Annotated in this window: 47 protein-coding genes and 1 rRNA gene (1 of these 48 running past the window's edge); 36 read left to right on the plus strand and 12 right to left on the minus strand. The window is 74.3% G+C overall.

Annotation, left to right across the window (positions count from 1 at the left end; all coding sequences use genetic code 11):
- Positions 1–2 precede the first annotated feature (2 nt).
- Positions 3–119, plus strand: a 5S ribosomal RNA gene (rrf, locus tag KJP73_RS01675).
- Between the two features lie 419 nt (positions 120–538).
- Here the strand turns inward: rrf and KJP73_RS01680 are convergent.
- The 5 genes from KJP73_RS01680 to KJP73_RS01700 all read right to left on the minus strand — a co-directional run bounded on the left by KJP73_RS01680 (position 539) and on the right by KJP73_RS01700 (position 8,972).
- Entirely contained in the window at positions 539–1,120 is a 582-nt protein-coding gene (locus tag KJP73_RS01680; protein WP_213281026.1) for a dihydrofolate reductase family protein, read from the minus strand.
- A gap of 80 nt (positions 1,121–1,200) precedes the next feature.
- Positions 1,201–3,384, minus strand: coding sequence for a 1,4-alpha-glucan branching protein GlgB (glgB, locus tag KJP73_RS01685; RefSeq protein ID WP_213281027.1), 2,184 nt, complete (start codon positions 3,382–3,384; stop codon positions 1,201–1,203).
- 76 nt (positions 3,385–3,460) lie between these two features.
- Positions 3,461–4,879: a maltokinase N-terminal cap-like domain-containing protein gene (locus KJP73_RS01690; RefSeq protein WP_213281028.1), complete on the minus strand. Its 1,419-nt coding sequence runs from the start codon at positions 4,877–4,879 to the stop codon at positions 3,461–3,463.
- The gene (gene treS / locus KJP73_RS01695; protein WP_213281084.1) at positions 4,876–6,597 is read right to left on the minus strand and encodes a maltose alpha-D-glucosyltransferase; all 1,722 of its coding nucleotides are present in this window, start codon (positions 6,595–6,597) and stop codon (positions 4,876–4,878) included. The genes KJP73_RS01690 and treS overlap by 4 nt, the downstream gene beginning before the upstream one ends.
- Positions 6,598–6,785: 188 nt before the next feature.
- Entirely contained in the window at positions 6,786–8,972 is a 2,187-nt protein-coding gene (locus tag KJP73_RS01700) for an alpha-1,4-glucan--maltose-1-phosphate maltosyltransferase (RefSeq protein ID WP_213281085.1), read from the minus strand.
- 195 nt (positions 8,973–9,167) lie between these two features.
- On the opposite strand from KJP73_RS01700, the gene glgP reads away from it, so the two are divergent.
- Positions 9,168–11,750, plus strand: coding sequence for an alpha-glucan family phosphorylase (gene glgP / locus KJP73_RS01705; protein WP_213281029.1), 2,583 nt, complete (start codon positions 9,168–9,170; stop codon positions 11,748–11,750).
- Positions 11,751–11,808: 58 nt separating this feature from the next.
- On the opposite strand, the gene glgX is transcribed toward glgP, so the two are convergent.
- On the minus strand, positions 11,809–14,016 hold the full coding sequence (glgX, locus tag KJP73_RS01710; RefSeq protein WP_249669014.1) for a glycogen debranching protein GlgX: 2,208 nt from the start codon (positions 14,014–14,016) through the stop codon (positions 11,809–11,811).
- Between the two features lie 127 nt (positions 14,017–14,143).
- Here glgX and KJP73_RS01715 point away from each other — a divergent pair, with 127 nt between their 5' ends.
- Complete coding sequence (locus KJP73_RS01715) at positions 14,144–14,968, plus strand: electron transfer flavoprotein subunit beta/FixA family protein (RefSeq protein WP_213281031.1); 825 nt, start codon at positions 14,144–14,146, stop codon at positions 14,966–14,968.
- Positions 14,965–15,951 (plus strand): electron transfer flavoprotein subunit alpha/FixB family protein, encoded by a 987-nt coding sequence (locus KJP73_RS01720; RefSeq protein WP_213281032.1) that lies wholly within the window; start codon positions 14,965–14,967, stop codon positions 15,949–15,951. The genes KJP73_RS01715 and KJP73_RS01720 overlap by 4 nt, the downstream gene beginning before the upstream one ends.
- A gap of 18 nt (positions 15,952–15,969) precedes the next feature.
- Here KJP73_RS01720 and KJP73_RS01725 read toward each other — a convergent pair whose 3' ends face one another.
- The gene (locus KJP73_RS01725) at positions 15,970–16,965 is read right to left on the minus strand and encodes a phosphotransferase family protein (RefSeq protein ID WP_213281033.1); all 996 of its coding nucleotides are present in this window, start codon (positions 16,963–16,965) and stop codon (positions 15,970–15,972) included.
- 39 nt (positions 16,966–17,004) lie between these two features.
- Between KJP73_RS01725 and KJP73_RS01730 the strand changes: the two genes are divergently transcribed.
- The 14 genes from KJP73_RS01730 (at position 17,005) to KJP73_RS01795 (ending at position 30,676) form a co-directional block, all read left to right on the plus strand.
- Positions 17,005–18,201 carry a cysteine desulfurase family protein gene (locus tag KJP73_RS01730; protein ID WP_213281034.1) on the plus strand — a complete coding sequence of 399 codons (1,197 nt, stop codon included), beginning with the start codon at positions 17,005–17,007 and terminating at the stop codon, positions 18,199–18,201.
- A complete protein-coding gene (gene mnmA, locus KJP73_RS01735) occupies positions 18,201–19,316 on the plus strand; it encodes a tRNA 2-thiouridine(34) synthase MnmA (RefSeq protein WP_213281035.1) in 1,116 nt (371 codons plus the stop codon). The genes KJP73_RS01730 and mnmA overlap by 1 nt, the downstream gene beginning before the upstream one ends.
- Positions 19,313–20,347, plus strand: a complete 1,035-nt coding sequence (locus KJP73_RS01740) for a hypothetical protein (RefSeq protein ID WP_213281036.1) — start codon at positions 19,313–19,315, stop codon at positions 20,345–20,347. The genes mnmA and KJP73_RS01740 overlap by 4 nt, the downstream gene beginning before the upstream one ends.
- Before the next feature lie 17 nt (positions 20,348–20,364).
- Complete coding sequence (locus tag KJP73_RS01745; protein ID WP_213281037.1) at positions 20,365–20,775, plus strand: hypothetical protein; 411 nt, start codon at positions 20,365–20,367, stop codon at positions 20,773–20,775.
- Positions 20,776–21,047: 272 nt separating this feature from the next.
- Positions 21,048–21,479, plus strand: a complete 432-nt coding sequence (locus tag KJP73_RS01750; RefSeq protein WP_213281038.1) for a helix-turn-helix domain-containing protein — start codon at positions 21,048–21,050, stop codon at positions 21,477–21,479.
- Positions 21,480–21,583: 104 nt separating this feature from the next.
- The gene (locus KJP73_RS01755) at positions 21,584–21,817 is read left to right on the plus strand and encodes a helix-turn-helix domain-containing protein (RefSeq protein ID WP_213281039.1); all 234 of its coding nucleotides are present in this window, start codon (positions 21,584–21,586) and stop codon (positions 21,815–21,817) included.
- A 110-nt stretch (positions 21,818–21,927) separates the two neighbouring features.
- The gene (locus KJP73_RS01760; protein WP_213281040.1) at positions 21,928–22,305 is read left to right on the plus strand and encodes a DUF6907 domain-containing protein; all 378 of its coding nucleotides are present in this window, start codon (positions 21,928–21,930) and stop codon (positions 22,303–22,305) included.
- A 44-nt stretch (positions 22,306–22,349) separates the two neighbouring features.
- On the plus strand, positions 22,350–24,830 hold the full coding sequence (gene ligA, locus KJP73_RS01765) for an NAD-dependent DNA ligase LigA (protein WP_249669015.1): 2,481 nt from the start codon (positions 22,350–22,352) through the stop codon (positions 24,828–24,830).
- A complete protein-coding gene (locus tag KJP73_RS01770) occupies positions 24,827–26,098 on the plus strand; it encodes a GNAT family N-acetyltransferase (protein WP_213281041.1) in 1,272 nt (423 codons plus the stop codon). The genes ligA and KJP73_RS01770 overlap by 4 nt, the downstream gene beginning before the upstream one ends.
- Positions 26,099–26,150: 52 nt before the next feature.
- On the plus strand, positions 26,151–26,564 hold the full coding sequence (locus KJP73_RS01775) for a pilus assembly protein CpaE (protein ID WP_213281042.1): 414 nt from the start codon (positions 26,151–26,153) through the stop codon (positions 26,562–26,564).
- 62 nt (positions 26,565–26,626) lie between these two features.
- Positions 26,627–26,923 (plus strand): Asp-tRNA(Asn)/Glu-tRNA(Gln) amidotransferase subunit GatC, encoded by a 297-nt coding sequence (gene gatC / locus KJP73_RS01780; RefSeq protein WP_213281043.1) that lies wholly within the window; start codon positions 26,627–26,629, stop codon positions 26,921–26,923.
- A 1-nt stretch (position 26,924) separates the two neighbouring features.
- Positions 26,925–28,439: an Asp-tRNA(Asn)/Glu-tRNA(Gln) amidotransferase subunit GatA gene (gene gatA / locus KJP73_RS01785; RefSeq protein ID WP_213281044.1), complete on the plus strand. Its 1,515-nt coding sequence runs from the start codon at positions 26,925–26,927 to the stop codon at positions 28,437–28,439.
- Positions 28,436–29,947 carry an Asp-tRNA(Asn)/Glu-tRNA(Gln) amidotransferase subunit GatB gene (gene gatB / locus KJP73_RS01790; protein WP_213281045.1) on the plus strand — a complete coding sequence of 504 codons (1,512 nt, stop codon included), beginning with the start codon at positions 28,436–28,438 and terminating at the stop codon, positions 29,945–29,947. The genes gatA and gatB overlap by 4 nt, the downstream gene beginning before the upstream one ends.
- A 183-nt stretch (positions 29,948–30,130) precedes the next feature.
- Positions 30,131–30,676: a GNAT family N-acetyltransferase gene (locus tag KJP73_RS01795; protein WP_213281046.1), complete on the plus strand. Its 546-nt coding sequence runs from the start codon at positions 30,131–30,133 to the stop codon at positions 30,674–30,676.
- Between the two features lie 102 nt (positions 30,677–30,778).
- On the opposite strand, the gene KJP73_RS01800 is transcribed toward KJP73_RS01795, so the two are convergent.
- From KJP73_RS01800 to KJP73_RS01810, 3 genes are all read right to left on the minus strand, one after another.
- Positions 30,779–31,345, minus strand: coding sequence for a DoxX family protein (locus KJP73_RS01800; RefSeq protein WP_213281047.1), 567 nt, complete (start codon positions 31,343–31,345; stop codon positions 30,779–30,781).
- 180 nt (positions 31,346–31,525) lie between these two features.
- Positions 31,526–32,887 (minus strand): cryptochrome/photolyase family protein, encoded by a 1,362-nt coding sequence (locus tag KJP73_RS01805; protein ID WP_213281048.1) that lies wholly within the window; start codon positions 32,885–32,887, stop codon positions 31,526–31,528.
- A 294-nt stretch (positions 32,888–33,181) separates the two neighbouring features.
- A complete protein-coding gene (locus KJP73_RS01810; RefSeq protein ID WP_213281049.1) occupies positions 33,182–33,958 on the minus strand; it encodes a MerR family transcriptional regulator in 777 nt (258 codons plus the stop codon).
- A gap of 124 nt (positions 33,959–34,082) precedes the next feature.
- Between KJP73_RS01810 and KJP73_RS01815 the strand changes: the two genes are divergently transcribed.
- The 6 genes from KJP73_RS01815 (at position 34,083) to KJP73_RS01840 (ending at position 42,370) form a co-directional block, all read left to right on the plus strand.
- Positions 34,083–34,760 carry a VOC family protein gene (locus tag KJP73_RS01815; RefSeq protein WP_213281050.1) on the plus strand — a complete coding sequence of 226 codons (678 nt, stop codon included), beginning with the start codon at positions 34,083–34,085 and terminating at the stop codon, positions 34,758–34,760.
- 130 nt (positions 34,761–34,890) lie between these two features.
- Positions 34,891–36,753: a dihydroxy-acid dehydratase gene (gene ilvD / locus KJP73_RS01820; protein WP_213281051.1), complete on the plus strand. Its 1,863-nt coding sequence runs from the start codon at positions 34,891–34,893 to the stop codon at positions 36,751–36,753.
- Positions 36,754–36,831: 78 nt separating this feature from the next.
- A complete protein-coding gene (gene ilvD, locus KJP73_RS01825) occupies positions 36,832–38,541 on the plus strand; it encodes a dihydroxy-acid dehydratase (RefSeq protein ID WP_213281052.1) in 1,710 nt (569 codons plus the stop codon).
- Between the two features lie 81 nt (positions 38,542–38,622).
- Positions 38,623–39,615, plus strand: coding sequence for an ABC transporter ATP-binding protein (locus KJP73_RS01830; protein ID WP_213281053.1), 993 nt, complete (start codon positions 38,623–38,625; stop codon positions 39,613–39,615).
- The gene (locus tag KJP73_RS01835) at positions 39,612–40,604 is read left to right on the plus strand and encodes an ABC transporter permease subunit (protein ID WP_213281054.1); all 993 of its coding nucleotides are present in this window, start codon (positions 39,612–39,614) and stop codon (positions 40,602–40,604) included. The genes KJP73_RS01830 and KJP73_RS01835 overlap by 4 nt, the downstream gene beginning before the upstream one ends.
- Before the next feature lie 41 nt (positions 40,605–40,645).
- Entirely contained in the window at positions 40,646–42,370 is a 1,725-nt protein-coding gene (locus KJP73_RS01840) for a glycoside hydrolase family 13 protein (protein WP_213281055.1), read from the plus strand.
- Positions 42,371–42,417: 47 nt separating this feature from the next.
- On the opposite strand, the gene KJP73_RS01845 is transcribed toward KJP73_RS01840, so the two are convergent.
- Positions 42,418–43,080 carry an AMIN-like domain-containing (lipo)protein gene (locus KJP73_RS01845; protein WP_213281056.1) on the minus strand — a complete coding sequence of 221 codons (663 nt, stop codon included), beginning with the start codon at positions 43,078–43,080 and terminating at the stop codon, positions 42,418–42,420.
- Positions 43,081–43,497: 417 nt separating this feature from the next.
- On the opposite strand from KJP73_RS01845, the gene KJP73_RS01850 reads away from it, so the two are divergent.
- The 11 genes from KJP73_RS01850 (at position 43,498) to KJP73_RS01900 (ending at position 56,048) form a co-directional block, all read left to right on the plus strand.
- Complete coding sequence (locus KJP73_RS01850; protein ID WP_213281057.1) at positions 43,498–45,372, plus strand: acetolactate synthase large subunit; 1,875 nt, start codon at positions 43,498–43,500, stop codon at positions 45,370–45,372.
- Between the two features lie 22 nt (positions 45,373–45,394).
- Positions 45,395–45,919 carry an acetolactate synthase small subunit gene (gene ilvN / locus KJP73_RS01855; RefSeq protein WP_213281058.1) on the plus strand — a complete coding sequence of 175 codons (525 nt, stop codon included), beginning with the start codon at positions 45,395–45,397 and terminating at the stop codon, positions 45,917–45,919.
- Positions 45,920–45,964: 45 nt separating this feature from the next.
- Positions 45,965–46,993 (plus strand): ketol-acid reductoisomerase, encoded by a 1,029-nt coding sequence (ilvC, locus tag KJP73_RS01860; protein ID WP_213281059.1) that lies wholly within the window; start codon positions 45,965–45,967, stop codon positions 46,991–46,993.
- 106 nt (positions 46,994–47,099) lie between these two features.
- The gene (locus tag KJP73_RS01865) at positions 47,100–47,633 is read left to right on the plus strand and encodes an ASCH domain-containing protein (protein ID WP_213281060.1); all 534 of its coding nucleotides are present in this window, start codon (positions 47,100–47,102) and stop codon (positions 47,631–47,633) included.
- Positions 47,634–47,677: 44 nt separating this feature from the next.
- Complete coding sequence (locus tag KJP73_RS01870; RefSeq protein ID WP_213281061.1) at positions 47,678–48,721, plus strand: 3-isopropylmalate dehydrogenase; 1,044 nt, start codon at positions 47,678–47,680, stop codon at positions 48,719–48,721.
- A gap of 113 nt (positions 48,722–48,834) precedes the next feature.
- Positions 48,835–49,944, plus strand: a complete 1,110-nt coding sequence (locus tag KJP73_RS01875) for a branched-chain amino acid aminotransferase (RefSeq protein ID WP_213281062.1) — start codon at positions 48,835–48,837, stop codon at positions 49,942–49,944.
- A gap of 347 nt (positions 49,945–50,291) precedes the next feature.
- Positions 50,292–51,947, plus strand: coding sequence for a citramalate synthase (gene cimA / locus KJP73_RS01880; RefSeq protein WP_283770205.1), 1,656 nt, complete (start codon positions 50,292–50,294; stop codon positions 51,945–51,947).
- Positions 51,948–52,043: 96 nt separating this feature from the next.
- Positions 52,044–52,751: a DUF1361 domain-containing protein gene (locus KJP73_RS01885; RefSeq protein WP_213281063.1), complete on the plus strand. Its 708-nt coding sequence runs from the start codon at positions 52,044–52,046 to the stop codon at positions 52,749–52,751.
- A 92-nt stretch (positions 52,752–52,843) separates the two neighbouring features.
- Complete coding sequence (locus KJP73_RS01890) at positions 52,844–54,241, plus strand: ABC transporter substrate-binding protein (protein ID WP_213281064.1); 1,398 nt, start codon at positions 52,844–52,846, stop codon at positions 54,239–54,241.
- Positions 54,238–55,185 (plus strand): carbohydrate ABC transporter permease, encoded by a 948-nt coding sequence (locus tag KJP73_RS01895; protein WP_249669016.1) that lies wholly within the window; start codon positions 54,238–54,240, stop codon positions 55,183–55,185. Before KJP73_RS01890 ends, KJP73_RS01895 begins: the two co-directional genes overlap by 4 nt.
- Positions 55,182–56,048, plus strand: a complete 867-nt coding sequence (locus KJP73_RS01900; protein ID WP_213281065.1) for a carbohydrate ABC transporter permease — start codon at positions 55,182–55,184, stop codon at positions 56,046–56,048. Before KJP73_RS01895 ends, KJP73_RS01900 begins: the two co-directional genes overlap by 4 nt.
- A 46-nt stretch (positions 56,049–56,094) precedes the next feature.
- Here KJP73_RS01900 and KJP73_RS01905 read toward each other — a convergent pair whose 3' ends face one another.
- Positions 56,095–57,237, minus strand: coding sequence for an ROK family transcriptional regulator (locus KJP73_RS01905; protein WP_213281066.1), 1,143 nt, complete (start codon positions 57,235–57,237; stop codon positions 56,095–56,097).
- A gap of 145 nt (positions 57,238–57,382) precedes the next feature.
- Between KJP73_RS01905 and KJP73_RS01910 the strand changes: the two genes are divergently transcribed.
- Positions 57,383–57,671, plus strand: the 5' portion of a protein-coding gene (locus KJP73_RS01910) for a zinc-dependent alcohol dehydrogenase (RefSeq protein WP_213281067.1). 770 nt of this gene lie beyond the right edge of the window; only the first 289 of its 1,059 coding nucleotides appear in the window; it begins with the start codon at positions 57,383–57,385; its stop codon lies off the right edge, out of view.

Genomic DNA, 57,671 nt, shown 5'->3' on the forward strand with positions numbered 1-57,671 from the left:
GTTACGGCGGTCATAGCGAAGGGGAAACGCCCGGTCCCATTCCGAACCCGGAAGCTAAGCCCTTCAGCGCCGATGGTACTGCACTCGCCAGGGTGTGGGAGAGTAGGACGCCGCCGGACACCATTCACGAAGAGCCACCCCATTTGGGGTGGCTCTTCGTGTTTCCCGGACCATTCCCACCTGCGCCGGCACCCGCACGCGACGACGCGCCCGCCCGCCCCTGCGGGCGTTGGTCCCCGGTGCGCCGAGATGACATCGCCCGCCTGCGCCCGACGCCACACGCACAGGCCACCGCTGCCATCTCGACGGGCGCACGCGTCGCCCCGGCCGCCCTCCGCCGTTCAGGCGGGCGGCCACCCCGCCGTCGTTCTGGTGGCCGCCCGACGCCTTTTCGGTGGCCGTTCACGTGGGGCCGGCACCTAGTTGCGTGGCGGTTTCAGCTCGGGGTGCTCCGTGCCCGCGATGATGCATCCAGAAGCCAGCGACCTCGTCGGGGCGCTGCGGGGGAGCGGATTCGTCGCCGATCTGTGCCGGTCGGTCAGCGGCGCACCCGGTAGCGCAGGTGCAGCACCCGGTTCCCCCGGAGAGCCACGTCAGGGCCGTCCAGCAGGTGCTGTGCGTCGACCGCACCGAAGAAGCGCTTGCCGGACCCGAGCACGACGGGCGCCACGTCCATCCGGACCTCGTCGACGAGGCCCGCGGCGAGCACCTGGCCACCGACGTCACCGGCGGCGACCTCGACGGTGCGGTCACCCGCCAGCTTCTGCGCCGTGGCCACGGCCGCCTCGACGCCCTGCACGAAGTGGAACGGCGCCGCGGGGTCCCAGCCCTCCGGCGGCGGCCGGTGCGTCACGACGACCACGTGGTCGATCCCGCTCGGCGGCGTGCCCTCCCAGCCGTCCGTGAGGTCGAAGACGTGGCGGCCGACGACGGTCACACCGATCTCGTCCCAGTACGGCCGGGTGTAGTCGTACGAGGTCTGGGACACGGTGAGGGCGCCGCTCTCGTCCAGCGGGACGTCCCCGTCGGTCAGCCAGTCGAACAGCGGCCCGGGCTGGTCGTCCTGGTCCGCGATGAAGCCGTCCACCGACACCGAGCCGTACATGACGACCTTGCCCACGGGCTGGCCTCCGCTCTGAGGACGTCGAGACGTCCTCAGTCTGACGGCACGGGCGCTGCCGTGCCAGCATCTGCGGTGGGTCAGGCGGGGACGAGGTAGAGCACACCCAGCGGGGGCACACGCACCGTCGCCGAGAACGCGCGCCCGTGGTACGGCTCGGGACGGGCCTGCACCTGACCCAGGTTGCCCACGCCGGACCCGCCGTACTCGGTGGCGTCCGTGTTGACGGCCTCGATCCAGGTCCCGCCCTGGGGCAGCGCGAGCCGGTAGTTCTCGTGCGGGACGCCCGAGAAGTTCACGACGACGGCGACGACGTTCCCGCGGTCGTCCCGGCGCAGGTACGCCAGGACGTTCCGGTCGGCGTCGTTCGCGTCGATCCACTCGAACCCCTGCGGGCTGTGGTCGAGCGTCCACATCGCGGGGTGCTCCCGGTAGAAGCGGTTGAGGTCGCGGACGGCCGCCTGCACGCCTCGGTGCGCCTCGTGGTCGAGCAGGTACCAGTCGAGCGAGCGGGACTCCGCCCACTCGGTGCCCTGCGCGAACTCGGAGCCCATGAACAGCAGCTGCTTGCCCGGGTGGGACCACTGGTACCCGAGCAGCGCCCGGACGCCGGCGCGCTGCTGCCAGTCGTCGCCGGGCATCTTCCGCAGCAGGGAGCCCTTGCCGTGCACGACCTCGTCGTGGCTGATCGGCAGGACGAACTGCTCGGAGAACGCGTAGACGAGCGAGAACGTGGCCTCGTGGTGGTGGTAGCGGCGGTTGATCGGCAGCTCCGCGAGGTAGCGGAGCGTGTCGTTCATCCAGCCCATGTTCCACTTCAGGCCGAAGCCGAGGCCGCCGCCGCTGGTGGGAGTGGTGACGCCGGGCCAAGCGGTCGACTCCTCGGCGATCATCATGACGCCGGGGGTCCGCCGGTACGCGGTGGCGTTGGCCTCCTGCAGGAACGCGATCGCCTCGAGGTTCTCGCGGCCGCCGTGCTGGTTGGGCTGCCACTGGCCGGGCTCGCGTGAGTAGTCGAGGTAGAGCATGGAGGCGACGGCGTCGACCCGCAGGCCGTCGACGTGGAACTCCTCGAGCCAGTAGGTGGCGTTGGCCACCAGGAAGTTCCGGACCTCGTTGCGGCCGAAGTTGAAGACGTACGTGCCCCAGTCGGGCTGCTCGCCGCGCATCGGGTCCGGGTGCTCGTACAGCGGGGTGCCGTCGAACCGCGCGAGCGCCCACTCGTCCTTCGGGAAGTGCGCGGGGACCCAGTCGAGCAGGACGCCGATGCCCGCGCGGTGCAGGGTGTCGACGAGGTACCGGAAGTCGTCGGGGTGCCCGAACCGGGAGGTGGGCGCGTAGTAGGACGACACCTGGTAGCCCCAGGACCCGCCGAACGGGTGCTCGGAGACCGGCAGGAACTCGACGTGCGTGAAGCCGAGGTCGAGCACGTACTCGGTGAGCTGCGCCGCGAGCTCGCGGTAGGACAGGCCCTGGCGCCAGGAGCCGAGGTGCACCTCGTAGATGCTCATCGGGCCGGCGTGCGGGTCGTGGGAGCGCCGGCGCTCCAGCCACTCCTCGTCGCCCCAGCCGAAGACGGACTCGACGACGACCGAGGCGGTCGCCGGGGGGATCTCGGTGCCCTTGGCCAGCGGGTCGGCCTTCTGCCGCCAGCCGCCGTCGGCGCCCAGGATCTCGAACTTGTACCGGGCGCCGGCGGTGACACCGGGGACGAAGATCTCCCAGACGCCCGAGTCGCCGAGCGACCGCATCGCGTGGGTGCTGCCCTGCCAGTGGTTGAAGTCGCCGACGACCCGGACCGCGCGCGCGTTCGGCGCCCACACGGCGAAGGCGGTGCCCTCGACCTGGCCGAGCGCGCCGGGGTAGCGGTGGATGTTCGCGCCGAGGACGGTCCAGAGCTCCTCGTGCCGTCCCTCGCGGATGAGGTGCCGGTCGAGCTCCTGGACGGTCGGCAGGTACCGGTAGGGGTCGTCGACGCGGGTCGTCTCGCTGCCGTACGTCACGTCGATGCGGTAGTCCACCACCTCGTCGTGGGGGAGCAACGCCGCCCAGACGCCGTCCTGCTCGTGCGCGGCGGGCGTGCTGGCGTCCGCGGTCACCACGACGACCTGGTCGGCCAACGGGCGCAGGGTCCGGACGACGACGCCGCTCGGCGTGACGTGGGGGCCGAGCACGGAGTGCGGGTCGTGGTGCGTCCCGGACGCCACGGCGCGCAGCGTCTCGGGGTCGACGGTCACGGGCGACGTCTCTGCCGGGCGGTTCATGTCCCTACCCAACCACCACCGCGACGTTCCCGCAGCCAGAGGGCGTGCGGGCCCCGTCGTGGCACCGGGACGCGCGTCAGCCGATCAGCCGCTGCACCGCGCGCAGCGGGATGGCGAGCCACGTCGGACGGTTCCGCGCCTCGTAGACCGCCTCGTACAGCGCCTTGTCGAGCTCGAGCACGCGGAGCAGGTGCGCGCGGGTCGCGGGGTCGAGGTCCCCGGTCTCGGCGGAGTACCCCGCGAGGAACGCCGTGCGGGCGACCTCCGTCCAGGCACCCGGTGCGCCACCGACGGCGGCGGCGTAGTCGAACGAGCGCAGCATGCCGGCCGCGTCCCGCAGGGCGAGGTCGGGGCGGGTGCGCTGCGCGACGGGGACGAGCGGCTCGCCCTCGAAGTCCAGCACGTACCAGGTGCCGTCGCCGCGGAGCACCTGACCGAGGTGCAGGTCGCCGTGCACGCGCTGCCGGGGCGGGACCTCGGCGAGCAGGCGGGTGCGCTCGGCGAGGGCCGCGACGGCCTCGGCGTGCTGCTCCAGCTCCGGGACGGCCTCGACGGCCCACGCGAACCGTGCGGCCAGCCCGTCCGCGACGACGCCGGCCGCGGGGGACAGCCCGGGGTCCGGCTCGGCGGCGTGCCGGCCGGGCGAGTCGGACGGGCCCGGCGACCCGGACGAGCCGTCGGACGCGGGCGGCTCGCCCGCCGCGGTGGCGTCGTCGGTGGGCAGCGCCTCGGACAGCGCCCGGTGCATCTGCCCCACGACGGCCCCGAGATCCTGCGCCAGGTCGGCGAACGACTCGCCGCGCCGTGCCAGCTCGCACGCCAGCTCGAACCCGTCGGTGGCACCGGGCACGAAGGCGCTGAGCACGCCGAGGTGCCCGTGCGCCGTCCCGTCGCCGTCGGGCCACTGCGCGCCGAGCCACGCCAGCGGCCGCGGGACGTGCGTCCAGCCGACCTCGGCGAGGGCGCGCGGCACGTCGACGTCCGGGTTGTCCCCGTCGGACAGGCCGCGGAACACCTTGAGCATCGCGGTGCTGCCGTCGGGGCCGGCGCCGGGGAGGATCACGGACGTGTTGGACTGCTCGCCCGGCAGCACCTTCGGGGTGCCGAGCCCCGACGCGGGCGCGGCCTGGGCGCCCTCGGGGCGGTCGGCCTCGGCGAGCCAGGCCCGCTCGAACTCGGGCCGGCCGGCGCCGTCCAGCACCGCGGTGCCGTCAGGCAGGCGGCCGACCAGCGCGGGGTCGTCGGCGTCGACGCCGGCGCCGCTCAGCACGAGCGGCACCTGCAGCACCGCGCCGGTGCCGGCCCCCTCGGCGCGCAGCAGCAGCAGGCGGACCTCCGCCGCGCCGTCGGGGTCCGTCAGCGTCAGCCCCCCGATGGCGCTGATCCGCGCCTCGGTGCCCTTCACGGGGAACCAGCGCCGCCCGGGCAGCCACGGCCCGAGCAGCGCGGCGAGGGCGTCGTCGCGCTCCTCGTGGGCCACCTGTCGATCGGTCACGCCTCGGTCACCGCCAGCCAGTAGAAGTCGCGGGAGCCGAGCGTCATCGACACGGTCCCGTCCGCCCCGACGGTGGGGAAGGCACCCCCGCCGAACACGTCCCGCAGCCCCGCGCCGGCCAGCGACGCGGGCAGCCGCAGCGTGCTGGCCCGCGCGGTCGACGCGAGGTTCGCCACGACCACCAGGGTCTCCGTCGGCGTGCGCCGCAGGAACGACAGCACCGCCTCGTTGTCGCCCGGCACGACCTCGAACGAGCCGAGCCCGAGCGCCGGGTGGTGCCGCCGCACGGCGAGCATGCCCCGCACCCAGTGCAGCAGCGACGTCGTCTGAGCGAGCTGCGCCTCGACGTTGACGTTGTTGTAGTGGTGCACGAGCGACTGGATGACCGGCAGGTACAGCTTGCCGGGGTCGGCGGTGGAGAAGCCGGCGTTCCGGTCCGGCGTCCACTGCATGGGGGTGCGCACCGCGTCCCGGTCGGGGAGCCAGATGTTGTCGCCCATGCCGATCTCGTCGCCGTAGTACAGGCACGGGCTGCCCGGCAGGGACAGGAGCAGGGCGTGCGCGAGCTCAACCTCCTTGCGGGAGTCGTCGAGCAGCGGCGCGAGCCGGCGCCGGATGCCGATGTTCGCGCGCATCCGGGAGTCCGGCGCGTACCACCCGTACATGGACGCGCGCTCCTCGGTGGACACCATCTCGAGCGTCAGCTCGTCGTGGTTGCGCAGGAACGTGCTCCACTGCCCGCCGCCGGGGATGTTCGGGGTGTCGGCGAGGATGTCGACGATCGGTGTGGCCCGCTGGTCGCGCAGGGAGTAGAAGATCCGCGGCATCACCGGGAAGTGGAAGCACATGTGGCACTCGGGCTCGTCCTCGGTGCCGAAGTAGTCGACGACGTCCTCGGGCCACTGGTTCGCCTCGGCGAGCATGATCCGGCCCGGGAACTCCCGGTCGATCATGGCGCGCAGGTCGCGCAGGAACCGGTGCGTCTCGGGGAGGTTCTCGCAGTTGGTGCCGTCGCGCTCGTAGAGGTACGGGACGGCGTCGAGCCGGAAGCCGTCGACCCCCAGCCGCAGCCAGAACCGCGCGACGTCGTGCATCGCCTCGACCACGCGCGGGTTGTCGAAGTTGAGGTCCGGCTGGTGGCTGAAGAACCGGTGCCAGAAGTACTGCCGCCGCACCGGGTCGAACGTCCAGTTGGACGTCTCGGTGTCGACGAAGATGATGCGGGCGTCCTGGTACTTGGTCGGCTCGTCCGCCCAGACGTAGAAGTCGCCGTAGGGGCCGTCCGGGTCGGACCGCGAGGCCTGGAACCACGGGTGCTGGTCCGACGAGTGGTTCATGACCAGGTCGACGATGACGCGCATGCCCCGCTCGTGCGCCGCGGCCACGAGCGTGGTGAAGTCCTCCAGCGAGCCGTACTGCGGGGCGACCGCGGTGTAGTCCGACACGTCGTACCCGCCGTCGCGCAGGGGCGAGGGGTAGAACGGCGGCAGCCACAGGCAGTCGATGCCGAGCCACTGCAGGTAGTCCAGGCGGGCGGTCAGCCCGCGCAGGTCGCCGCTGCCGGTGCCGTCCGAGTCGGAGAACGACCGGATCATCACCTCGTAGAACACGGCGGTGCGGTACCACTCGGGGTCGGCGCGCAGGCCGCCCGCGTCGGCCTGCGGCACGGGCGGCTGGCGACGCTCCGGCAGTGCGGTCACCGCGATCTGCCCCGTCATGGGGCCCGTGCCGTGCGGGCCGGTGGCGTGCACCGCGGGTGCGGCGCCGACCGTGGCGTGCGCGGCGGGCGCGTGGGTCCCGGGCGCGTGGGCCGCCCCGGGCACGTGCGCACCCGTGGACGTCCCCGTGGTGGGCAGGGAACCGCCGGCGGACGCCGACGGCAGGGCGCCCGTCGTCCCGTCGTGGCTCATCCGCGCTCCACCTGCACCACGTGCGCGACCCGGCTGTACGGGTCGAGGCGCACCCAGGGCCGGCCGTCCCAGGCGTAGACCTCCTGGGACAGCACGTCGTGGGCCACGAACCGGGCGCCCGGCTCCAGCCCCAGGGCCTCCAGGTCCAGCTCGACGACGCCCTCGTGCGCGCCCCGCGGGTCGATGTTGACGACCACGACGACCGTGTCCGCGACCCCCGTCGGCGACAGGTGCGCCGGCAGGTGCCGCGAGAACGCGACGAGCGCCGGGTCGGTGGTCGGGTGCACGGTGAGGTTGCGGAGCTGGCGCAGCGCGGGGTGCGCGCGGCGGATCGCGTTCAGCGACCGCAGCAGCCGCGCGATGCCCAGCGGCTCGGCGGCCGCCCAGTCCCGCGGCTTGAACTCGTACTTCTCGTTGTCGATCTGCTCCTCGACGCCCGGGCGCGGGACGTCCTCGACCAGCTCGTAGCCGGAGTAGATGCCCCACGTCGGTGCGCCGAGCGCCGCGAGGACGGCGCGGATCGCGAAGCCCGCGGTGCCGCCCGTCTGCATGTAGGGCGTGAGGATGTCGTGGGTCGTCGGCCAGAAGCTCGGCCGCATCCAGGACCCGCGCTCGTCGGAGACCTCCGCGAGGTACTCCTCGAGCTCCTCCTTGGTGTTCCGCCAGGTGAAGTACGTGTACGACTGGTGGAACCCGACCCGCGCGAGGTTGAGCATCATGGCCGGGCGGGTGAACGCCTCGGACAGGAACACGACCTCGGGGTGGCTGCTGCGGACGTCCGCGAGGATCCGCTCCCAGAACGACAGCGGCTTGGTGTGCGGGTTGTCGACGCGGAACGCGGTGACGCCGTGGTCGATCCACACCTGGAGCACCCGGCGGATCTCGGCGTAGATGCCCTCGGGGTCGTTGTCGAAGTTCAGGGGGTAGATGTCCTGGTACTTCTTCGGCGGGTTCTCGGCGTAGGCGATCGTGCCGTCCAGCCGCGTGGTGAACCACTCCGGGTGCTCGGCGACCCACGGGTGGTCGGGGGAGCACTGCAGCGCCAGGTCGAGCGCCACCTCCAGCCCGTTCTCCCGGGCGCGCGCCACGAAGGCGTCGAAGTCCTCGAACGTGCCGAGCGCCGGGTCGATGGCGTCGTGCCCGCCGTCCGGCGAGCCGATCGCGTACGGGGAGCCCGGGTCGCCGGGGCGGGCGTCGAGGGTGTTGTTACGGCCCTTGCGGTGCGTGGTGCCGATCGGGTGGATGGGCGTCAGGTACACGACGTCGAACCCGAGGCCCGCGATGCGCGGCAGGTCCTCGGCGGCCGTGCGCAAGGTGCCGGTGCTCCACGTGCCGGTGGCGTCGTCGTACGTCGCGCCGATGGACCGCGGGAAGATCTCGTACCAGGCGCCGGTCAGCGCGAGCGGACGGTCGACCACCAGCGGGTACACCGGGGACGGGCTGACCATGTCGCGGACGGGGTGCGCGGCCAGCACCTCGCGGACCTCGGCGGCGAGGCCCGCGGCGAGGCGGACCTCGGCGGGCCGGTCGGCGTCCCGCAGCGCGGTCACGGCGTCGCGCAGCAGCTGCTGCCGGTCGGCGGGGATCGAGACGCCCGCGTCGTCGGCGCTGCGCTCCGCGGCGCGCTCCAGCAGCCGCGCTCCCTCCTCCAGCACCAGGTCGACGTCGACGCCGGCGCCGACCTTGAGCGGGGCGTCGTGGAGCCACGTGCCGTACGGGTCGGACCAGCCCTCGACGCGGAACCCCCAGGAGCCGGGCTCGTCGGGGATCAGGCGCGCCTCGTAGCGGTCCAGGCCCGGGGCGATGTCCACCATCGTCGCGCGGGACCGGTCGCGGCCGTCGGGGCCCACCAGGACGGCCGTCGCGGCGCAGGCGTCGTGCCCCTCGCGGAACACCGTCGCGCGGATCGGCACCGCCTCGCCGACGGTCGCCTTCGCCGGCCAGCGGCCCGCCTCGGCGACGGGGGAGACGTCGACGACGGGGATGCGGCCGATCGGGGCGCGCGCAGCCGTCGCGGGCGGGGCGACGGGCGCGGGCGGGGTGGCCGTCGAGGACGCGCGGCTCCGCCGGGTCGGCGCCGCAGCGGCGGGAGCGGGAGCCGCCGGGACCGGCGGGGCCGGCGGGACCGGCGGGACCGGCGGGACGGAGGCGCTGGTGGTCCCGGTGGGCGACTCGGCGGCCACCGCGGGGGCCGTCGAGCGCGTGCGGGCGCGGCGCGGAGCGGGCTGGCGCGGCGAGGGGGTCGACGTCACGGTCCGAACCTATCCACTGGTGCCGGGGACCGGCATCCGGACGAGGCGCGCGCCGGCGGGCGGGGACCACTCAGTGGGACCGAAGTGCTGTCGTGACGCCCCAGGTCGTGCGTACTCTCGGGCGGTGTGAGAGCCATCCGCCGATTCACCGTCCGCACCTCGCTGCCTGCTGAGCTCGCCGACCTGGACGAGCTCGCCCACAACCTCCGGTGGTCGTGGCACGCACCGACCCGCGACCTGTTCGCCCACATCGACCCGGAGGTGTGGGACGAGGTCGGCGGGGACCCGGTCGCCCTGCTCGGCGCGCTGCGTCCCGAGCGGCTGGCCGAGCTGGCCGCCGACCCGGACGTGGTGGCCGGCGTGCGCGCCGCCACCGCCGACCTGCACGAGTACCTCCAAGCGCCGCGCTGGTACCAGCGTCGCCAGGCCTCCGACCCGACGCTGCCCTCGGCCATCGCCTACTTCTCCCCGGAGTTCGGCATCACCGCCGTGCTCCCGCAGTACTCCGGGGGCCTCGGCATCCTGGCCGGTGACCACCTCAAGAGCGCGTCCGACCTCGGCGTGCCGATCGTCGGCGTCGGCCTGCTGTACGGCTCCGGCTACTTCAAGCAGTCGCTCACCCGGGACGGCTGGCAGGTCGAGACCTACCCCGTGCTGGACCCCGACGGCCTGCCGCTGACGCTGGTGCGCGAGCACGACGGCACCCCGGCGGTCGTGCGGATCGCCCTGCCCGGCGACCGCACGCTGCACGCGCACATCTGGACCGCCACGGTCGGGCGCGTGCCGCTGCTGCTGCTGGACTCCGACGTGCCCGAGAACGACGACGCGGCCCGCAAGGTCACCGACCGGCTGTACGGCGGCGGTGGCGAGCACCGGCTGCAGCAGGAGCTGCTGCTCGGCGTCGGCGGCGTGCGCGCCCTGCGCGTCTGGTCGCGGCTGACCGGCGCGCCGGAGCCGGAGGTCTACCACACCAACGAGGGGCACGCCGGGTTCCTCGGGGTGGAGCGGATCCGCGAGCTCGTCACCGGTGCCGAGCTCGGGTTCGACGAGGCGCTGGAGGCCGTCCGCGCCGCGACGGTGTTCACCACGCACACGCCGGTCCCGGCCGGGATCGACCGGTTCGAGGCGCAGCTCGTGCAGCAGTACTTCGGCGGCGCGAACGCGACGGAGGGCGTGCCGGTCGAGCGGGTGCTCGCCCTGGGGGCGGAGGACTACCCCGGCGGCGACCCGCTGATGTTCAACATGGCCGTCATGGGCCTGCGGCTGGGCGGGCGCGCGAACGGCGTCTCCCTGCTGCACGGCGAGGTGTCCCGCGACATGTTCAGCGGGCTGTGGCCGGGCTTCGACGACGTCGAGGTGCCCATCACGTCGGTCACCAACGGCGTGCACGCCCCCACCTGGGTGGACCGCCGGCTGGTGGACCTCGCGGCGGAGCGGCTGGGCGGGGAGGAGATCGCCAGCGGCCTCGGCTGGCTGCGCACCGACGCGATCACCGACGAGGAGCTGTGGGCGATGCGCCGGACGCTGCGCGCGCAGCTGGTGGCGGACGCCCGGCGCCGGGTGCGCTGGTCGTGGTCCCGCCGTGGTGCGAGCCCGGCGGAGCTCGGCTGGGTGGACGACGTGCTGTCGCCCGACGTGCTCACCATCGGGTTCGCGCGCCGGGTGCCGACCTACAAGCGGCTCACGCTCATGCTCCGCGACCCGGAGCGGCTGACGGCCCTGCTGACGCACCCCGAGCGCCCGGTGCAGCTGGTCATCGCCGGCAAGTCCCACCCCGCCGACGAGCAGGGCAAGCGGCTGATCCAGCAGCTCGTCCGGTTCGCCGACGACGCCGGGGTGCGCCACCGCATCGTGTTCCTGCCGAACTACGACATCGCCATGGCGCAGACCCTGTACCCGGGCTGCGACGTCTGGCTGAACAACCCGCTGCGCCCCCTGGAGGCCTGCGGCACGTCCGGCATGAAGGCGGCGCTCAACGGCGGGCTGAACCTGTCCATCCTCGACGGGTGGTGGGACGAGTGGTTCGACGGCGAGAACGGCTGGGCGATCCCGACGGCCGACGGCGTCGAGGACCCGGACCGTCGGGACGACCTCGAGGCCGCCGCGCTGTACGACCTCATCGAGCACCAGGTCGCCCCGCGGTTCTACGACCGGGACGAGCGGGGGCTGCCGCTGCGGTGGCTGGAGATGGTCCGGCACACGCTGGCCACGCTCGGGCCGAAGGTCCAGGCGACGCGGATGGTGGCCGACTACGTCGAGCGGCTGTACGCGCCCGCCGCGGTCGCGGGCCGCGCGCTCGGGGGCGGCGACGGGTTCACCGGCGCGCGGGAGCTCGCGGCGTGGAAGGGCCGCGTCCGCTCGGGCTGGCAGCACGTCCGGGTCGACCACGTCGAGTCCGGCGGCGTCGGCGAGGTGCCGCAGGTCGGCGACGCCCTGCACGTCAAGGCGTACGTGACGCTGGGCGACCTCGCGCCGGAGGACGTCGAGGTGCAGGTCGTGCACGGCACGGTGACCGAGGCGGACGAGCTGCACGGGTACGCCGTCGACCCGCTGGCGCTGGCCGAGACGTACGAGGCCGGGCGGTACGCGTTCGCCGGGGACGTGCTGCTCGACTCGTCCGGCCCGTTCGGGTACAGCGTGCGGGTCGTGCCGCGGCACGAGGGCCTGGCGTCGGTCGCCGAGGTCGGACTGGTCGCGAACGCCGGCTGACCCCCGGCGCTGACGAGGCCCCGTCCGGTGCGTCCGGGCGGGGCCTCGTCCGTGCCGCTCAGGCCACGTAGACGCGCAGGCTGAGCGGCTCCAGCACCGCCCGGGTGCCGGCGTCCTGGTGCAGCCCGCCGTTGACGTCCGCGCCGTGCGCCTCGTCCGGGTGCTCCCACGTCGAGTCCCACGCGAGCTCCCAGCGCGTCGGCCGGTCGTCGGCGAGCACGACGTCCATCGGGTCCAGCGACCCGTTGACCACCACGAGCACCGTGTCGCGGTCGACCACCCGCAGCATCTGGAGCGTGCGCAGGTCGGCGTCGTGCCACCGCTCGTGGGTGAACACGGCGCCCGACGGGTCGAACCACGTGAGGTCGGGCCGCCCGTCCTCGCCGGGCCGGCCGGTGAAGAACCGGTCGGTGCGCAGCGCCGGGTGCGCCCGCCGCAGCGCGGTGAGGTGCCGGGCGGTCGCGAGCAGGTCCTGCCGCCAGGGCGCGAGCTCCCAGGACACCCACGACAGGTCGGTGTCCTGGCAGTACGCGTTGTTGTTGCCGCGCTGCGTGCGGCCCATCTCGTCGCCCGCGGTGATCATCGGCGTGCCCGCGGCCAGCAGCAGCGTGGCCAGCAGGTTCCGGATCGACCGGCGGCGCAGCGGCACGATGTCGGAGGCCACGGAGTCCGCGCCGACCGGCCCCTCGACCCCGTGGTTCCACGACCGGTTGTCGTCCGAGCCGTCGCGGTTCTGCTCGCCGTTCGCCTCGTTGTGCTTGTGCTCGTAGGCGACCAGGTCCGCGAGGGTGAAGCCGTCGTGGGCGGTGACGTAGTTGACGCTCGCGCGGGGCCCGCGGGCGAGCGGCGGGTCGGAGTGCCCGAACAGGTCGACGGACCCCGACAGCCGGGTCGCGAGGTCCCGGACGCGGTGCTCGGGCAGGCCGTGCGCGGCGCGGGCGGGGTCGGCGAGCCAGAACGAGCGCACCGAGTTGCGGAACTTGTCGTTCCACTCGGCGAACGGCATCGGGAACTGCCCGGTCCGCCACCCGCCGGGCCCGACGTCCCACGGCTCGGCGACGAGCTTGAGCCCGTGCAGCGCCGGGTCGGTGGCGGCGGCCACCAGGAACGGGTGGTCGGGGTCGAAGCCCCCGTGCCCGCGACCCAGCGTCACCGCGAGGTCGAACCGGAACCCGTCGACGCCGACCTCCTGCGCCCAGTACCGCAGGGAGTCGAGCGCCAGCCGCACGACCTCCGGGCGGCGGAAGTCGAGCGTCGAGCCCGTCCCCGTGACGTCGGCCAGGGCCGCGGGGTGCCCGCCGTCGTGCAGGTAGTAGACGCCGGAGTCGAGCCCGCGCCAGGACAGGTGCTGGCCGCCCATCCCGCCCTCGCAGGTGTGGTTGTAGACCACGTCGAGCAGCACCTCGATGCCGGCCTCGTGCAGCGCGTGCACCGCGGTGCGCACCTCGTCGAGCACAGCGGCGGGTCCGGCGGCGCGGGCGGCGGCCGTCGCGTAGGGCGCGTGCGGGGCGAAGAAGCCCAGGGTGCTGTACCCCCAGAAGTTGGTCAGCCCCTTCTGCACCAGGTGCGGCTCGGAGGAGAACGCGTGCACCGGCAGCAGCTCGACCGCGGTCACCCCCAGGGCGCGCAGGTGCTCGACCACCAGCGGGTGCCCGAGGCCGGCGTACGTCCCCCGCAGGTGCGGCGGCAGGCCGGGGTGCCGCAGGGTCAGGCCGCGGACGTGCGCCTCGTACACGACGGTGTCGGACCACGGGGTGTACGGGCGGTTCGCCGCGGGGTCGACCGCGTCCCCGGCCCCGCGGTGCCCCGGGCGGCGGTCGACGACCACGGCGTGCGGCACGTGGGCGACCGAGTCGCGGGGGTCGGCGGGACCGTACGGGTCACCGGCCAGCGCGTCGTCCACCACGTGCCCGTACGTCGCGGGGCCGTGGTCGACCTCGCCGAGCAGGCCGTACGCGTACGGGTCGACCAGCAGCTTCGCGGGGTTGTACCGCAGGCCGGACTCCGGCTTCCACGGCCCGTGCGCGCGCAGCCCGTAGCGCTGGCCGGGCCGGACGCCGGGCACCCGGGCGGCGAACACGCCGAGCTCGGGGCCGGCGAGGCGGACGCGGCGCTCGGCCCAGCCCGTCGGCGCGGCCGGGTCGGGGTCCAGCAGGCACAGGTCCACGGCGTCGGCGTGCGGCGCGAGCACGGCGACCTCGACGCCGTCGTCCGTCACGTGGACGCCGAGCCGGGGCGGTCGGCCGTGGGTGGTCGGGGTCGTCACGTGCCCATTCTGGCCCCGGACGGCGGCGCTGCCTGCAGCGGGACCCGTGGCGGCGGGGAAGCGGGTGCTGCGCGGGCGTGCCGGTGGTCCGGTGCCCGGGGTCCCCGGGGCGGGTAACGTTCCCGACGTGAGAATCGTGGTGTGCGTCAAGCACGTGCCCGACATCCAGTCCGAGCGCGCTCTGGGGCCCGACGGCCGCCTGGTGCGCGACGGCGGTGACGGGACGATCAACGAGCTGGACGAGAACGCCGTCGAGGCGGCGGTCGTCCTGGCCGAGCAGACACGGGACGCGGGCGGCGAGGCGGAGGTCGTCGTCGTCACCGTGGGGCCCGACGACGCGGAGGACGCCGTCCGCCGCGGGCTGCAGCTCGGCGCCGACGCCGCGGTCCACGTCCTCGACGACGCGGTCGCCGGCTCGGACGTGTTCGGCACCGCCGCCGTGCTCGCCGCGGCCGTCCGGCACGTCGGGGACGCCGACCTGGTCGTGACCGGGATGGCGGGCCTCGACGGGCTGACGTCGCTGCTGCCGGCGGCGCTCGCGGACCTGCTGGACCTGCCGCAGCTCACCCTCGCCGCGTCGGTCACGCTCGCCGACGGGGCCGTGACGGTCCGGCGCGACCTCGACCACGCCACCGAGGTGCTGACCGCGCCGCTTCCCGCGCTGGTGTCGGTGACCGACCGCGCGAACGAGCCGCGGTACCCGAACTTCCAGGGCATCATGGCCGCTCGCAAGAAGCCGGTCGAGACCCTGACCCTCGCCGACCTGGGCGTCGACCCCGCGACCGTCGGGGCCGCCGGTGCCCGCACCGAGGTCGTGGAGGCCGCCCCCCGGCCGCCCCGCACCGACCGGGTGCTGGTGAGCGACGACGGCCAGGCCGGTGCCCGGCTGGCCGCCTGGCTGGTCGAGCGGGAGCTGATCCGGACGACGCCCGCGACGGGAGAGGTGCTGTGACGGCGGAGGTGCTGGTCCTGCTGGACCACGCGGACACGGGTGCCCTGCGGGGCAACGTGCTGGAGCTGGCGACGGCCGCGCGCGACCTGGCGGGCGGCGGCGAGGTGCACGGCCTCTGGGTGGGCGACGAGCCGCTGGACCCGGCGCTGCCGGTGCTCGGCCGGCACGGCGTCTCCGTCGTGCACGCGATCACGACCGGCGACGCGGACCCGCGCCTGACGCCCGTGCTCGCGGAGGTGCTCGCCGACGCCGTGCGGGACACCGGCGCGCGCGTCGTGCTGACGCTGTCGACCTTCGAGAACAAGGAGGCCGCCGCCCGGCTCGCCGTCGCCACCGGGGCGGGCGTCGTCACCGACGCCGCCGCGGTCGAGCGGGACGCCGAGGGCCGGGTGGTCGCCGCGAAGACCGTGCTGGCCGGCACGTGGACCACCCGCTGCGCGATCCGCACCGACCTGGCGGTCGTCACCCTCAAGGCGGGCGCCGTCGTCTCCCGGCACGTCGAGGAGGAGGCGCCGCTGATGCCGGAGGTGCGGTCCCGCGAGGTGACCGTCCCCGAGCGCGCGACCCGCGTGCGGGTCGTGGAGCGCGTGACGCAGGAGCCGTCGGACCGCCCCGACCTGGCGTCGGCCGACGTGGTCGTCGTGGGCGGGCGCGGCACCGAGGGCGACTTCGCGCCGCTCGAGGCGCTCGCGGACGAGATCGGCGCGGCCGTCGGGGCGACCCGCGTGGCCACCGACGAGGGCTGGGTCGGGCACGAGGCCCAGATCGGCCAGACGGGCGTCACGGTGTCCCCGCGGCTGTACATCGGCGCGGGCGTGTCCGGCGCGGTGCACCACCGCGGCGGCATGCAGGCGTCCGGGACGATCGTCGCGATCAACAACGACCCCGAGGCGCCGATCTTCGAGATCGCCGACTACGGGATCGTCGGGGACCTGTTCGCCGTCCTGCCGCAGCTCACCGACGAGATCCGCCGCCTGCGCTGACCGCGGTCGGGCAGCGGGTCAGGCCAGCGCGCGCAGCCAGGCCACGGCGTGCTGCGCCTGCGCGGCCTGGAACCGGCGCAGGTTCGGGATCCCGACGGGCGCCGGCTGCAGGGCGCCGTGGGCGAAGTACCCGGCCAGCCCCGCGACGGCCGCGCGCAGCCGCTCCGGCTCCACGCCGCGCGACGCGGGCCGCGACCAGAAGAGGTCCTGCGGGGCGCCGCCGCCCTGCATCGCGACGCTGGGCAGCATGAACGCCAGGTCCAGCCAGCGCGCGCCGACGCTGGCGTGCGGCCAGTCGATCAGCGCGACGCGGCCGCCGTCGTGGTCGTGGTCGATCATCACGTTGTCCGCGCGGAGGTCCCCGTGCACGAGCGCGGTGCCCTCGCAGGCGGCCAGCGCGTCCTGCTCCCACGCGACCAGCAGGTCGAGGTTCGCGAGCGCCCACTCACCGGTCTCGCCGGCCCGCGCGGCCAGCCGGAGCACGTCCTCCGCGGGCTCCGCCGCGATCCGCCGCCAGCCGGTGAAGTCGTCCTGGAGCTGGTCCGCGGTCGAGGGCAGCTCGTGGCCGGGCAGCGGCTCCGCCTCGGCGAGGGTGTCCAGGGCGCGCAGCACCACGGCGAGCTCGTCCGCGCGCCACGGCAGCAGCGGGGGCCGGCCGGCCGAGACCTCGAAGCCCAGCAGCACCCAGTCGCCGTCGTCGTCGGACCACAGCAGCCGCGGCGCCGGCACCTGCGGGGGCAGCGCGGCCGCGGCGCGCACCTCGGCGCGGGCGAGCTGGGGGGACTCCGGGTTCTGCTCCGGGGAGACCGCCTTGACGAAGACGCCCTGCCCGTCGGCGAGCTCCAGCACCGCGGCGAACCCCGGGCTGAACCCGGTGGTCGCGCTGGTCTCGGCGGTCACCTGGGACCCCGCGAGCTCCTGGATCCGGGCGCGCACCGGCCGCGGCAGGTCGCGCCAGTCCAGGCGTTGGCCGCTGAAGGCCAGCGGAGGCGTCGTCGCGTCGTCGGCACTCACGGGGCACATCCTGCCAAAACGATTCGTAGACTCGTGCGGGTGAGCGCGTATCTGGACCACGCGGCCACGACGCCCGTGCTCCCGGAGGCGGCCGCCGTCCTGGTCGAGCACCTGTCCCGCACCGGCAACCCCTCGTCCCTGCACGCCTCGGGCCGGTCGGCGCGGCGGGCCGTCGAGGAGGGCCGCGAGCGCCTGGCCGCCGCACTGGGCGCCCGGCCGAGCGAGGTCGTGCTCACGGGTGGCGGCACCGAGGCGGACAACCTGGCGGTCAAGGGCCTGTTCTGGGCGCGCGCTGCGCAGGACCCGGCCCGGCGCCGGGTGCTGGTGTCGGCCGTCGAGCACCACGCGGTCCTGGACCCGGCGTTCTGGCTCGCCGAGCACGCGGGCGCGGAGATCGTGCTGCTGCCCGTCGACGACGAGGGCCGGGTGCGCCTCGATGCCCTGCGCGACGAGCTGGCGGAGCACGGGGACACCACGGCGCTGGTGTCCGTCATGTGGGCGAACAACGAGGTCGGGGCGCTCCAGCCGCTCGCCGAGGTGGTGCGGCTGGCGCACGCGCGCGGCGTGCCCGTGCACGCCGACGCGGTGCAGGCCGTCGGGCAGGTCCCGGTGGACTTCGCGGCGTCCGGGCTCGACGCGATGACGGTGTCGGCGCACAAGGTCGGCGGTCCGGTCGGGGTGGGCGCGCTGCTCGCGCGTCGCGACCTCGGTCTGGTCCCGGTGCTGCACGGCGGCGGGCAGGAGCGCGGCGTGCGGTCCGGGTCGCTCGACGTGCCGGCGATCGCCGCGTTCGCCGTCGCCGTCGAGCGCGCCGTCGCCGGCCGCGAGGCCACCGCCGCCCGGCTGTCCGGCCTGCGCGACGCGCTGGTGGCGGGCGTGCGTGCCGCCGTGCCCGACGCGGTGCTGCGCGGGCCGGCCGATCCCGCGCTCCGGCTGCCGGCGAACGCCCACTTCACGTTCCCGGGCTGCGAAGGCGACTCCCTGCTCTACCTGCTCGACACCGCGGGGGTCGAGTGCTCCACCGGGTCGGCGTGCCAGGCCGGCGTCCCGCAGCCCAGCCACGTCCTGCTCGCGATGGGCCTGGAGGAGGCGGAGGCCCGCGGCGCGCTGCGGTTCAGCCTCGGCTGGCCGTCGACGCAGGCCGACGTCGACGCCCTGCTGACCGCGCTGCCCGGGGTCGTCGAGCGGGCGCGCGCCGCCGGGCTCGCGGGACGCGCGCGGGCGGGGGTCGTCTGATGCGCGTGCTCGCAGCCCTCTCCGGCGGGGTGGACTCCGCGGTCGCGGCCGCCCGCGCGGTCGACGCCGGCCACGACGTCGTCGGCGTGCACATGGCGCTGTCCCGCGACCGCGCCCAGATGCGCACCGGATCGCGCGGCTGCTGCTCGATCGAGGACGCGGGGGACGCCCGGCGCGCCGCCGACGTCCTCGGCATCCCGTACTACGTGTGGGACCTGTCCGAGCGGTTCGAGGACACGGTCGTCGCCGACTTCCTGGCCGAGTACGAGGCCGGCCGCACCCCCAACCCGTGCGTGCGGTGCAACGAGCACATCAAGTTCGACGCCCTGCTGGACAAGGCGCTCGCGCTCGGCTTCGACGCCGTGTGCACCGGCCACTACGCCCGCGCGACCACCGGCCCGGACGGGACGCCCGTGCTCCGCCGCGCCGCCGACCTCGCGAAGGACCAGTCGTACGTCCTCGCCGTCATGGGGCCGCAGCGGCTCGCGCGGGCGATGTTCCCGCTCGGCGACGTCGCCTCCAAGGAGCAGACGCGCGCCGAGGCCGCCGCGCGCGGGCTGAGCGTGTCCGCGAAGCCGGACTCCTACGACATCTGCTTCGTCGCGGACGGCGACACCCGCGGGTTCCTGCGGGACCGCCTCGGCTCCCGGCCGGGGGAGGTCGTCGACGCCGACGGCACGGTGCTCGGCACGCACGACGGCGCCTACGCGTACACGGTCGGGCAGCGCAAGGGCCTGCAGCTCGGGCGGCCGGCGCCCGACGGGAAGCCCCGGTACGTCCTCGCGATCGAGCCCGTCGCCAACCGCGTCGTCGTGGGCGCGGCCGACGCCCTCGCGGTGGATTCGGTCGACGCGACCGACGCGGTCTGGTTCGGGCCGCCGCTCGCGGACTGGACCGCGTGCCGCCTGCAGGTCCGCGCGCACGGCGCGACCGTGCCGGTGCGCGCCCGGGGCACGGCCGACGGCGGGCTCGAGATCCGCGTCGACGGGGACCTCAAGGCCGTCGCGGCCGGGCAGTCCGCCGTGCTGTACGGCGGCGCCGACGACAGCGTGGTGCTCGGCCAGGCGACCGTCGACCGCACGCGCCGCCGCGTCGCCGCGGGGACCCCGGCGTGACGGCGGTCAGCGGCACCGGCCCCTGGCCCGGCACGGACCCGCTCGAGGCCCAGCAGGCGGTCGTCGGCGACCTGACGGACCTGCCCGACGGGATCCAGGGCCTGCCGTGGGCGGTGCGCCTGCCCGCGCGCGGCCCCTACGGCACCCTCGCCGCGCACGCCCTGGGCCTGCTGGCCGACATGCCGTCGGACCTCGGGCCGCACGGCTGGCGGCTCGCCGACCGGCCCGGCCTCGACGCGAACCGGCTCGCGTCGGCCCGGCGCGCGGACCTCGACGCGCTGGCGGTCGCCGCCCACGGCTACGACGGGCCGCTCGTCGTGCCGGTGTCCGGTCCGCTGACGCTCGCGGCGAGCGTGTACCTCGCGCGCGGGGACCGGGCGGTGGGCGACCCCGGCGCCGTCGCGGAGCTCGTCGAGTCCCTCGCCGCCGGCGTGACGGAGCACCTGGCGGCCGTCACCCGCTCGGTCCCCGGCGCGCGGCCGACCGTCCTGCTGCACGAACCGCTGCTGGCCCAGGTGGTCGCGGGGGTGCTCCCGTCGTTCTCCGGGTACGCGCGGCTGCGCGCGGTCCCCGCACCCGTCGCCTCCGAGCACCTGGCCCGGGTCGTCCGGCTCCTGCGGGACGGCGGCGCCGGGTCGGTCGTGCTGCATGTCGGCACCGGCGCGCCGGCCGTCGGTGCCGCGCGCGGCGCCCGGGCCGACGCGCTCGGGATCGACGTCGGAGGCCTGGACGAGCGGTGGTGGGAGACCATCGCCGAGGCGGTCGAGGGCGGCACCCGGCTCTGGGCCGGCGTCCCGCAGCCGGCCACCTCCCAGTGCGCGGGCCCCGACGTCCGCGGTGTCGCCGACGCGGTGCTGCGCGGGTGGGAGCGGGTCGGGCTCGAGCGGACCGGGCTGCGTGACGTGGTGCTGCTCGCACCCGCGGGTCCGGCCGTCCCGGGCGGCGAGGGTGTCGACCCGGCCGCGGCACGGGCCACGCTGGCGACCGTCGCCCGGGCGGCGGCCCTGGTCGCCGAGCGGGCCGAGGCGTGAGCGCGGAGGGCCGGGGCGTGAGTGCGCCTGACGGGGTCGTGCGTCGCGGTCCCGGCGTGCGGCGGGCGGCGCTGCTCCTCGCGGGGTCGGGTCTGGCACTGGTCGGGCTGGTGGTCCTCGCGGTGCTGTGGGTCGGCCTGGCCGGCGCGACGCTGCGGACCGGCCTCGCGCAGGACGGCACCTGCGTGGCCGCCGCGACCGCGGGGGAGGGCGACGCGGCCGTGACGTCCTCGATGCTGCCGCCGCGGGCCGTGTGCACCTGGACGGTCGACGGGCGCCCGGAGGAGACGGTCCTCGCCGAGCGCTCGCCCGCGGTGGCGGGCCTCGCGGCCGGTGCCGCGGCGGTGGGGCTCGCGACGGTCGCGGGGACGCTGCTGTGGTCGGCGCTGCAGCGCCGCCGGGCGGCACGCCTCCGCCCGGCCGCCTGACCCGGCCGCTTGACCGGCCCCCTGACCCGGCCGCCTGACCCGGCTGCCTGACCCGGCTGCCTGACCCGGCTGCCTGACGCCCCGGGCCACGCGCGACTGCGGGTGCGGATTCGTGCCGGCACGCCGCCCGGTCGAGTGGAGCGTTGCGCCGGACACGCCGACGGCGTGTCGGCCGAACGCTCCACCCGGTCGGTGGTGGCGGGACCGTGATCGTCGTCCAGCCACTCATCTGGGTGTGGACCCGTGCGGGCCGGTCGCCCAGCGTCAGGCGGGTGGACGGTGAGCTGCAGCGTGTGGTGGGACGGAACATCCGGCGGATCAGGGACGGGCGCGGCCTCAGTCAGGAGGCGCTCGCGGACGACATCGACGTGCACCGCACCTTCCTGGGCGCGGTCGAGCGCGGGGAACGGAACCTCACGCTGCAGACGGTCGAGCGCCTCGCGCAGCGGCTGGGCGTGCCGACGAGCGAGCTCCTCGACGCGGGCGGGGGCGCCGGCGGCACCGGCGGCGCCGGCGGCACCGGTGGCCCGGAGCGCACCGGGGGCGCCGAGGGCACCGAGCACCGGGCAGGCGGCGCGGGCACCGAGGAGGCCGTGGCCAGTGCGGACGGCGTCGGCAGCGCAGGCACCGCGGGCGGCCGGGCGCCCGGCGCCGACGCGGGCGCCGAGGGCAGCGGGGACACGGCCGGTACGGCGTCCGGCTGAGCGCTCGACCCCCTCGCCGGCCAGAGGTCCCACCTGCACACTTGTCCGTCGTGCTACTCATAGGTCTGTAGACGGACAAGTAGCGAGGCCCGGACCGTGTCCGGGTGGAAGGTGACCTGCAGCGAGTGGTCGGTCGGCACGTCCGACGCATCCGGATCGACCGTGGCATCAGCCAGGAGGCGCTCGCGGACGCCCTCGGCTACCACCGGACGTACCTCGGTGGGATCGAGCGGGGTGAACGGAACCTCACCCTGCGCTCGGTCGAGCGGCTGGCCGAGGGGCTCGCGGTGGATGTCCGGGTCCTCCTGGAGAAGTCCGAGAAGTCCGAGATGTCCTGACAGGTCCGCCTGTGGACGACCGCCCCCCGATGTCGGTGCCCCCACCCATGGTGTTCCCACACGAGGGGCGCCGCCCCGGATCCCCTCGCGAGGCGAGCTGAGGAGGAGCCGTGGGAACGAGTGAGGACCGGCCGGACTGGCAGCGGGAGGAGTGCCCGCCCTGGTGCGTGGTGCTGCACGGGCAGGACGACCACGAGCGGGACCGCAAGCACGTGAGCGCGTCGCTGTCGGTGCCGGTGCACCAGCTGCTCGCGGAGGTGGGACCGGTGGTGTCGCCGTTCGCCGAGCCGGAGGTGACGGAGGTGCCGGGCGGCGTCGAGCGCACCGCCCAGGTGGACCTCGCGGTGGCGCTGCACCGCCGGGACGGGGAGGCCACGACCTGGCTCTACGTCGGTGACGGGGCGGAGCAGTCGCTGGAGCTGACGGTCGAGTCCTGGTCCCGGCTGGCCCCCGCGCTGGACCGCGCGCTGGACCGGGCGCGGCCGTGACGGGCAGCCGGGTACGTGTCGGCGCTGCGGGGCATGATGTGCCGGTGGACGCGACACGAGCCGAGACGACGACCCCCGACGACGCCGGTCTGGACGAGGCGGCGGCCCGCCAGCTCTGGTCGGACCTGGCGGACCGGGTGCGCGAGCTGCAGTTCGCGTACTACGTCCGGGACGAGCCGCTGGCGAGCGACGCGGAGTACGACGTCACGATGCGCCGCCTCGAGGCCCTCGAGGACGCGTACCCGGCCTACGGTCTGCGTACCCCCGACTCGCCGACGCAGAACGTGGGAGGCACGTTCTCGACGGAGTTCCGGGCGGTCGACCACGTGGAGCGGATGCTCTCGCTCGACAACGCGTTCTCCGCGGAGGACGTCGCGGCGTGGGCCGAGCGGGTCCACCGGGACCTCGAGCGGTCCGCGGACGCGGGCCTGCACTACCTGACCGAGCTGAAGATCGACGGGCTGGCGATCGCGCTGCTCTACGAGCGGACGGGGGACGGCCCGGCGCGGCTGGTCCGCGCCGCCACGCGTGGCGACGGGCGCACCGGCGAGGACGTGACGCTGAACGTGCGCACGATCGGCAGCATCCCCGACACGCTCGCCGGGGACCCCGCCACGCACCCCGAGCAGATCGAGGTGCGTGGGGAGGTGTTCCTGCCGGTCGCGGCGTTCGAGCGGCTGAACGCGGCCCAGGTGGCGGCGGGCAAGGCGCCGTTCGCCAACCCGCGCAACGCCGCCGCGGGGTCCCTGCGCCAGAAGGACCCGCGGGTGACCGCCGGGAGGCCGCTGCAGATGTACGCCCACGGCATCGGCGCCCTGCGCTGGGGCCCGGGTCGCGCCGCCGGGCTCGAGCGGCAGTCCGAGGTGTACGACCTGCTGGCCGGCTGGGGCGTCCCCGTCTCGCCGCACAGCCGGGTCGTGCCCGGGCTCGCCGGCGTGCAGCAGATGATCGACCACTACGGCGCGCACCGGCACGAGGTCGAGCACGAGATCGACGGCATCGTCATCAAGGTCGACGAGATCGCCCTCCAGCGGCGCCTCGGCGCCACCAGCCGGGCGCCCCGGTGGGCGATCGCGTACAAGTACCCCCCGGAGGAGGTCAACACCCGGCTGCTCGCGATCGAGGTCAACGTCGGTCGCACCGGCCGGGTCACCCCGTACGCCGTGATGGAGCCGGTGCGGGTCTCGGGCTCGACCGTCGCGATGGCGACCCTGCACAACAAGGACGTCGTCGCCGCGAAGGGCGTCCGGCCCGGGGACATGGTGGTCCTGCGGAAGGCCGGCGACGTGATCCCCGAGATCGTCGGCCCGGTGTCGGCGCTCGCGGACGACGGCTACCCGCGCACCGACTGGACCATGCCGACGCAGTGCCCGGAGTGCGGGTCGACGCTGCGTCCCATGCGTGAGGGCGACGTCGACCTGCGGTGCCCGAACGCCCGGACGTGCCCCGCGCAGGTGCGCGGCCGCGTCGAGCACATCGGCTCCCGGGGGGCGCTGGACATCGAGGCGCTCGGCGAGGTGACGGCCGCGGCGCTAACGCAGCCGGAGGTGCCCGACACCCCGCCGGTCGTGAACGAGGCGGACCTCTTCGACCTCGTCGCGTGGCCCGCCGACGCCACCCCCGAGGAGCGCGAGCGCGTCCGGGAGCGGAGCTTCGCGCTGCTCAAGCGCGTGGAGGTCGTGGTCCGCGACCCGGAGTCCGGGGAGCCGCGCGTGGACGACGACGGCGTGGTGCGCCGCCGGACGCCGTTCCGCCGGCGCCTGACCTTCAGCGTCAAGGCGCGCCGCGAGGCCGAGGCCCGCGGGGAGTCCCTGCCCCCGTACGAGGAGGTGCCGTCCGAGCAGGCCAAGACGCTCCTGGACGAGCTGGACGCGGCCAAGACCAAGCCGTTCTGGCGGGTGCTCGTGGCGCTGAGCATCCGCAACGTCGGTCCGACCGCCGCGCGCGCCCTCGCGCAGCACTTCGGGTCGATGGACGCGCTCCAGGAGGTGCTCGCCGACGCCGGGAACGCCCGCGCGACGCTGTCCGCCGTGGAGGGCGTCGGCCCGACGATCGCCGACTCCATCGTCGACTGGTTCGCCGAGGACTGGCATGCCGAGATCGTCCGGCGCTGGCGCGACGCCGGCGTGGTCATGCGCGACGAGACCGACGAGTCGGTGCCCCGGACGCTGGAGGGCCTCACGGTCGTCGTCACCGGCAGCCTCGAGGGGTTCAGCCGCGACCAGGCCAAGGAGGCGGTGCTGTCCCGCGGCGGCAAGGCGTCGGGCAGCGTCTCCAAGAAGACCGACTACGTGGTGGTCGGGGAGAACGCCGGCTCGAAGGAGGCGAAGGCCCGCGAGCTCGGGCTCCGGGTCCTCGACGAGGCGGGGTTCGTGGCGCTGCTGGCGCAGGGCCCGGCGGGGGTGGGCGACCTGCCCGCGGACGAGACTGCCGCCGACGAGGCGGCGACGGACGAGACGGCCGCGGACGAGGCGGCGACGGACGAGACGGCCGCGGACGAGGCGGCGACGGACGAGACCCCGTGACCGGCGTGCACCTCCGCGTCGCGCGGCCCGACGAGTACGACCAGGCGGGGGCGCTCACGGCGGAGGCGTACCGCGCCGACGGGCTGCTCGCGCTGGACGAGGACTACGAGACCGAGCTCCGCGACGCGGCGCAGCGCGCCCGGGAGGCCGTGCTGCTCGTCGCGACGGTGCCGGCGGACCCGGACGCCCCGGTCACCGCGAGCGGCCCGGCGGCTCCCGAGGTGGTGGTGGGCACGATCACCCTCGCCCCGTACGGGACGTCGTACGCGGAGATCGCGGAGCCCGGCGAGCTCGAGCTGCGGATGCTCGCCGTCGCGCCCGAGGCCCGGCGCCGGGGAGTGGCGGAGCGCCTGATGACCGCCGCCCTGCGTGAGGCCGTCGCGCGGCGGGCGCGGCGCGTGGTCCTGTCGACGCTGGACGAGATGGCGGCGGCCCGGCGCCTGTACGACCGGCTCGGCCTGGTGGCGGCCCCGGCGCGGGACTGGGCGCACGAGTCGATCGCCGTGCGGGTGCTCACGTGGGAGCCCCCGGCGGCGCCCGGTGCGCTCGTCGAGGCGGCGACCTGGGTCCCGGCGGCGACCGAGGTCGTCGACGGCTGGCGCCTGGGTCTGTCGGCCGGGTTCACCCGGCGGGCCAACAGCGTGCTCCCGCTCGGTGCGCCCGCGGACGTCCGCGCGACGCTCGCCCGGGTCGAGGAGCGGTACGCCGCCGCGGGGCAGCCGTCCGTCGTGCGGGTGTGCTCGGCGGCGCCGGCCGGTCTCGCCGACGTGCTCGCGGAGCGTGGCTACGCGTCGGTAGCGGCGACCGACGTGCTTGTGCGCGACCTCGTCGCGGCGCCGCCCGTCGAGGTGCACACCGGCCCGGACGTCCGGGTGCGGGTCGCGGACCGGCCGGACGACGCCTGGCTCGCGGGCTGGCTCGACGTCAAGGCGGCCGGCCACGCGGTCGACCAGGGCGTCGCCCGGCGGGTGCTCACCGGCTCCCCGGCGCTGTACGTCACCGCGACGGGCCCGGACGGGGCGGTGCTCGGGGTGCTGCGCGCCGCGCTCGCCGAGGACTGGACCGGTCTGTCGTGCCTGGTGGTCGCCCCGGTGGCCCGCCGGCGCGGTCTCGGGCGGCTGCTGACCCGCTCGGCGCTGCGGGCCGCCGCCGACCGGGGTGCCCGTCGCGCCTTCCTGCAGGTGGAGGTCGCCAACCACGGTGCCGCCGACCTGTACGCGGGGGAGGGGTTCGGGCCCGCCGAGCGGTACGCGTACTGGCAGCGCTGAGCCGGTCGGTGCACGCCGGGCGACGCCGGGGACCGCGCACCATACTGGGCCGATGATCGCGATCGACCGCGCCGAGGCGCTCCAGGCGGCGGGCCTGCGGTGGACTCCGCGCTCGGGGGACCGGTTCGTGCTGAAGCAGCCGGCGCTCGCGGGCGAGGTCTTCACCATCAGCGAGATGACCATCGAGCCGCACGCCTACCCGACGGGCACCGTCCTGGGGTTCAACGGCACGACGGAGTGGGCGCTGGACTCCGTCACCCAGGACGACGCCGTGTGGCTGCCGCGCGAGGACCAGCTGCGCGAGCTCCTGGGCGGGACCTTCCGCAGCCTCGCGCGGGCGCTCGACGGGTCCTACCTGGTCGTGGTGGAGCTGCCGGGCCAGCCCGAGCGCTCGTTCGCCGCCGAGCAGGCGGCCGACGCCTACGCCGACGCGGTGCTCGCGCTCGTCTCGGCCGCCCGCGTCTGACCCCGCGGACCGGGCCTGTGGACGGCGGCGGCGACCGGCCCCCGCGCGTCTAGACTCGGGGCATGTCCTCCCTCTCTCGTGACGAGGTCGCGCGCGTCGCGGGCCTGGCGCGGATCGACCTGACCCCCGAGGAGCTCGACCGCCTCGCCGGCGAGCTCGACGTGATCGTCGAGTCGGTCGCCCGGGTCAGCGAGGTCGCCACGCCCGACGTGCCGGCCACCAGCCACCCGCTGCCGATGACCAACGTGTTCCGCCCCGACGTGCCCGAGCAGCCGCTCGCGCAGGCCGACGTGCTCGCGGGCGCCCCCGCGGCCCAGGACGGCAAGTTCCTCGTCCCGCAGATCCTCGGGGAGGAGTGACATGACCGACCTGACCCGCCTGTCCGCCGCCGACCTGGCCGCGCGGCTCGCCGCACGCGAGGTGTCGAGCGTCGAGGCCACCCAGGCGCACCTGGACCGCATGGCCGCCGTCGAGCCCGTCGTGCACGCCTACCTGCACGTCTCGGGGGACGAGGCGCTCGCCACGGCCCGTGAGGTCGACGACCGCCGCGCCGCGGGCGAGGAGCTGCACGCCCTCGCCGGCGTGCCGATCGCCGTCAAGGACGTCGTCGTCACGAAGGGCCTGCCCACCACGGCGGGCTCCCGGATCCTCGAGGGCTGGGTGCCGCCGTACGACGCCACGCTGGTCGAGCGGATCAAGGCCGCGGGCCTGCCGATCCTCGGCAAGACCAACATGGACGAGTTCGCGATGGGCTCCAGCACGGAGCACTCCGCGTACGGCGACACCCACAACCCCTGGGACCTCGACCGGATCCCCGGCGGGTCCGGCGGTGGTTCCGCGGCCGCCGTCGCGGCGTACGAGGCCCCGCTGGCCATCGGCACCGACACGGGCGGCTCGATCCGGCAGCCCGCGGCCGTCACCGGCACGGTCGGCGTCAAGCCGACGTACGGCTCGGTGTCGCGCTACGGCCTCATCGCCCTGGCGTCCAGCCTCGACCAGGCCGGTCCGGTCACCCGCACCGTCCTCGACTCGGCGCTGCTGCACGAGCTGATCGGCGGGCACGACCCGCGCGACTCGACCTCCATCCCGGAGCCCGTGCCCGGCCTGGTCGCCGCGGCGCGCCAGGGTGCGACCGGCGACCTCACGGGCGTGCGCGTCGGCGTGGTCCGCGAGCTGCAGGGCGAGGGCTACCAGGCGGGCGTGCTCGCGCGGTTCCAGGAGTCCCTGGAGCTGCTGCGCGGCGCGGGCGCCGAGATCGTCGAGGTCTCCTGCCCGCACTTCGAGTACGCCCTCGGCGCGTACTACCTGATCCTGCCGAGCGAGGCCTCCAGCAACCTGGCGAAGTTCGACGGCATGCGGTTCGGCCTGCGGGTCGAGCCGAGCGAGGGCCCGGTCACCGCCGAGCGCGTCATGGCCGCCACCCGCGGCGCCGGGTTCGGCGACGAGGTGAAGCGCCGGATCATCCTCGGCACGTACGCCCTGTCGGCCGGCTACTACGACGCCTACTACGGCAGTGCGCAGAAGGTCCGCACGCTGATCCAGCGGGACTTCGCGGCGGCGTTCTCCGCCGCGGACGTCCTGGTCTCGCCGACGGCGCCGACCACGGCGTTCAAGCTCGGCGAGAAGCTGGACGACCCGCTCGCGATGTACCTCAACGACGTCGCCACGATCCCCGCGAACCTCGCCGGGATCCCCGGCCTGTCGCTGCCGAGCGGCCTGTCGGACGACGGCCTGCCCGTCGGGTTCCAGGTGCTGGCCCCCGCGAAGGCGGACGACCGGCTGTACCGCGTGGGCGCCGCGCTCGAGGCGCTGCTGGAGAAGAAGTGGGGCGGCCCGCTGCTGGCGCAGGCCCCCGAGCTGGAGGTGTCCGAGTGACCGCCCAGACCGTCGACCTGGTCGACTACGACGAGGCCGTGGCCCGGTTCGACCCGGTCATCGGCATCGAGGTGCACGTCGAGCTCGGCACGCGCACCAAGATGTTCGACGCGGCGCCGCAGACCTTCGGCGACGAGCCGAACACGGCCGTCTCGCCGGTGTCGCTGGGCCTGCCGGGCGCGTTGCCCGCGGTCAACGGCACCGCCGTCGAGTACGCGATCCGCATCGGCCTGGCCCTGAACTGCCAGATCGCCGAGTCGTGCCGGTTCGCCCGGAAGAACTACTTCTACCCGGACGTCCCGAAGAACTTCCAGACGTCCCAGTACGACGAGCCCATCGCGTACGAGGGCTACCTGGACGTCGAGCTCGAGGACGGCACCGTGTTCCGCGTCGAGATCGAGCGGGCCCACATGGAGGAGGACGCGGGCAAGAACACCCACGTCGGCGGCTCCACCGGCCGGATCCAGGGCGCCGAGTACTCGCTGGTCGACTACAACCGCGCCGGCATCCCGCTCGTGGAGATCGTCACCAAGCCGATCGTCGGTGCCGGTGCGCGCGCCCCCGAGGTCGCCCGCGCGTACGTGCAGACCCTGCGGGACATCTTCCGGTCGCTCGGCGTCTCGGAGGCCCGGATGGAGCGCGGCAACGTGCGCGCCGACGTGAACGTGTCGCTGCGCCCGACGCCCACGTCACCGCTCGGCACCCGCACGGAGACCAAGAACGTCAACTCGTTCCGGTCGGTCGAGCGCTCGGTGCGGTACGAGATCAGCCGGCAGGCCGCCGTGCTGGACGCCGCGGGCACCGTGGTCCAGGAGACCCGGCACTGGCACGAGGACACCGGCATCACGACCGCCGGCCGCGTGAAGTCGGACGCCGAGGACTACCGGTACTTCCCGGAGCCCGACCTGGTGCCGATCGCCCCGGACCGCGCGTGGGTCGAGGAGATCCGCTCGAACCTGCCCGAGCTGCCCGCCGCCCGCCGCCGCCGGCTCCAGGGCGACTGGGGCTACGCGGACGCCGAGATGCGCGACGTGGTCAACGCCGGTGCGGTGGAGCTCATCGAGGCCACGGTGGCCGCGGGTGCCAGCCCGGCCGCTGCGCGCAAGTGGTGGATGGGCGAGCTCGCCCGGACCGCCAAGACCCAGGACGTCGAGCTCGGCGACCTGCCGATCACGCCGACGCAGATCGGGCAGCTCCAGCAGCTCGTCGACGCGGGCCGCATCAACGACAAGCTGGCCCGCCAGGTGCTCGAGGGCGTGCTCGCGGGGGAGGGCGACCCCGAGGCGGTCGTCGTCGCGCGCGGGCTGGAGGTCGTGTCCGACGACGGCCCGCTGCTCGAGGCCATCGACGCCGCGCTCGCCGCGCAGCCCGACATCGCCGAGAAGATCCGGTCCGGGAACCTCGGCCCGGTCGGCGCGATCATCGGCTCGGTCATGAAGGCCACGCGCGGCCAGGCGGACGCGGGCCGGGTCCGGGAGCTCGTGCTGGAGCGCGTCGCCCAGGCCTGAGCACGACGGCGCCGGCACGACGGCGCACGACGACGGCGGTGCACCCTCGCGGGGGTGCACCGCCGTCGTCGTGCGGGCGGGTCGCGCGGCCGGGTCGTGCGCGCGGCGCGTGCCTGCGGGCCACGCGCCGAAACATCCCGGTCACCCGCAGTGCCTAGCATCGGGTGGACGACGGGAGGCCCCATGGACAAGCCCACGCTCGAGGGCGAGATGATCCACCTGCGACCCATCCGGGCGGAGGACGCCCCGGCGATGTGGGACATGGTGAACGACCCGGACGGGCGGCGCACCACCGGGACGACGACCGTCTACACCCGCGCGCAGATCGACGCCTGGTGCGCCACCGTCTCGCAGCAGGAGGGCCGGATCGACCTGGCCATCACGGCGAACGGCTCGGACGAGTACCTGGGCGAGATCGTGCTGACCGACATCGACGAGGTGGTCGGGTCGACGAACCTGCGCCTCGTGATGCGCCCCGGCTACCGCGGACGCGGGTACGGCACCGAGGCGATCGAGCTGGTGCTCGGGCTGGCGTTCGACGGGATCGGGCTGCACCGCGTGGAGCTGGACGTGCTGAGCATCAACGCCCGGGCGCACTCGCTGTACGAGAACATCGGCTTCGTGGTCGAGGGCCGCCGCCGGGACGCGTACCGCGACGGCGAGGGCTGGTGCGACGGGATCATGATGGCGATGCTCGAGGACGAGTACCGCGCCCGGCAGGCGGACTGACCCCTCGGTGCCGTCGCTGTGCCGGACGCGACGAGGCGCCGGTCCCGGAGGGGGGACCGGCGCCTCGTGGTCGGGCGGTGAGCGGTGCGCTCGCCGGGTCGGTCAGCGGAGCCAGGCGTGCGAGCGGACGAGCGGGAGCTCGCGCCACCGGCGGCCGAGGCCCCAGGTGTCGCCGGCCAGGGTGAACGCCACGACGACCAGCGCGAGCGCGTAGATGATGTGGTAGTCCATCACCGGGTTGGTCGAGCCCGAGGTGAGCGGCCACTCGGCGGCCCACATCATCAGCATGATCGCGGAGCCGGCCCACGCGGCGACGCGGACGCCGATACCGAGCATCACCGCGAGGCCGACGCCCAGCATGCCGAGCATGAACAGCACGTCGGTGGCGGGGCTGGCGATCGACTGGAAGAGGTCCTTGAAGGGGCCGATCACGGCGGGGCTGTTGAGGAAGCCCTGGCTCGGGGTCCCGCCGTTCAGCCAGGACTTCTCCGACGGCGTCGAGTAGCCGAGGCCGAACGTCTTGTCGAGGAACGCCCACAGGAAGATGAACCCGGTGGCGAGGCGGAGCACCGCGAGCGAGCGGCGGGCCTTCACCGTGGTGACGATGTCCTCCTGGGTCCGCACGGTCACCGATCCGGCGTCGGTGCGGTGAGTGGCTGTGGCGGTCATGATCGTGCCTTCGTGTCGTCGGGATGTCGCCTTGTGACTACATTCCCAATGTCCTCCGGGCCGGCCGGCCGCGCCCGGGTCGAAGGTCCCGATCTTCGGCGGCGCAGGCCTGCACCGCCGTCCGGGAGGGGCAGGGGCGGGACCGACGTCCCACCGCGACCCGCGACGCGCGCCGAGGCCTCAGCGCAGCGAGTGGTACGCCCCCAGGCTGACGGCGCGCTCGGTCGCGTGGTCGACGATCCGGTCGGGGTAGTCGGGGGCCGCGGACCGCGGCAGCTTCCACGGCTCGTGCACGGCCCTGCCCGGGACGTCCCGCAGCTCCGGGACCCAGCGGCGCACGTACCGGCCCGCGGGGTCGAACTTCACGCCCTGCGTCACGGGGTTGAACACCCGGAAGTACGGGGAGGCGTCGCGGCCGGTGCCGGCGACCCACTGCCAGTTGAGCTGGTTCTGCGGCACGTCGCCGTCGACGAGCCACGCCAGGAAGTGGTCGGCGCCGCGCTGCCAGCGCACGTGCAGGTCCTTGACCAGGAACGACGCGACGAGCATCCGCAGGCGGTTGTGCATCCAGCCCTCCGCCAGCAGCTGCCGCATCCCCGCGTCGACCATCGGGTACCCGGTGCGGCCGGCGGCCCAGGCGTCGAGCAGGTCCTGCTCTGTGCTGCCGTTCACCCACACGCTCTCGGGCACCACCGGGGTGAGGGACTCCCGCCGCGCCGCCGGGTGGTGGAACAGGACGTCGGCGTGGAACTCGCGCCACGCGATCTGGCTGCGGAAGGTCTCGGCGCCGTCGCCCCCGCGCCCGGCGAGGTCGGCGAGCAGGGTGCGCGGGTGGATCTCGCCCCACTTGAGCGGGACGGACAGCCGGGAGGTGCTGTCCAGGTCGGGGCGGTCGCGCTCGGTCGCGTACCGCGTCAGCGGCCCGTCGAGCATCTCCGCCCACCGGGCCAGCGCCGCCGGCTCCCCGGCCTCCGGCAGGGTCATCCCGTCGGGTACCGGCGCGTCCGGCACCCGGTCGCCACGCCCGCCGTCGACGAACGTGACCGTCGCCGCGGTCGTCGCGGCGTCGGGTGCGGGAGCCCGCCAGCCGTGCTCGGACCAGGCCCGCCGGAACGGTGTGAACACCTTGTAGTCGCCGCCGGACCCGTTGCGGACGCGACCGGGCGCGACGGCGTAGGGGGAGCCGGTGCGCACGAGGGGGACGCCGGCCTCCTCGAGGTCCCACTCGACGGCGTCGTCCCGGCGGCGCCCGAACGGCTCGTAGGACGCCGCCACGTGCACCGCCGTGGCCGCCACCTCGCGGGCGACGGCCGGGACGACCTGTCGCGGGTCCCCGTGCCGGACGAGCAGCCGGCCGCCGGTCTGGGCGTCGAGGGCCGCGAGGCTCCGCGCGAGGTACGCCCGCCGCGGTGCGCCGGCGGAGGCCCACAGCCGGGGGTCGATGACGTACAGCGCCAGCACGTCGCCCGTCCCGGCCGCCGCGTGCAGGGCCGGGTTGTCGCCCAGGCGCAGGTCGCGGCGGAACCAGTGGATGGCGGTCACCCGGCGACGGTAACGAGGCTGCGGGCGGGCCGCGAGCGGTCCCGACCCCGAGCTGCCGGCGTGGAGCGGCCGGGCAGGGATCGAGGCACCACCGGCCCGGGCGATGAGCCGATGGTGCCTCGACCGGGGTCCCTGGTGACTGGTCGTCGTCGCCAGGTGACCGGAGCGGACCGCGAGCCTGTGGCCCGGTGGCCGCCCCGGGGGAGAGACGGCCGGTGGTCCGGCACCTGACCCAGCCTGCCGCGCGGGGCCCCGCCGCGGTTGGGCCGTAGGTCCCGATGTGCGCGGGGGTGGTCAGGCGCCGGCCACGTCGTCCGCGTGGGCGTCGATCGCGTCCCGGAGGTAGACCGCGAGCCCGGGCGCCACGGCGTCGTAGGTCGCGGTGAACCGGGCGTCGTCCACGTACATCGCGCCGAGCCCGCGGTACGCCTCGGGGTCCGGGGTCCAGAACCGCGCGACCCACGCGTGGTGCCGGGCGACGAGGTCGCGGACGGCGGGGTCGTCGACGGGCGTCCCGGCGGCGAGGTGCCCCGCGAGCCGCTCGCTCACCGCCCGGCCCTCGCCCTGGTGCGCGTCCCGCTCCGCGGCGGACATGGACTCCCACGCCCGGTTGCTGCGGTCCACCGCCGGGTCGCCCCAGCGCTCGCGGGCCTCGGACTCGTGCTGCGTGTGGTCGAACCCGTCGTACATCTGCTCCGCCGGCATGGCAGCGCCCCCTTCCAGGGACTCGATGGTGGAGGCGACGGTGCGGGCCAGCCGGTCGAACCGGTCCCGCTCCGCCAGCAGCCAGGCGTGGTGCTCGCGCAGCCGCCCGGCCTGGAGCCCGGGCGACCCGTCGGGCGCGTCCGCGAGCATCTCGGCGATGGCACCGAGGCCGACGCCGAGCTCCCGGAGCACCAGCACCTGCTGCAGCCGCAGCAGCTCCCGGCGCCCGTACTCCCGCTGACCGCCCGGCGTCGTGCCGGCCGGGGGCAGCAGCCCGATGGCGTCGTAGTGCCGCAGCGTCCGCGACGTGACGCCGGACAGGCGCACCACCTCGGCGGTGGTCCACCGCTCCGCGTCGGTCGTCATGCTCCGCTCCTCGCCTCCGACGGCGGCGTCTCCGCCGTCGTCACCCGACGGTAGGCGTTGACGTCGCGTCAACCGCAAGCGCTGCTCTGGTCGCCGTGTCGGAGGGCGCTGGCATGCTCCGGACATGGATTCCGCAGACGTGATCGGACCGGGCGCCGCGACGGAGCGGGTGGACCCGCGGCACTGGCGGGTGCTGCTGATCTGGCTGGAGGCCGCCTTCCGCACCCCCGACCTGGCCGCGGGGGCCGCGTTCGTCACCCGGGTCGCCGACGCCGCGCGCGAGGTCGGCGCGCAGCCGGACCTCGTGCTGCGCCCGGACCAGGTCCACGTCCGGACCACGACCGCGACGGCGCACGGCCTCACCGAGCGTGACCTCGCGCTGGCCGCCGCGGTCACCCGCGTCGCCGATGAGCTCGGCCTCGTGGGCGACCCGGGCCTGCTCACGACGCAGGAGGTCGCGATCGACGCCCTCGACATCCCGGCGGTCGCGCCGTTCTGGCGGGCGGTGCTCGGCTACGTCACCGAGGCCGGCACCGACCCGGACGACCACGTGCTCGCCGATCCCGGGGCGCTCGGGCCCGGCTACTGGTTCCAGCAGATGGACGCGCCCCGCCCGCAGCGCAACCGCATCCACGTCGACGTCACGGTCCCGCACGACCAGGCCGAGGCCCGGGTCGCCGCCGCGCTGGCCGCGGGCGGCACGCTCGTCTCGGACCGGCGCGCGCCGGCGTTCTGGGTCCTCGCCGACCCGGAGGGCAACGAGGCGTGCGTGTGCACGTGGCAGGCGCGGGGCCAGGGGTGACGAGCGCGGCGCCGTCTCGCGGGCTGGTCGATCACAGGACGGACGGGCGAGGCGCCGGCGACCTGGGCGGACGTACCGTGACGGCGCGTCGCCGCCGCGGTGCCGCCCTGCTTGCTGAAGGAGCTTCCACGTGAGTCGTCCGCTGCGCTCTCGTACCTCGACCCACGGCCGCAACATGGCCGGTGCCCGCGCGCTGTGGCGTGCGACCGGCATGGGCTCGGAGGACTTCGGCAAGCCGATCATCGCGATCGCGAACTCGTACACTCAGTTCGTCCCCGGGCACGTGCACCTCAAGGACATGGGCGACCTCGTGGCGTCGGCGATCCAGGAGGCCGGTGGCGTCGCGAAGGAGTTCAACACCATCGCGGTCGACGACGGCATCGCGATGGGCCACGCGGGGATGCTCTACTCCCTGCCCAGCCGCGACCTGATCGCCGACTCGGTCGAGTACATGGTCCAGGCGCACTGCGCCGACGCCCTGGTGTGCATCTCCAACTGCGACAAGATCACCCCCGGCATGCTGAACGCCGCCCTGCGGCTGAACATCCCGGTCATCTTCGTGTCGGGCGGGCCGATGGAGGCCGGCAAGGCGGTGGTGGCCGACGGCGTCGCGAAGACGCACCTCAACCTCATCAACGCGATCAACTACTCCGCGGACGACGACGTGTCCGACCAGGCGCTGGCCAGCGTCGAGGAGAACGCGTGCCCCACCTGCGGCTCGTGCTCCGGCATGTTCACCGCGAACTCGATGAACTGCCTGACCGAGGCGCTGGGTCTGTCGCTCCCGGGCAACGGCTCGACCCTCGCGACCCACAGCGCCCGCCGCGAGCTGTTCCTCGAGGCCGGGCGCACGATCGTCGACCTGGCGCGCCGGTACTACGACGACGAGGACGACACGGCCGCGCCGCGCGGCATCGCGACCAAGGCCGCCTTCACGAACGCCATGACGCTCGACGTCGCGATGGGCGGCTCGACCAACACCGTCCTGCACATCCTCGCCGCCGCGCAGGAGGCCGGGGTCGACTTCACGCTGGCCGAGATCGACGCGATCAGCCGCCGCGTGCCGTGCCTGGCGAAGGTGGCCCCGAACCATCCGGACTACCACATGGAGGACGTGCACCGGGCGGGCGGCATCCCCGCGCTGCTCGGCGAGCTCGACCGCGGCGGCCTGCTCGACCACGACGTGACGAGCGTGCACACGCCCACGCTGCGGGCCTGGCTCGACGACTGGGACATCCGCGGCGGCCGCGCCACCGAGCGGGCGGTCGCCCTGTTCCACGCGGCGCCCGGCGGCGTGCGGACCACGCAGGCGTTCTCCACCTCGAACGTGTGGGAGTCCCTGGACACGGACGGCGCGGCCGGCTGCATCCGCGACGTGCCGCACGCGTACACGGTCGAGGGCGGCCTGGCGGTGCTCCGCGGCAACCTCGCCGAGGACGGCGCCGTCATCAAGACCGCGGGCATCGACCCCGACGTCTTCCACTTCGTCGGGACCGCCCTCGTGTGCGAGTCGCAGGACGAGGCGGTCGACAAGATCCTGCGCAAGGAGGTCCAGCCGGGTCACGTCGTCGTCGTCCGGTACGAGGGCCCGGCAGGCGGCCCCGGCATGCAGGAGATGCTGTACCCGACGTCGTTCATCAAGGGCCGCGGCCTGGGCAAGGTCTGCGCACTGATCACCGACGGCCGGTTCTCGGGCGGGTCCAGCGGCATCTCGGTGGGGCACGTGAGCCCCGAGGCGGCCGCCGGCGGGACCATCGGCCTGATCGAGGACGGCGACGAGATCGAGATCGACGTCGAGACCCGCCTGATCCGCGTGAACGTGCCGGACGAGGTGCTGGCCGAGCGCCGCGCCAAGATGGAGGCGCGCGAGAACCCGTGGCAGCCCGTCGACCGGGACCGCTACGTCTCGCCCGCGCTGCAGGCGTACGCGGCGATGGCGACCAGCGCCGACCGCGGCGCGGTGCGCGACGTGAGCCGGATCCGCCGCCGCTGAGACCTCGCCGGACCGCCCCGGGGGACGACCCGTGCCCCGGGGCGAGACTCCGGACCGCCACGCGCTTACGCTCGGCTCATGACGACCACCTCTCCGCAGACGCCGGACATCAAGCCCCGGTCGCGCCAGGTCACGGACGGCATCGAGGCCACCGCGTCCCGCGGCATGCTCCGTGCCGTCGGCATGGGCGACGACGACTGGGTCAAGCCGCAGATCGGCGTCGCGAGCTCCTGGAACGAGATCACGCCCTGCAACCTGTCGCTGCAGCGGCTCGCGCAGGCCGTGAAGAACGGCGTGCACGCCGGCGGGGGCTACCCGCTGGAGTTCGGCACCATCTCCGTCTCGGACGGCATCTCGATGGGCCACGAGGGCATGCACTTCTCCCTCGTGAGCCGCGACATCATCGCGGACAGCGTCGAGACGGTCATGCAGGCCGAGCGCCTGGACGGCTCCGTGCTGCTGGCGGGCTGCGACAAGTCGCTGCCGGGCATGCTGATGGCCGCCGCCCGCCTGGACCTGTCGAGCGTCTTCCTCTACGCCGGCTCGATCATGCCGGGCTGGGTGAAGCTCGAGGACGGCACGGAGAAGGACGTCACGCTGATCGACGCGTTCGAGGCCGTCGGCGCCTGCGCGCGGGGGCTGATGAGCAAGGGCGACCTGGACCGCATCGAGCGGGCCATCTGCCCGGGCGAGGGCGCGTGCGGCGGCATGTACACCGCGAACACGATGGCGTCCGTCGCCGAGGCGATGGGCATGTCGCTGCCGGGCTCCGCCGCCCCGCCGAGCGCCGACCGGCGCCGCGACAACTTCGCCCACAAGTCGGGCGAGGCCGTCGTGGAGCTGCTTCGCAAGGGCATCACCGCGCGGCAGATCATGACGAAGGAGGCGTTCGAGAACGCCATCGCGGTCGTCATGGCGTTCGGCGGCTCGACCAACGCGGTGCTGCACCTGCTGGCCATCGCGCACGAGGCCGAGGTCGACCTCACGCTGGACGACTTCAAGCGCGTCGCCGCCAAGGTCCCGCACCTGGGTGACCTCAAGCCGTTCGGCCGGTACGTGATGGCCGACGTGGACCGCATCGGCGGCGTGCCCGTCGTGATGAAGGCGCTGCTCGACGCGGGTCTGCTGCACGGCGACTGCCTCACGGTCACCGGGAAGACGGTGGCGGAGAACCTGGCGGACATCACCCCGCCGGACCCGGACGGCAAGATCCTGCGCGCGCTCGACAACCCGATCCACCACACCGGCGGCATCACGATCCTCGACGGGTCGCTGGCCCCGGAGGGCGCGGTCGTGAAGTCCGCGGGCTTCGACACCGACGTCTTCGAGGGCACCGCCCGCGTGTTCGAGCGGGAGCGCGCGGCCCTGGACGCGCTGGAGGACGGCACGATCCAGGCCGGCGACGTCGTGGTCATCCGCTACGAGGGCCCCAAGGGCGGCCCGGGCATGCGCGAGATGCTGGCCATCACCGGCGCCATCAAGGGCGCGGGCCTCGGCAAGGACGTCCTGCTGCTCACCGACGGCCGGTTCTCCGGCGGGACCACCGGCCTGTGCGTCGGGCACGTGGCGCCGGAGGCCGTCGACGCCGGGCCGATCGCGTTCGTGCGGGACGGCGACCGCATCCGGCTCGACGTCGCGAACGCGACGCTGGACCTGCTGGTCGACGAGGCCGAGCTCGCCGCCCGTCGCGTGGGCTGGGAGCCGCTGACCCCGCGGTACACCCGGGGCGTCCTGGCCAAGTACGCCAAGCTCGTGCAGTCCGCGTCGAAGGGCGCCGTCCTCATCTGAGCAGCCGGAACGCGCACCGGCGCGCCCGGGCGGCCGCTAGGGTCGGCCCGGGCGCGCTCGGCGCCCGGCGAGGGGGCGAGCGTGACGGACGAGGCGCCGGCGGGGACCACCGCCGTCAGCACCCGCGGGCTGCGGAAGACCTACCGGCACCGCGGGCGGCGCGTCGTCGCCGTCGGCGGCCTGGACCTGGACGTGCCGCTCGGCGGCGTGCACGGGTTCCTCGGCCCGAACGGTGCGGGCAAGACGACGACCATCCGGATGCTGCTCGGCCTGATCCGCCCGGACTCCGGGACCGTGCGGGTGCTGGACCGGCCGGTGCCGCAGGCGCTGCCCGAGGTGGCGCGGCGCGTGGGCGCGATCGTCGAGCAGCCCCGGTTTTTCCCCGCGTTCTCCGGGCGGCGGAACCTCGAGCTGCTCGCCGCCGCGATCGGGACGCCGCCGGCGCAGGTCGACCGGGTGCTCGCCGACGTGGGGCTCGCGGACCGGTCGTCGAGCCCGGTGAAGACGTACTCGCTGGGCATGAAGCAGCGGCTGGCCATCGCCGCGACGCTGCTGAAGGACCCGGACCTCGTGATCTTCGACGAGCCGACCAACGGGCTGGACCCCGCCGGCATCCGCGAGGTGCGGCAGACCATGCGGTCGCTCGCCGACGCGGGGAAGACCGTGCTGGTGTCGAGCCACATCCTGGCCGAGGTGCAGCAGGTCGCGGACACCGTGTCGATCGTGACGCAGGGACGGCTGGTGGCCAGCGGCCGGGTGGCGGACCTCGTCGGTGCGGCGGAGGCCGCCGAGACGCGCGTGGGCGTGCTCGAGCCCGAGCGCGCCGCGGCGGTCCTGGGTGCGCGGGGCTGGTCCGTGCGGCCGGACGGCGCCGACGCCCTGCGCGTGGTCGGCCCGCAGCCCGCGGAGATCACGCGGGCGCTCGCGGACGCGGGCCTCTACCTGCACGAGCTGGTCCCCACGCGCGCGGACCTGGAGCAGGTGTTCCTCGCGCTGACCGGCGCGGACGCGGACGGCACGGCAGCGCCGCACCAGGGCCGGCCGGCGCCGCACGGACGGCGGGTGCGGGCATGACCGGGCTGGTGCGGGTCGAGGGCCGGAGGTTCCGGTACCGGGCGGCGGTGCGCTGGCTGGCGGTCGTCGCGGTCGTCGCCGGTCTCGCGGTGGCGGCGCTCGCGTGGGGCGCGACGCGGCCGCCGTCGGCGCAGGCCGTCGCCTCGGCCGAGGAGCAGTTCGCGCAGGCGCAGGCGGACTGGGCCGAGAACGGCGAGCAGTACGTCGAGGACTGCCGCGAGGGCGAGGCGCAGGAGCGCGAGACCGTCCCCGACGCGGACTGGGCGTGCGACGACATGGAGCCGCGGGCGGAGTGGTACCTGCTCCCGCAGCCGACGTTCGCGGAGACGGCGACGTCCTGGGTCTCGGGCGTGACGATGCTCCTCCTGCTGGTCGCCTTCGCGGCGGGCATCACGTTCGTCACCGCCGAGTGGGGGTCCGGCGCGCTCGGCATGTGGCTGACCTTCGTCCCCCGGCGCGGACGGGTCTACGCGAGCAAGGTCCTGGTCGCGGCGCTGGGCGTGCTGCCGGTCACCGCGGTGGCGCTCGCGCTGACGGTCGGCGGCTCGTGGGCGGCGGCGACGGTGAACGACGCGGTCGGCGACGTCACCGCCGAGGTGTGGCGGGACCTCGGCGAGCAGGCGCTGCGCGTGCTCGCGGCGGCGGCCGTCGTCGGGGCGCTCGGTGCGGCCCTCGGCTTCCTGACCCGCAACGCGGCGGGCGCGCTCGGGATCGGCGTCGGCTGGCTGCTGGTCGTCGACTCCGCCGTCTCGGGGTTCCTGCCGCGGCTGACGCCGTGGACGCTGCGCAGCGGGCTGCAGGCGTGGGTCGACAACGGCCTGGCCTACTTCGTCGAGGTCCCGTGCCCGCCGGGGGACGGCGAGGCGTCGATGGTGTGCACCGCGCAGCGGGCGGTGTCCGTGTGGCAGGGCGGCGCCGTGGTGGCCGCGGTCGCGGTCCTCGTCGTGGTGGTGGGGGCGATGGTCTTCCGCCGGCGGGACGTGGACTGACGTCCCTGCACGGCCGCGGAACGCGTGAGAAGGTCGGAGCCATGGGCTGGACCGTCGAAGACGCACCGTGGTGGACCCGAGCCGTCGTCTACCAGATCTACCCGAGGTCGTTCCAGGACTCGGACGGCGACGGGATCGGTGACCTGCGGGGGATCATCTCGCGGCTCGACCACCTGAGCGCCCTCGGCGTCGACGTGGTGTGGCTGTCGCCGATCTACCGCTCCCCGCAGGACGACAACGGCTACGACATCAGCGACTACCAGGACGTCGACCCGTCGTTCGGCACCCTCGCGGACCTGGACGAGCTGATCGCCGAGCTGCACGCGCGTGGCATGAAGCTGCTCATGGACCTCGTCGTCAACCACACGTCCGACGAGCACCCGTGGTTCGTCGAGAGCCGGTCGTCGACGGACAGCCCGAAGCGCGACTGGTACTGGTGGCGGCCGGCGCGCGACGGCATGGCCCCGGGGCAGCCCGGCGCGGAGCCGACCAACTGGCACTCCTTCTTCTCGGGCTCCACGTGGGAGCTGGACGAGGCGTCGGGGGAGTACTACCTGCACCTGTTCAGCCGCAAGCAGCCGGACCTGAACTGGGAGAACCCGGAGGTCCGGCAGGCGGTCTACGCGATGATGCGCTGGTGGCTGGACCGCGGGGTCGACGGCTTCCGGATGGACGTCATCAACCTGATCTCCAAGGACACGTCGCTGCCGGACGGGCCCGTCATCGCGGGGGTCTGGGGCGACGGCAGCCCGCACTACACGGACGGCCCCCGGGTGCACGAGTACCTGCAGGAGATGCACCGCGAGGTGTTCGAGGGGCGCGCGGCGCAGCTGCTGACCGTCGGGGAGACCCCGGGCGTGACGCTCGACGAGGCACTGAAGTACACCGACCCGGCGCGGCGCGAGGTCGACATGGTGTTCCAGTTCGAGCACGTCGGCCTGGACCACGGGCCGGGCGGGAAGTTCGACCCGAAGCCGCTGCGGCTGACCGACCTCAAGGCGACGTTCGGGCGGTGGCAGGCCGGGCTCGCGGACGCGGGCTGGAACAGCCTGTACTGGGACAACCACGACCAGCCGCGCGTGGTGTCCCGGTTCGGCGACGACGGCCGGTACCGCCGCGAGTCGGCGAAGGCGCTGGCGACGCTGCTGCACCTGCACCGGGGGACGCCGTACGTCTACCAGGGCGAGGAGCTCGGGATGACGAACGCGCACTTCACGCGGTTCGACCAGTACCGGGACATCGAGTCGCTGAACCACGTCGCCCAGGCCCGCACGCTCGCGTCGGCGACCGACGAGCAGCTGCTGGCCGGGCTCGCGGCGATGTCTCGCGACAACGCGCGGACGCCGGTGCAGTGGGACGACTCGCCGCACGCCGGGTTCACGACCGGCCGCCCGTGGCTGGACGTCAACCCGAACCACCGCGAGCTCAACGCCGCCGCGGAGCACGCGGACCCGGACTCCGTGTTCCACCACCACCGCCGGCTGATCGAGCTGCGGCACACCGACCCGGTCGTGGCGCTCGGCGACTTCACGATGCTGCTGCCCGAGGACGAGCAGGTGTACGCCTTCACGCGCGCGCTCGACGGGGACGCGCTGCTGGTGGTCGTCAACGTGTCGGGCGACGAGCAGGCCGTCGACCTGGGGGAGGCGTGGCCGCTCGACGGCGACGGCGGCTGGGGCGACGTGGTGCTCGGAACGCACGCCGCCGAGGGCGCGCGCGCGGGCGTGCTGCGGCCGTGGGAGGCCGTGGTGGTGCGGCGCCGCTGACGCGCGGTGCCGGCCGCGGGTCGGGCCGCGGGGTCAGGCCACCGAAGTCAGGCCATCGAGCGCTGCACGTCGACGACGATCCGCGTGGGGTTCTCGAGCAGGAAGACGCGGTACGGCGCCTGCGGGTCGACCAGGCCGAGGAAGACCTGCGTCTGCCCCTCGAACGTCCCGGTGAACTCGGCGCCGGTGACGACGGTGCCGCCGGGGGTGCGGGTGCCGACCGGCAGCTCGGTGACGCCCGTCTCGAAGGGGTACCCGAGGCCCGTGACGTAGAGCGCCAGCACCCCGTCGCCGCCGAGGTCGACGACGTCCCCCGTGGGGTCCTCCACGGCGCGGTCGGTGCGCTGGACGAACCAGCCCGGGGTGCCGGTCCCGCCGAGGTCGACCACCACCCGGTCGAAGCCCTCGTGCGTGCCGATTCGCAGGCCCGTCACCGTCAGCGCGGCACCGGCGGAGGCCTCGGCGTCGCCGGTGGCGCCGAACTCCGGTGCGGCGGCGTCCGCGTCGGGGTCCTCGGTGCCCGCCGACGCGGACGGCGAGGCGGTCGGCGGGCCCGAGGGCGAGGCGGACGGCGACGCCGACGTGTCCTGCGGCGCGGGCGCCGAGGAGTGCGGCGGGTCGTCGTCGCCGGCGCCGCCGCACCCGGCGAGGGCGGCGAGCGGCACGGCGAGGGCGAGAGCGAGCAGCGGACGGTGGCGGGGTCGGCGCATCCACCGAGGCTAGGGCGCCGCCCGCCACCGCACCCGCAACCGCACCGGTGGGACGGTGGAGCGGACGAGCGGACACGCCGACGGCGTGTCCGTCCGAACCGTCCACCCGGGACCGGTGCCCCGCGCCGTTCGTCCGGAGAGTGGACCCGTGGACCACGATGTGAGACGGCGTGCTGCGGGCGTGACACCTCGGCGGGCGCGGCGTAGTGTCCTGGACATGCGGACGAACCTCCTCGTAGTACTTCCCGAGCGCGCCGGCTGAGCCCACGCACGGAAGGCTTCGTCAGCGCGCGCACCCCTCGACCGGCCCGACCCCACGGGCCCGAGGGGTTTTTTCGTGCCGACGACGCGCCACCGTCGGCACCACAGCACCCAGCAGCACAGCCGCTCCACCAGCACCGACGCCAGGAGACACCGATGGTCCAGGGCCCTCACCCGGCACCGCCCCGCAGGCCGGCAGCCCCCGGTACGTCCGCCGAGCAGCAGCAGCCGCGCCTCGCGGCCGAGCCGGCGCCGATCAGCCGCCCGCGCGCGGTCATCACCGAGCAGGTCACGGGGGCGAAGTCGATCGTCCGCTCGCTCGAGGAGGCCGGCGCGGAGGTCGTGTTCGGCATCCCCGGCGGCGCGATCCTGCCGACGTACGACCCGCTGATGGACTCCAAGCGGCTCCGGCACATCCTCGTGCGGCACGAGCAGGGCGGCGGCCACGCGGCCGCCGGGTACGCGCACGCCACCGGCAAGGTCGGCGTGACGATGGCGACCTCCGGCCCGGGCGCGACCAACCTGGTGACGCCGATCGCCGACGCGAACATGGACTCCATCCCGCTGGTGGCGATCACCGGCCAGGTCGGGGCGTCGCTCATCGGCACGGACGCGTTCCAGGAGGCCGACATCGTCGGCATCACGCTGCCCATCACCAAGCACAACTACCTGGTGACGGACCCGGCGGACATCCCGCGCACCATCGCCGAGGCGTTCCACATCGCGTCGACCGGCCGCCCCGGCCCGGTGCTGGTGGACATCGCCAAGTCCGCGATGCAGACGGACACGACGTTCACCTGGCCGCAGCAGCTCGACCTGCCCGGGTACCACCCGGTGACCAAGCCGCACGGCAAGCAGATCCGCGAGGCCGCCCGCCTGCTCGCGACCGCCCGCCGGCCGGTGCTGATGGTCGGCGGCGGCGTGATCCGCTCCGGCGCGTCCGCCGAGCTGCGCCGCCTCACCGACGAGTCGGGCGCCGCGGTCGTCACCACGCTGATGGCCCGCGGCGCGCTGCCCGACACCCACCCGCAGAACCTCGGCATGCCCGGCATGCACGGGACGGTCGCCGCGGTGGCCGCCCTGCAGAAGGCGGACCTCGTGGTGGCGCTGGGCGCGCGGTTCGACGACCGCGTGACCGGCAAGCTCTCGTCGTTCGCGCCGAACGCGACCATCGTGCACGCGGACATCGACCCGGCGGAGATCGGCAAGAACCGCACCGCCGACGTGCCGATCGTCGGCGACCTGCGCGAGGTTATCGCCGACCTGCTGCCGGAGCTCGCCCGCGAGCACGTGCAGCACGGCAAGCCGGACCTCGAGGCCTGGTGGCGCCAGATCGACACGTGGCGCGAGACGTTCCCGCTCGGCTACGACCAGCCGACCGACGGCCACCTGGCCCCGCAGCACGTCATCTCCCGCATCGGCGAGATCTCGGGCCCGGAGTCGATCTTCGTCTCGGGCGTGGGGCAGCACCAGATGTGGTCCGCGCAGTTCATCAAGTACCAGCGGCCGAGGTCGTGGATCAACTCCGGCGGCCTGGGGACGATGGGCTTCTCGGTGCCCGCCGCGATGGGGGCCAAGGTCGGCGCGCCGGACCGCACGGTGTGGGCGATCGACGGCGACGGCTGCTTCCAGATGACCAACCAGGAGCTCGCGACCTGCACGATCAACGAGATCCCGATCAAGGTCGCGGTGATCAACAACTCCTCGCTGGGCATGGTCCGCCAGTGGCAGACGCTGTTCTACGAGTCGCGCTACTCGAACACCGACCTGCACACCGGCCACGGCACGCGCCGCATCCCGGACTTCGTGAAGCTGGCCGACTCCTACGGGGCCGTCGGCCTGCGCTGCGAGACGCTCGCGGACGTGGACGCGACGATCAAGCGCGCCATGGAGATCGACGACCAGCCCGTGGTCGTGGACTTCACCGTCTCGCGCGACGCGATGGTGTGGCCGATGGTCGCCGCCGGTGTGCCGAACGACGACATCCAGTACGCCCGGGGCATCAGCCCGGCGTGGGACCGCGAAGACTGACGCGGCGAGAGAGAGACCAACCATGAGCCGTCACACCCTCTCCGTCCTGGTGGAGAACAAGCCCGGTGTCCTGACCCGCGTCGCGGGCCTGTTCGCCCGGCGCTCGTTCAACATCCACTCCCTGGCCGTGGGCCCGACCGAGCACGAGGAGATCTCGCGCATCACGGTCGTCGTCGACGTCGACGAGCTGCCGCTGGAGCAGGTCACCAAGCAGCTGAACAAGCTGATCAACGTCATCAAGATCGTCGAGCTCGAGGACGCCTCCTCGGTGGGGCGCGAGCTGCTGCTGGTGAAGGTGCGCGCCGAGGGCGCCACCCGCACGCAGGTGCTCGAGGTGGTGGACCTGTTCCGCGCGCACGTCGTGGACGTCGTCCCGGACACCGTCACCATCGAGGCCACCGGCAGCCCGTCGAAGCTCGCGGCGCTGCTCGCGGCCCTGGAGCCGTTCGGCATCCGCGAGATCGTCCAGTCCGGCACCGTGGCCATCGGCCGCGGCCCGCGCTCCATCACCGACCGCGCGCTCGAGCGCGTCAGCCGGTCCGCCTGACCCGTCCCACTGCACCACCTGTCGCACACATCAAGGAGATCCATCGTGGCTGAGCTGTTCTACGACGACGACGCCGACCTGTCGGTCATCCAGAGCAAGAAGGTCGCCGTCATCGGGTACGGCAGCCAGGGGCACGCGCACGCGCTCAACCTGCGCGACTCGGGCGTCGACGTGACCGTCGGCCTCCGCGAGGGCTCCGCGTCCCGCGACAAGGCGGCGAACGAGGGCCTCGCGGTCGCGTCGGTCGCCGACGCCGTGAAGGGCGCCGACGTCGTGGTCATCCTCGCGCCGGACCAGGTGCAGCGGCACATCTACCGCGACGAGATCGCCCCGAACCTGCGCGAGGGCGCGGCCCTGGTCTTCGGCCACGGCTTCAACATCCGGTTCGGCTACATCAAGCCGGAGGCCGGCCACGACATCGTCATGGTCGCGCCCAAGGGCCCGGGCCACCTGGTGCGCCGCGAGTACGTCGACGGCCGCGGCGTGCCCGTGATCGTCGCCGTCGAGCAGGACGCGTCGGGCTCCGCCTGGGACCTCGCGCTGTCCTACGCCAAGGGCATCGGCGGCCTGCGCGCGGCGGGCATCAAGACCACGTTCACCGAGGAGACCGAGACCGACCTGTTCGGCGAGCAGGCCGTCCTGTGCGGTGGCGTGTCGCAGCTGATCCAGTACGGGTTCGAGACCCTGACCGAGGCCGGCTACCAGCCCGAGGTCGCGTACTTCGAGGTGCTGCACGAGCTCAAGCTGATCGTCGACCTCATCTTCGAGGGCGGCATCACCAAGCAGCGCTGGTCCGTCTCCGACACCGCCGAGTACGGCGACTACGTCTCCGGCCCGCGGGTCATCACGCCCGACGTGAAGGAGAACATGAAGGCCGTCCTCGGGGACATCCAGAACGGCGCCTTCGCCGAGCGGTTCATCGCCGACCAGGACGCCGGCGCGCCGGAGTTCAAGCAGCTGCGCGAGCAGGGCCAGAACCACCCGATCGAGCCCGTCGGCCGCGAGCTGCGCAAGCTGTTCGCCTGGGTCAAGCCGTCCGACACGGACTACGTGGAGGGCTCGGCCGCGCGCTGACCCGCCTGCCCCGCGAAGGGGAGAGCCCCGCCCGACACGCCCGGCGTGTCGCGGCGGGGCTCTCCCCTTCGTCGTCGGGGTGGCCGGAGTCGGCGAGGATGGGGGCATGACGGACGACGCAGCCTCTGTGGACCACCGGCCCGAGGAGATCCTCGCCTTCTGGGAGATCGCCCGGGTGCGCGCCGGCGTGGTCCGGCTCGTGTCGGTCACGGGGCCCGACGTCCACGGCACGCTCGTGCCGCCGACGTGGTCGTTCGGGGACAACCCGGCGCTCGCGGACTCGCTGCTGGCGGCGGTGCTCGACGGCGAGAAGACGGGCACCTCCACCGCGCTCGCCGAGCTCCGGCACGGGGACGAGCCGATGCCGGTCCGCGGCGACCTGTCGATCATCGTGGACTCGGCGGGGCACCCCGCGGCCCTCATCCGCACCACGGCGGTCGAGACGGTGCGGTTCGACGAGGTCGACGAGGAGTTCGCGGCCTCCGAGGGCGAGGACGACCGGAGCCTCGCCTCGTGGCGGGTCGAGCACGAGAAGTACTGGCGCCGGGTGCTGGAGCCGCTGGGGGAGCGGTTCTCGCCGGACATGCCGGTGGTCACCGAGCGGTTCGAGCTGCTCTACCCGCGGCCGTCCGACAGGTAAGACGACCGTCCCGCGACGTGGGACGGATCACTAGGGTGGAGAGCATGGCGCAGCAGATCAACCTGGCGGTCGTCGCGGGCGACGGCATCGGCACCGAGGTCGTGGAGCAGGGGCTGCTCGCGCTCGACGCGGCCCTGTCCGGCACCGGCACCACCGTGTCGACCACCGACTTCGACCTGGGCGCCCGCCGCTGGCACGCGACCGGCGAGACCCTCACCGACGAGGACCTGGCCGCGATCCGCACGCACGACGCGATCCTGCTCGGCGCGATCGGCGACCCGACCGTCCCGTCCGGCGTCCTGGAGCGCGGCCTGCTGCTGCGGCTGCGGTTCGCCCTGGACCACTACGTGAACCTGCGGCCCGCGAAGCTCTACCCGGGTGTGGCGTCGCCGCTGGCGGCCCCCGGCGACGTCGACTTCGTCGTCGTCCGGGAGGGCACCGAGGGCCCGTACGTCGGCAACGGCGGCGCGATCCGCGTCGGCACGCCGCACGAGATCGCCAACGAGGTGTCCGTGAACACCGCGTTCGGCGTCGAGCGGGTCGTCCGCGACGCGTTCGCCCGGGCTGCCGCGCGCCCCCGAAAGAAGCTGACCCTCGTGCACAAGCACAACGTCCTGGTGCACGCCGGCCACCTGTGGCGGCGGACGGTCGAGGCCGTGAACGCCGAGTTCCCCGACGTGACCGTCGACTACCTGCACGTCGACGCCGCCACGATCTTCCTGGTGACGGACCCGTCCCGGTTCGACGTGATCGTCACCGACAACCTGTTCGGTGACATCCTCACCGACCTGGCCGGCGCGATCGTCGGCGGCATCGGCCTGGCCGCGTCCGCGAACATCAACCCGGACCGCACGACGCCGAGCATGTTCGAGCCCGTGCACGGCTCCGCCCCGGACATCGCAGGCCAGGGCAAGGCCGACCCGACCGCCACCGTGCTGTCGGTCGCGCTGCTGCTCGACCACCTGGGCCAGACCGAGGCCGCCGCCCGCGTCGAGGCGGCCGTCGCCGCGGACGTCCTCGAGCGCGCCGGCCGAGTACGGTCGACGGCCGAGGTGGGCAAGGACCTCGCCGCGCGCATCGCCGGCTGAGCGACCCCGCGCCCGCCCCTCGCCGCACCCGCGGTCGAGGGGCGCAGGCGTGCCCATCCGGCCGTCGCCCCAGGTACCGTCAGATCAGACTCCTGGTGAAAGGCCGCAGACTCATGAGCATCTCCGACACGACCGACCTCGGCTCCGCCTTCGAGGTCCACCGCACCGACAGCCCCACGCCCGACGCCGAGCGGGAGTCGCTGCTGGCCACGCCGAAGTTCGGCACCGTCTTCACCGACCACATGGCCCGCGTCACCTGGACGCAGGGCCTCGGCTGGCACGACCGCCGCGTCGAGAAGTACGGCCCGCTGCTGCTCGACCCCGCCACGGCGGTGCTGCACTACGCCCAGGAGATCTTCGAGGGCCTGAAGGCGTACCGGCACGAGGACGGGTCCGTGTGGACGTTCCGGCCGTGGGCGAACGCCGAGCGGCTGCAGCGTTCCGCGCGCCGCCTGGCGCTCCCGGAGCTGTCGACCGAGGACTTCCTCGGCTCCGTGACGGCCCTGGTCCGCACCGACGTCGCGTGGGTGCCGTCGGGCGAGGAGACGAGCCTGTACCTGCGGCCGTTCATGTACGCCTCGGAGGCCTTCCTCGGCGTGCGGCCCAGCCAGCAGGCGGAGTACCTGGTCATCGCGTCGCCGGTGGGCTCGTACTTCGCGGGCGGCGTGCAGCCGGTGTCGATCTGGGTCTCGGAGGACTACCACCGCGCCGGCGCCGGGGGGATGGGCGCCGCCAAGACCGGGGGCAACTACGCCGCGAGCCTGCTCCCGCAGCAGGAGGCCTACGCCCGCGGGTGCGAGCAGGTGTGCTTCCTGGACGCGAGCACGAACACGCTGCTCGAGGAGCTCGGCGGCATGAACGTCTTCGTCATCGGGGCCGACGGCTCGGTGTCGACGCCGCGGCTGTCCGGGACGATCCTCGAGGGCGTCACCCGTTCCTCGATCCTGCAGCTGCTGAGCGAGGACGGCCGGGAGATCCGCGAGCGGGACATCCCGCTGGCCGAGCTGCTGGCCGGCCTGCGCGACGGCAGCGTCGCCGAGGTGTTCGCCTGCGGGACGGCCGCCGTCGTGACGCCCATCGGCCGGCTCGCGGGCACGGACTTCGACGAGACGGTCGGCGACGGCAGCGCCGGGACGGTGACGGCCAGCATCCGGCAGCGCCTCACGGACATCCAGTACGGCCGCGCCGCCGACCCGAACGGCTGGATGTACCGCCTGGCGTGAGCGGGTCCCGCGTCCGCCGAGGTCGGCACTGCGCGGTCGAGGTCGGCAGCTCGAGCTGCCGACCTCGGCCGCCGGCTGCCGATCTCGGCGGGGGTGCGGGCGCGCGGTCCGGAGCGTGGACGGGGCTGACGGGTCGCGTGGCGTGTGTCACGATGTGCGCATGACCGACCGTCACCCGATCGTCATCGCCTAGCGCGTCCGCCCACCACCGCGGACGCGCCGACCTCCCGATCCCGGGGGGTCTTTTTGTTGCTGTGCCTCCCACGCCCCGGCACCTCGACCCTCGCCACCTCGCCGAGAGAAGCACGACCGTGACCCCTGAGTCCCGCGACGACGCCCCCGCCACGCTGCCCCGCGGCGGCGCGGCCCACCCCGCCTCCGACGGTCCCGCCGCGTTCGACGTCTACGACACGACGCTGCGCGACGGCGCCCAGCAGGAGGGCATGAACCTGTCGGTCGCCGACAAGCTCGCGATCGCGCCCCTGCTGGACGAGCTGGGCGTGGGGTACATCGAGGGCGGCTGGCCGGGCGCGATCCCGAAGGACACGGAGTTCTTCGCGCGGGCGGCCAAGGAGCTCGACCTGCGGCACGCGGTGCTCGCGGCGTTCGGCGCGACCCGCAAGCCGGGCGTGCGGGCGTGGGACGACCCGCAGCTGCGGGCGCTGCTCGACTCCGAGGCGCCGGTCGTCACGCTGGTCGCCAAGAGCGACTCCCGGCACGTCGAGCGGGCGCTGCGCACGACCGGGCCGGAGAACCTCGCGATGGTCGCGGACTCGGTGCGGCTGCTGGCCCAGGAGGGCCGGCGCGTGGTGGTCGACGCGGAGCACTTCTTCGACGGCTTCCGGCACGACCCCGCGTACGCGCGTGACGTCGTGCTCGCGGCGGTCGAGGCGGGGGCGGAGACCGTCGTGCTGTGCGACACCAACGGCGGGATGCTGCCCGCCGGCGTCGCGGAGGTGGTCCGTGACCTGCGGGCCGCGCTCGGGACCGCGGGCGCCCTGACCCGGCTCGGCGTGCACGCCCACAACGACTCCGGCTGCGCCGTCGCGAACAGCCTGGCGGCGGTCGAGGCGGGCGCCGTGCACGTGCAGGGCACCGTCAACGGCTACGGCGAGCGCACCGGCAACGCGGACCTGCTGGCCGTCGTCGCCAACCTGGAGCTCAAGACCGGCCGGAGCGTGCTCGTCCCGCCCGACGACGGCTCCGGCGGGCTCGCGGGGATGACCCGGATCGCGCACCAGATCAGCGAGATCACCAACATCGCGCCGTTCGCCCGGCAGCCGTACGTCGGCGTGAGCGCGTTCGCGCACAAGGCCGGCCTGCACGCCTCGGCGATCCGCGTCGACCCCGACCTCTACCAGCACATCGACCCGCAGGCGGTCGGCAACGGCATGCGGATGCTGGTCTCCGAGATGGCCGGTCGCGCGTCGGTGGAGCTCAAGGGGCGCGAGCTGGGCTTCGACCTCGCCGGGCAGGACGACGTGCTGACCCGGGTCACCAACCGGATCAAGGACGCCGAGGCGCAGGGCTACACCTACGACGCGGCCGACGCCTCGTTCGAGCTGCTGCTCGCCGAGGAGGTCGACGGCGCCCGCCCCGCGTACTTCCGGGTCGAGAGCTGGCGGACCATCGTCGAGCGCGCGGGCTCCCGCGGTACCCCCGCCACCGCGGAGGCCACCGTGAAGCTGCACGCCGGCGGCGAGCGCGTCGTCGCGACCGGGGAGGGCAACGGCCCGGTGAACGCCCTGGACCACGCCCTGCGCCTCGCGCTGCAGCGGGTGTACCCGGAGCTCGCCGAGTTCGAGCTGATCGACTTTAAGGTCCGCATCCTCGACGCGATGCACGGCACCGACGCTGTCACGCGCGTGCTCATCGAGACCACCGACGGCCAGACCGCCTGGAGCACCGTCGGGGTGGGGCCGAACCTCATCGAGGCGTCGTGGGAGGCGCTGACGGACTCGGCGATCTGGGGCCTGCGGAACCGGGGGGTCGTGCCGCGCTGAGGCGCTGACCCGCGGGGACGTCGCGCCGTCGGTATCGTCCGACCCGGGCGAGCCGCGGCGCACCAGGCGCCGGGGCGTGGCGACGGGGGGACCCGCGTGCTGTTCAACGACACCGTGCTGGGCATCGTGGGGATGAACGTCCTCGCCGTCGTGCTGGTCCTGGCGCGGGCCCCGCTGTTCCGCACCCGCCTGTACCGGCCGATGCTGCTCAACGTCGCGCTGTCCGTCGCGCCCGTGGTCGTCCTGGGCGTGGGGGTCCTGCTGGTCGCGGTCGTGCTCGCCGCCGGTCTGCCGGTGCCGGTCGCCGCCGCGCTCGAGGTCGTGGTCGTGCTGGTCTGGCTGCTGCTCCTGCCCAACGCCGGCTACCTGGTCACGGAGCTCAACCTGTCGCACCGGCGGCCGGGGGAGCGGGTGCCCGAGTGGTACGACGTGCTCCTCGTGCTGTCGCTGGCGATGTCCGGCGTGCTCAACATGCTGTTCAACGTGCTCCTCGTGCAGCTCGCGTACGCCGCGCTCCGGTTCAACGAGGTGCGTGCGCTGGAGGGGACCGAGGTGCGGGTGCTGGTGGTCGTCGTGCTGGTGCTGGCGGCCTTCGGCATCTACCTCGGCAGGAACATCCGCGTGAACACCTGGGACGTGCTGCACCCGTGGTCGCTCGCGGCGAAGGTGGTGCGGCACCTGCGCGAGCCCGGGCGGGCCGCCTCCGCGGCGGGGTTCACGCTGGTGGCCGGGGTGTTCTTCGGGCTGATGTACCTGGTGGTGATCGGGCCGCTGGTGCGCGGCGTCCTCCTGCTGGAGGCGTGAGGAGCGCCCCGTCGGGCCCATAGTGCTATTGGCTAGACGCCTTCTGTCATGCCAGTATGCATAAGTACTGTCCGGCTCACTGGGGAGCGAACATGCTGACTCCACGAACGGCGCGCCGTCGCGCCGTCGGTCTGGCCGCCGTCGCCGGCGTCCTGGCCACGACCGCCTGCGCGGGCGGTGATCTCGGCGGGCCGGACGACCGGCTCGTCGTGTGGACCATGGAGACGCAGGAGCCGCGGATCGCGGTCCAGCGCGAGATCGACGAGGCGTTCACCGCGGCCACCGGCATCGAGGTGGAGCTCGTGCCCGTGGAGGAGTCGCAGACCGTCCAGCTGATCCAGTCCGCGGCGCTGTCCGGCGAGCTGCCGGACGTCGTGTCGCTGCTCAGCCTCTCCTTCGTCCGGCAGCTCGCCGGCCAGGAGCTCGTCGACACCGCCGCCAACGCCGAGGTCGTCGAGGCCCTGGGGGAGGAGACGTTCGCCGAGGCGGCGCTCGCGCTGTCCCGCGACGGCGACGTGCAGGTCGGCGTCCCGTCCGACGCGTGGTCGCAGATCCTCGTCTACCGGACCGACCTGTTCGAGGAGGCCGGCCTGGAGCCGCCCACCACCTTCGAGGCGCTGGAGACGGCGGCGCGGGAGCTGACCACCGACGGGCGGTTCGGCATCTCGCTCGCCACCGACGCCGCCGACGTGTTCACCTCGCAGACCTTCGAGTCCCTCGCGCTGGGCAACGGCTGCGAGCTCGTCGACGACGACGGCGAGGCCGCGCTGGAGTCGCCCGCCTGCCAGGCGACCTGGGAGCTCTACGAGGCGCTCGCCTCCGACTACTCCCCGGCGGGCACGCAGAGCGTCGACTCGACGCGCGCCACCTACTTCGCAGGCCAGTCGGCGATGGTGATGTGGTCCACGTTCCTGCTCGACGAGCTCGCCGGGCTGCGGAACGACGCCCTGCCGACGTGCCCGGAGTGCCTGGACGACCCGGGGTTCCTGGCCGCGAACAGCGGGGTGATCACGACGGTCGCCGGCCCGGACACCGACGACCCCGGCTCGTACGGCGAGGTGCAGAACTTCGCCGTGATGGACGACGCCGACACCGACCTCGCTCAGCAGTACATCGAGTTCGTCATGGACGAGGGGTACGAGGACTGGATGCGCCAGGCACCCGAGGGCAAGATCCCCGTCCGGACCGGCACCCCGGAGGACCCGGACCGGTTCAGCGCGGCGTGGGACACCCTCGAGATGGGCGTCGACGCCAAGGCACCCATGGCCGAGGTCTACGGACCCGAGGTGGTCGCGACCATCGCGGCGGCACCGACCACGCTCGACCGGTGGGCCATCACCTCCGGCCACGGCGCGCTGCTCGGTCCCGTCACCACCCAGCTCCCGATCCCGAAGGCGATCTCGGACCTGGCCGCCGGCGCGCTCGACGCCGAGGGCGCGGCGCGGCAGGCCGACCAGGCCGTCGCCGACATCGCGGCAGGCCTGTCGTGACCGCGCTGCAGGCACGGCCGACCGGCACGCCGGCGGCGGAACGGCCCCAGCAGCGGGCGGCGCGCCGCAGGGCGCACCTCGAGGGCATCGGCCTGGTGCTGCCGGCCTCGATCATCATCGGCGTCACCATCGTGGTCCCGATCATCTGGAACCTGGTGCTGTCGTTCCAGGACGTCTCGCTCACCACGCTGCGCCGCGGCGAGCTGTTCGGCACGTTCACGCTGCAGAACTACGTCGACGTGCTGACGTCGACGGGGTTCTGGCGCTCGCTGTGGACCACCGTCGTCTACTCCGTGTGCACCACGGCGGGCTCCATCGCGCTCGGGCTGGCGGCGGCGCTCGCGCTGCGCAGCAGGTTCCGCGGCCGCGGCGTGGTCCGGGCGCTCCTGCTGCTGCCGTACGTCGCGCCGGTCGTGGCGATGACGTTCGTCTGGCAGATGATGCTCAACCCGCAGTTCGGCATCGTGAACATCTGGGGCACCGACCTGCTGGGCTGGGACCAGCCGATCGACTTCCTCGGCCGGGCGCCGTACGCGCTCGCGACGGTCATCGCGTTCGAGATCTGGCGGTACTTCCCGTTCGCCCTGATCTTCATCGCGGCGCGGATGACGGCCCTGCCGAAGGACATCGACGAGGCCGCCGTGCTCGACGGCGCCACGCCCACCCAGACGTTCCGCTACGTCACGCTCCCGCAGCTCATGCCGGTGCTGGCGCTGCTGTCCGTGCTGCGCCTGATCATGACGTTCAACAAGTTCGACGACGTGTACCTGCTCACCGGCGGTGCCGCGGGCACCGAGGTCGCGGCCGTCCGGGTCTACAACCAGCTCGTCGGGTCGTTCGACATCGGCGGCGGGGCGACCACGGCGATGGTCCTCGCGATCGTCCTGGGCGCGCTGCTCGCGGCCTACTTCGTCCTCGTCGGCCGGAAGGAGACCCAGCCGTGAACCGCCTCGCCGTCGAGCGTCGCGTGCTCGCCGTCGCACGCCCCGTCCTGATCACGCTCCTGCTGATCGCCGCGGTGTTCCCGTTCTACTACATGGTCCTGCTCAGCTTCGTGCCGATCGAAGAGCTGCTGCGGCAGCCCGACCGGCTGGTGATCCCGCCCGACCAGCTCACCTTCGACACCTACCGGCAGGTGCTGGCGCCGCAGTCCGAGGGGGGTCAGGGGTTCGCCGGGTTCATGGGCAACTCCGCCCTGGTGGCGGTCGTGACGGCGGCGGTGACGATGCTGCTGGTGATCCCCGGCTCGTACGCGGTGTCCCGGCTGCGCTTCGTCGGGCGCCGGCACCTGTCGTCGCTGTTCCTGGTCGTGTACATGTTCCCGGCGATCATCATCGCGATCCCGCTGTTCGTGGCGTTTTCCCGCATGGGGATCCGCGAGTCGCTGGTCGGCCTGATCATCGTCTACGTGGCGCTCAACATCCCGGTGTCGATCCACATGCTGCGCAACTACTTCGACACGATCCCCGTGTCGATCGACGAGGCGGCGCGCGTGGACGGCGCGAGCCGGCTGCAGACGATGCGGCTCATCACCGTGCCGCTGGCGATGCCGACCATCATGTCGACGCTGCTGTACGTGTTCATGATCGCCTGGAACGAGTTCCTGTTCGCGCTGCTGTTCCTCACCGCGAAGCGCGACCTCTGGACCGTCTCCCTCGGGCTGTCGCAGCTGTCGAACGGCGTGGAGGTGCCCAAGACGGTGCTGATGGCCGGCTCGGTGCTGCTCACGATCCCGATCGTGCTGCTGTACGCGCTCGCCGAGCGGAAGCTCACCGACGGTCTGGCGGCCGGCGCCGACAAGGGCTGACGCCCGACGACGAGAAGGACTGGCGCCCGTGCCGACGACGACGCGGTCAGCCGCCCAGCCGGCGGTTGACCGCGTCCGCCGCGAACTCCCGGTCGACGAGCATCCGCGCGAGCCCCGCCACGCCGGCGTCCTCGCCGAGGCGGGCGAGCCGCATGTCGAGGTGGCGCGTGGCCCGGGGCAGGGAGAGCGGGTAGACCGTCTCCCGCACCCCCGTCAGCAGCGCGGCGGACGCCAGGTCGCCGCCGAGCACGACGGTGCTCGGGTTGAGCAGCGAGACGACGGTCGCGAGCACCCGGCCGATCGTCCGGCCCGCGGCGCGGGTGGCCTCGGTGGCGTCGGCGTCACCGCGCTCGAGCAGCGCCTGCACGTCGCGGCCGGACGCCGTCTCGTGCCCCAGCGCCTGCAGCTCACGGGCGACGGCCCTGCCGGAGGCGACGGCGGCGAGGCAGCCCCGCGCCCCGCACTGGCAGAGCGCGTCCTCGTGGCCGGCGATCTTCACGTGCCCGATGTCCCCGGCGCCGCCGTCCGCACCGGGGTAGACCGCCCCGGCGAGCACGATGCCGACGCCGATGCCCGTCGACACCTTGACGTAGCAGAGGGCCGGCACCGGGGCACCGGCGGCGTGCTCGCCGACCGCCTCCGCGTCGGCGTCGTTCGCGACGAGCACGGGTGCGCCGAGGGCGTCGCCGAGCACGTCCGCGACGGGGTACCCGTCCCACCCGGGCATGATCGGCGGCTGGGACGGCCTGCTCGTGGCCGGGTCCACCGGCCCGGGCACGCTGATCCCCACGCCGGCGAGCTGCGTGGTGCCGGCCTCCCCGAGCAGGTCCCGGACGAGGTCGCCGACCACGGCGAGCGTGCGCTCCGGCCCGTCCGCGACCGCCACGTCCGCCGCGCCGCGGGCGAGCACCGTGCCGGCCAGGTCGGTGACCGCCGCGCGCGTGTGCCGGGTCGCCACGGTGACCGCGACGAGGTGCGCGTGCGCGTCGTTGAACAGGAGGCGGCGCGGCCGGCGGCCACCGGTGGCCCGGTCGGTGCCGCTCTCGACGACCAGGCCGGTCTCGAGCAGGCGGTCCACCCGCTGGGCGACGGTCATCCGCGACAGGCCCGTGAGCTCGAGGACGTCGCCCCGGGTCACAGCCTGCCCGCTGCGGATGAGCGCGAGCACGTCTCCCACTCCTGGTGCCACCGGCCGTCCTTTCCTTCTGCCCAGCGAATGTGCTTAACTCCTGTACACCATAAGTCTATCCATTAGCCCGATGTTGCCGACGCTGTCGGCACAGCGGACGTGGTGGTCAGACTGCACCATCCCCCGGCGGAAAAGGACCAGCGTCGTGCCTGAAGTCGTCCAGTTCACCTCTCCGGGCAGGGTGGAGCTCGTCTCCTGCCCCGCCGAGCCGCTGCGGGAGGACGCCGTCCGGGTGCGGACCTGGTACTCCGGCGTCTCCGCCGGCACCGAGCTGACCGCCTACCGCGGCTCCAACCCCTACCTGACGCGGTCGTGGGACGCGGACCGCCGGCTGTTCACGGACGGGGAGCCGACGTTCGGCTACCCCGTGGTCGGCTGGGGCTACTCCGAGGTCGGCCAGGTGGTGGAGGTCGGCGCGCTCGTCCAGGACCTCG

Source organism: Cellulomonas hominis (assembly GCF_901521055.1).
Taxonomy (GTDB): Bacteria; Actinomycetota; Actinomycetes; order Actinomycetales; family Cellulomonadaceae; genus Cellulomonas; species Cellulomonas endometrii.

What these genes read in the sequence shown, in the direction of transcription:
- KJP73_RS01845 (WP_213281056.1), bottom strand. Translation starts at nt 43,080, where the DNA reads ATGCGCCGACCCCGCCACCGTCCGCTGCTCGCTCTCGCCCTCGCCGTG.
- KJP73_RS01890 (WP_213281064.1), top strand. Translation starts at nt 52,844, where the DNA reads ATGCTGACTCCACGAACGGCGCGCCGTCGCGCCGTCGGTCTGGCCGCC.
- glgB (WP_213281027.1), bottom strand. Translation starts at nt 3,384, where the DNA reads ATGAACCGCCCGGCAGAGACGTCGCCCGTGACCGTCGACCCCGAGACG.
- KJP73_RS01775 (WP_213281042.1), top strand. Translation starts at nt 26,151, where the DNA reads ATGATCGCGATCGACCGCGCCGAGGCGCTCCAGGCGGCGGGCCTGCGG.
- gatC (WP_213281043.1), top strand. Translation starts at nt 26,627, where the DNA reads ATGTCCTCCCTCTCTCGTGACGAGGTCGCGCGCGTCGCGGGCCTGGCG.
- KJP73_RS01840 (WP_213281055.1), top strand. Translation starts at nt 40,646, where the DNA reads ATGGGCTGGACCGTCGAAGACGCACCGTGGTGGACCCGAGCCGTCGTC.
- mnmA (WP_213281035.1), top strand. Translation starts at nt 18,201, where the DNA reads ATGCGCGTGCTCGCAGCCCTCTCCGGCGGGGTGGACTCCGCGGTCGCG.
- ilvN (WP_213281058.1), top strand. Translation starts at nt 45,395, where the DNA reads ATGAGCCGTCACACCCTCTCCGTCCTGGTGGAGAACAAGCCCGGTGTC.
- KJP73_RS01850 (WP_213281057.1), top strand. Translation starts at nt 43,498, where the DNA reads ATGGTCCAGGGCCCTCACCCGGCACCGCCCCGCAGGCCGGCAGCCCCC.
- KJP73_RS01870 (WP_213281061.1), top strand. Translation starts at nt 47,678, where the DNA reads ATGGCGCAGCAGATCAACCTGGCGGTCGTCGCGGGCGACGGCATCGGC.
- KJP73_RS01810 (WP_213281049.1), bottom strand. Translation starts at nt 33,958, where the DNA reads ATGACGACCGACGCGGAGCGGTGGACCACCGCCGAGGTGGTGCGCCTG.
- KJP73_RS01875 (WP_213281062.1), top strand. Translation starts at nt 48,835, where the DNA reads ATGAGCATCTCCGACACGACCGACCTCGGCTCCGCCTTCGAGGTCCAC.
- treS (WP_213281084.1), bottom strand. Translation starts at nt 6,597, where the DNA reads ATGACGGGGCAGATCGCGGTGACCGCACTGCCGGAGCGTCGCCAGCCG.
- KJP73_RS01815 (WP_213281050.1), top strand. Translation starts at nt 34,083, where the DNA reads ATGGATTCCGCAGACGTGATCGGACCGGGCGCCGCGACGGAGCGGGTG.
- KJP73_RS01795 (WP_213281046.1), top strand. Translation starts at nt 30,131, where the DNA reads ATGGACAAGCCCACGCTCGAGGGCGAGATGATCCACCTGCGACCCATC.
- ilvD (WP_213281052.1), top strand. Translation starts at nt 36,832, where the DNA reads ATGACGACCACCTCTCCGCAGACGCCGGACATCAAGCCCCGGTCGCGC.
- KJP73_RS01865 (WP_213281060.1), top strand. Translation starts at nt 47,100, where the DNA reads ATGACGGACGACGCAGCCTCTGTGGACCACCGGCCCGAGGAGATCCTC.
- KJP73_RS01800 (WP_213281047.1), bottom strand. Translation starts at nt 31,345, where the DNA reads ATGACCGCCACAGCCACTCACCGCACCGACGCCGGATCGGTGACCGTG.
- KJP73_RS01835 (WP_213281054.1), top strand. Translation starts at nt 39,612, where the DNA reads ATGACCGGGCTGGTGCGGGTCGAGGGCCGGAGGTTCCGGTACCGGGCG.
- gatA (WP_213281044.1), top strand. Translation starts at nt 26,925, where the DNA reads ATGACCGACCTGACCCGCCTGTCCGCCGCCGACCTGGCCGCGCGGCTC.